This is a genomic window from Tabrizicola sp. (genome assembly GCF_041911175.1).
GTDB lineage: Bacteria > Pseudomonadota > Alphaproteobacteria > Rhodobacterales > Rhodobacteraceae > Tabrizicola.
On the sequence record NZ_JAYRPN010000107.1, the window covers coordinates 1 to 55036 of the forward strand.

Here is a 55036-nt window from a genome sequence, read left to right on the forward strand (position 1 = left end):
CGATCTCGCCGCCGAGCAGGCGACCGGAGGCGTCGTAGAGGAAGGCCGAAGAAATGCGGTCCAGCGCGGCCTCGACCTCTTTCGGGCGGTGCGTGACCTCCCGCGGCGGTCGGTTGGGCACGGCAAGCCGGGTGATGCCACGGTCGTTGATCGCGTCCAGCACCTCGCGCGGGTCGCTGGTGCGCAGGATCACCTCGCGCCGGGCAGGCCAGAAGTCGTAGGGCGCATGCGAGCCATAGCTTTGGCCGATGTGGAAGGCGTATATCTCCGGGTAGACGGCCCGGCTGGACCGGCGCCCGGGCTTGACGTCGTAGAACGCCATCATCGCGGATTGCAGCAGATGGGTGGCACCGACGCCGCCGAGGGGTTCGTCGATCACCAGACCGAAGCGGTCCAGTTCAGTCCAGCCGGGGAAGAGATCATCCGCCGTCGCGGCCTGCCCGTCGATGCGGATCTGGAACATGTCGGAGTTGAGCAGAGTGGCCACGTGCATGAGTCTGATCCCTCGCTGACTGGCGAAGGCTACAGGCCTGACAGACGGGCCGCCAGCGGCAATCGACACGCCTCAGCAGCATGAAGCGAGCGCCTCCAGGTGAGCCCAGACGACGGTCTCAGCATGGCGTGGCGTGCCTTTCAGCCGGACTCCGCGCACGGACAGCGGGCAGTCGGGCAGGGCTTGGGACAGATCGGCGACGCGCCGATGTGACAGGTCGTTCCGGGCCGGCGTTTCGGTACCCAAGCCACCGCGACGCCTGCCGCCGCCATTTCCAGGGCGGCCATCGTCAGCGCCGTCTCGGCCCTGGGAAGCGACCTGCTGCGCCACAGCGCAAAGGATGAGCGGCACCGGGGAGCGTGGAAACCCTCGGCAAACTCCATCGCGGCTTGCGATGAAGCAGGTCAGCAGATCGGCATCGTGTTTGAAACGGCCAGCCCTTTCGACACGCCCGCGCGCATGAAGGCTGACCGGAGAAAACCGGAACACCCTGAAGCAGCATTTCAGGGCGCTGGTCGGCGACGGTCATCTGACCTTGAACGGGGCCGGGCGGGGCGCGCCAGAAAAGTGGGAAAGCGACCGCTACCGTCCCGCGCGGGCCCTGGGCAGAGGCGCAGCGGCGTACACTGGCGGCAACATCAAGAAAACAAAACCAGAGATTTGATCGTGTAGATTAAAAAAATATACCAAAGTTTTATTTTTAATGAAATGATAGGTCATCAAGCCTGATTCGCGGTCGATTTGAACCCACCTGCCCCTGCGACCTGTCCAAGACGGCTTGCAAGAAGGACCACACCAACAAAAGGGAGGAAATACCATGAGATTTACCGGGTTCCCTGCGATCAGTGCGTTGGCCATCATGTGTGCCGGCCCCGCCATCGCCCGCGACTTCACCATCGCGGCATGGGGCGGCAACTATCAGGACGCCCAGCGCGCAGCCTATTTCGAGCCCTTCGCCCAGGCGCAGGGTCTGAAGATCATCGAGACCACCTATCTTGGCGGGCTCGCCGAACTCAAGGCGATGAGCGACACCGGCAATGTCACCTGGGACCTGGTGATGATGGGTGGCACCGACGCGCAGCTGGCCTGCGACGAGGGGCTGCTGGAAGAGATCGACTGGGAGGCCCTGGGCGGCGGGGCCGGGCTGCTCCCCGAGGCAGTGCAGGAATGTGCCGCGGGCAACGTGGTGATCGGCAACGGTTTCGCCTACAACGCCTCGGCCTTCCCCGAGGCGCCGAAGGACTGGGCCGACTTCTTCAATCTCGAGAAGTTCCCCGGCAAGCGCGGGATGACCAACAGCCCGACGATGAACCTGGAATACGCCCTGATGGCCGACGGCGTTCCGCTGGATCAGGTCTATGCCGTGCTCTCCACCCCCGAGGGCGTGGACCGGGCCTTCGCCAAGCTGGACACCATCAAGTCCGAGCTGCAGTTCTGGGAGGCCGGGTCGCAACCGGTCGAATGGCTGGTGGCCGGCAACGTGGGCATGAGCACCGCCTACAACGGCCGCATCATCACCGCCAAGAAGGAAGGCAAGCCGCTGGAATTCGTCTGGAACAACCATGTCTACAACATGGATGTCTGGGCGATTCCGAAGGACAGCCCCTACAAGGAACAGTCGGTCGAGTTCCTGAAGATCGCCAATGACGCCGCCGCGCAGGTGAAGTTCTCGGAGAAGATGCCCTACGGGCCGACCAACACCGGCGCCACGGCGATGATGCCGGCCGATGTGGTCGCGAACCTGCCGATGGGCGACAACATCAGCACCGCGCTGGCCTATTCCGACGCCTTCTGGATCGAGAACTACGACGCCCTGAAGGAACGCTGGACCAGCTGGGTCGTCCAGTAACCCCGTCCTGACCATCGAACGATCTTCCGCTGGCTCGCCCTCAGGCGGTGGGCCAGCGCCCTTCCAGGCCCGGAGCTTCCCATGTCCACCGCTCAAGCTACTCCCTATGGCAGCCGGGCCGCAGCGCTTGTGCTCCTGATGTTGCCGGTGGCGTTGTATCTTCTGGTCTTCGTCTATCCGCTGACCTCGATCATCTCGCTCAGCGTGGACAACTCGGGCCTCTCCGAGCGGTTTCAGTCGCTTTCGTCGCTGGGGTCGGAGGCGAGTGCCGACCAGGAAGCGGCCGCGCTGCTGGCCGATTTCCGGGCGATGGACAAGAAGCAGCTGGGCGAAGCCGCGCGGATGCTGAACCAGCAACGCAGCGGTTTCCGGTCGCTGGTGATGAACACCGGCAAGGCTGCCGACGAGATCGCACCGACGATGGCGGCGCTGGTCGCCTTCGACGACCGCTGGGCGGACCGGAGCTATTGGGACATCATCAACGCCAACGCCGCCGGGGTCACCTGGAAATACTACCAGCGCGCCCTCGGCATCAAGGCCGACACCAAGAGCGGCGCCTCGGCGCAGGCGGGCGACGACATGTATCTGCGCGTGATGGGCCGCACCCTGACCATCACCTTCCAGGTCACGATCCTGACCTTGCTGATCGGCTATCCGCTGGCCTATGCCGCCGCGAACGGCTCGCCCCGCGTCAGCACCCTTGTGCTGGCGGTGGTGCTTCTCAGCTTCTGGACCTCGGTCCTGGTGCGCACGACGGCCTGGGTCGTCCTGCTGCAGACCAACGGGCTGGTGAACAACATCCTTGTCGGGCTCGGGCTGGTGTCGCAGCCGGTGCAGCTGATCTTCAACCGCTTCGGCGCGCTGCTGGCGATGACGCATGTCCTGCTGCCCTTCGCCATCCTGCCGATGCTGAACGTGATGCGGACAATTCCCGCCTCGCAGTCCGACGCCTCGCGCAGCCTGGGGGCGGGGCGGATCGAGACCTTCCTGCGCGTCTACTTCCCGCAGTCCTTGCGCGGCGTCGCGGTGGGGGGCGGCACGGTCTTCATCCTGTCGCTGGGCTTCTACGTCACCCCGGCGCTGACCGGCGGGCCCGAGGACCAGATGCTGGCCTGGTTCATCGCCGATTTCGTCAACAAGACGCTGAACTGGGGCATGGCCTCGGCGCTGTCGGTGCTGCTCTTGGGCATGGTCGTCTTCCTCGTCGCGGTGGCGGGGCTGGCCCGCTGGGCCGCGGCGCGACAGAACCGGAGGGATGCGTGATGTCGCGGATCATCTACTGGACCACCGTCGTCTTCTGCACCGGCTTCCTTGCGCTGCCGCTGCTGCTGGTCTGGCCCCTGGCCTTCAACACCAGCTCCTTCCTGACCTACCCGATCGAGGGGCTGACACTGGACTGGTTCCACCAGGTGCTGACCCAGCCCACCTGGGTGAATGCCCTGATGAACAGCCTGAAGGTGGCGGTCGGCGCGATGGTGCTGGCCGTCGTCATCGGCGGGCTGGCCGCGACGGGGGTGATGCTGGTGCCCCGCGCGCTGCAAGTGGTGCTGACCGGGCTCTTCGTGTCGCCGATCATCGTGCCCTCGGTCGTCGTGGGCGTGGCCTTTGCCTATGCCTTCGGCCGCGCGGGGATCGGCGGCGGATATTTCTCGCTGGTGCTGGCCCATGCCGTGCTGGGATCGCCGCTGGTGTTCCTGTCGGTCATCACCTCGCTGCGCGGGCTGGACCCGAACCTCGACCTGGCCGGGGCCTCGATGGGCGCCTCGCGCGGCTATCGCTTCCTGACCATCATCCTGCCGCTGGCCCTGCCGGGCTATGCCGCGGGCGCGCTGTTCGCCTTCATCACCTCGTTCGACGAAGTCGTCGTGGCGCTGTTTCTGGCCGATCCCGGCTCCACCACCCTGCCCATCGCCCTGTTCGCCGGCCTGCGCGACCGCTTGCAACCACCGATCGTCGTCGTGGCCGTGCTGCTGTCGCTGGTGAGCCTGGTGTTCCTTGCCCTTCTCCGCCGCCTGCAGATGCGCGGCTCCGTCCAGAAACCTTGATCAACCAGTCGCGGAACAGCCGGATGTCCTTCATCGAAATCGCCAAGGTCAGCAAACATTACGGGGCGTTCCAGGCGCTTCACGATGTCACGCTCTCGATCCCGAAGGGAGAGTTCGTCACCCTCCTCGGCCCCTCCGGCTCGGGCAAGACGACGCTGCTGAAGGTGCTGGCCGGGTTCGAGCCGGTCTCGGCGGGCGGCATCCTGCTGGAAGGGCGCGACATCACCCGCGTTCCGCCCGAAAAGCGCAACTTCGGGCTGGTGTTCCAGGGCTATGCGCTGTTTCCGCACATGACGGTGCATGACAACATCGCCTATCCCCTGCGCGTCCGCCGCCGCCCCCGCGCCGTGATCGAGGAACGGGTCACGGCGCTTCTGCGGCTGGTGCAGCTGGAACGGTTCGCCGCCCGCAAGCCGCAGGAGCTGTCGGGCGGGCAACAGCAGCGCGTGGCCCTGGCCCGGGCGCTGGTGTTCAAGCCGGATCTCCTCTTGCTGGACGAGCCGATGTCGGCGCTGGACAAGAAGCTGCGCCACGACCTGCAAGAGGAACTGCGCGCCATCCACCAGACGCTGGGCACCACCTTCATCAACGTGACCCACGACCAGGAAGAGGCGATGCACATGTCCGACCGCATCGCCGTGATGAACCAGGGAAGGGTCGAGCAGTTCGACACCGCCCATACGCTGTACCGCAAGCCCGTATCGCGTTTCGTGGCCGAATTCGTCGGCAAGTCGAACATCTTCACCGGCCGGATCAGCCCCGCCCCCGGCGGAAAGGCGGTCTTCATCGGGTCGGGCTTCCAGATGCCCGCCTCCGACTGCCCCGTGGGCGAGGCGCTGGCGCTGTTGCGGCCCGAAGACGTGGAGATCCGGGAAAGCGCACCGACCGACGGGCGCATCGCGCTGCCGGTCACCGTGGTCAGCTCGACCTATTCCGGCGACCGCGCGCTCTACACCCTCGGCGCGGCCTCGGGCGCCCCGATCCTCGCCTATGGCAGCGCCCGGACCGGCGTCCACCCGAACGGCTCCGGCCTGTTCGCGGTGTTCGCCGCCGAGAACGCCATCGTCCTGGACTGAATTTCGAAAGGAACCAACCCCGTGTCCAAGCTGAAACACCTAGCCCCCGCCCAGCCGGTCATCGAGAAGCCCGGCCCCGAGCGCCTGCTCGAAGGCGATCCCGAGTTCCGCTCCTGGCCGTGCAGCGACGAGGGTCCGGTGCAAGCCGGGTTCTGGGCCGCCACCCCGGGCCTGCACCGGATGGACCGCACCGGCGCGGGGATCGAGCATTTCTATCTGCTGGAAGGCGAGATCGAGCTGACCGAGGACGGCCGCGCCCCCCGCAGCTTTGCCGCGGGCGATCTGGTGCGGATCGACCCCGATTTCCAGGGCACCTGGCGGACCATCTCGCCGGTCAGGAAAGTGTTCTTCTACGTCGACCCCTGATCGGGGAACGGGCGCAGGCAACGAGAGAGGCAAGGAATACCATGAAGACCAAACCGTTCTGGTGGGAAGAGGCCGAACCCACGCATGGCGAGCGCCGTTTCGACACCCGCAAGTTCTCGGTCGTCATCATCGGCTCGGGCTACGGGGGCCTCAGCGCCGCGATCACCCTGGCAGAGGCCGGGGTGACGGATGTGGCCGTCATCGACGCGCAGCGGATCGGCGAAGGGGCCAGTTCGCGCAACGGCGGGCAGATCGGATCCGCCGCGAAATTCTCGCTGGACGAGGCCGCGCGCCGGTTCGGCCTGCAGCGCGCGCGCGAGATCCTGGACGACTACGATCAGGCGATGCCCTTCATGCTGAAACGCGCCGCCACCCTGAAGGACGCGTTCGACCTGAACCTCAGCGGCTCGGTGTCGGGGGCGCACAGCTACAAGGACCTCAAGGCCTTCCGCGCCTATCGCGACGGGCTGTCGCTGGACAAGCGTGCAAGCGTCGATGTGCTGGACGCCGATGAGATGCAGGCGGTGCTGAAGACCGACATCTATCGCGGCGCGCTGGTCAAGCATGACACCGGCTCGATCCACCCGGCCAAATACATCCGCGCCCTGGCCAATCGCGCCCGCGAGCTGGGCGTGCGCATCTTCACCGGCTTCCGCTATGTGGGATCGACCCGTGCCTCGGGGCATTTCGACATCCGGGTCGAGGATGTCGAGACCCGCAACACGGTGCAGCTTTCGGCGGAAAAGGTGCTGATGGCGGCCAACGGCTATGTCGACCCTTCGCTGCGCTGGCTGCGGCAACGCACCATCCCGGTGCAAAGCTACATGATCGCGACCGAGCAGCTGCCCTTCGACCAGCTGGAAGAGCTGATGCCCAGGAACCGCGTGGCGGGCGATACCAAGCACATCCTCTACTACTTCCGCCGCTCGCCGGACGGCACGCGCATCCTGTTCGGCGGACGCGCGCGGTTCCAGACCTCGACGGCGGAACAATCGGCAGTCGGCCTGCGCAAGTTCATGCTGCACACCTTCCCCTCGCTGGAGCGCGCCGCAATCAGCCATTCGTGGTTCGGCAACGTCTGCTTTGCCTATGACTTCTGCTCGCATGCCGGGCGGATGGAGGATGGGGTCCACTACATCTCGTGCTGCAACGGCGGGGGCATTTCGATGATGACCTATCTCGGCCACCGCAGCGCCGAGATGATGCTGGAGCTGCCGGGCCACGACAGGGGCATCGTCAACAGCCACTTCCCGCGGCTGTATTTCTACAACGGGAATCCGTGGTTCCTGCCGGTGGTGGGCACCTTCTACCGGGCGCTCGACCGTACTGCGCGCCTCTTCGACAAGGCGGGCTGACAGGCCCATGACCTTGCAGGCAAATCCATTTCCCCTGCCCGCATCGCGGCCGCTGACAGGCGCGCTTCTGATGTGCCTGGCGATGCTGGTCGTGCCGCTGGCGGATGTGGCGGCCAAGGTTCTGGTACAGGGGGGCTATTCCCCCTTGCAGACCACCTTCCAGCGGATGGGCATCGGAACCCTGGTTCTGCTGCCCCTCGTCTGGCGGCGCCGGGAGGAGGTGCTTCCCCACCTCCGGCGCCCCTTTCCCATCCTGCTGATGGGCGGGTCGATCCTGGCCGCGATCACCACCTATGTGCTGGCGCTGGACCACCTGCCCATCGCCAACACGCTGGCGCTCAGCTTCGTGCAGCCCTTCTTCATCGTGATCCTGTCCAGGCTGTTCCTGGGGGAAACCGTCGGCCTGCTGCGCTGGCTGGTCCTGCTGGTCGGCTTTGCCGCCGTCCTGATGATCATCCGCCCGGCGGCCGAGGGGTTTCAGGCCGCCAGCATCCTGCCGCTGCTGTCGGGGGCCTGCATGGCGGTCTATGTCATCACCATCCGCAAGGGGGCGGGGCGGATGTCGGCCCTGTCGGCCACCTTCTACACCCATGTCGTCGCGGCCTCGCTTGCCGCACCCCTGGCGGTGGTGCTGTGGAAAGAGGTCGGGGCCGCGGAATGGCTGCTGATCCTTGAACTGTCGGCCATCGGCCTTGCCGTGCAGTTCCTCATCATCAAGGCCTACGAGCTGGGCGAGGCCTCGCTGATCGCACCGCTCGGCTATGTCGAGATGGTGGGCGCCATCCTCGCCGGGTGGTGGTTCTTCAACGAATTCCCCGACAGCGTGACGATCATCGGCACGCTTGTCCTGATCTGCTGCGCCCTGATGACCATCTGGCAGGGCCGGACCAAATGACACGTTCGAAACACGAAGGGAGGAACGGATGAAGGTTCTGGTCGCGGGCGCCGGCTTGGCCGGATTGAATGCCGCCTGGGAATTGCAGAAGGCCGGGCATGTGGTCGAGGTCCTGGAATCCAACACGCGCGTCGGCGGGCGCTGCTGGTCCGACACCCTGCCCAACGGCGAGATCTTCGAACACGGCGGCGAGTTCATCGACGTGAACGACCACACCCTCCGCCGCCTCTGCGCCGAATTCGGCCTGCCCATCGTCGGGCTGGGCATCAGCTTCGACCGGCGCTGGCAGGTCGACGGCTCGATCATGTCGCCCGAGGTTCTGGGCGACCATATCGCGGCGCTGGCCGCGGCGGCCGAGCGGCTGGCCGCAAGCCGGGGCTACCGCGTCTCGCTGCGCGAGGTCGCGCGCGAGGCCTATGGCCCGGACTATGAAAAGCTGCCCTATTGCCAGAAGCTGTTCGCCACCACGACCTGCGATCCCGACCAGATCAACGGCATCGCCATCGCCCGCATGTTCCAGGGGCACGCCAAGAGCTATGTCGAACATCGCGGCCGGGTGCTGGCGGGCAATGACGCAGTGGCACGGGAAATCCACCGCCGCCTCGGCGATGTGGTGCGCTTCGGGACGCCCGTCGTCGAGGTCCGGCAAGCCGATGGACAGGTGACGATGCGCACGGCCTCGGGCGCCGAGTTCACCGGCGATGCGGCGGTGATCGCGGTGCCCCTGCCCAAGCTGAAACGTCTGATCGCCACGCTGGACCTGCCCGACCTGATGCGCAAGGCCATCGAGGGCCGGGTGATGGGCGCCGCGGCCAAGCTGAACATCGCCGTCAGCGGCGAGGCCCCGCCCAAGGGCATCCAGGCGCCGAACGCACCCTGGTGGTCCTGGAGCACCGCCGCCCCCGAGGGCTGCGACGTGGCACGCGGCAGCCTGACCTCCTACGCCGGGGGGCGGGCGACGATGGCCAGCCTGAAGCTGGAGGAAGGCCCCGGCCACTGGCTGGACCTGACCCGGGCCTATCGCACCGACCTGACGGTCAGCGACGATTGCGTGCTGACGAACTGGGGCACCGAGCCGCATGCCGAGGGCGCCTATTCGATGCCCGGCCTTGACTGGGAGCCGGCGCAGGACCGTGTCTTCGACCAGAAGGCGGGCGCCATCGCCTTCGCGGGCGAGCATACCCGCTTCGCCTCGCTGAACGGCGCGCTCGAGTCCGGCGCGCGGGCGGCAAGGCTCTTGACGCTGATCTGACGGCCTCCCCGCAACCGCAACGGCCGGGGCGCCCCCGCCCCGGCCGTTGATCAGACCCTATGCTGAAAAGCATTAGTTTTGTAGAAACAGATCACCAAGACCATCCGTCGCCCTGCCGACGCGAGGGTATGAGCAGCAAAAGGACCGCCCGTGGCAAATGCAATCGTCGACCCGGTTTCGGCAGGGGATCACAGCGATACCGGCCAGGTTGGCGAGACCCTGCGTCTGCGGCGCCAGATGCGGGGCATGTCCCTGAAACAGGTGGCCGAACCGGCGGGGATTTCTGTCGGCATGCTCAGCCAGGTCGAGCGCGGCCTTGTCGCCCCCTCGATCAAGACCCTGCGCGCGATCTGCGCGGCGATGGACATGCCGGTGAACTGGCTTTTCCACCGCGAGGGAGAGGCCGTGGGCCAGGCGGCGGAATTCGTCGTGCCCGCCAATGCCCGCCGCTCGCTCAGCTATCTGGACGGGGCGCTGATCAAGGAGCTGCTGACGCCGGATACCCAGCCCCGGATCCAGATGCTGCGCTTCGTCATGCGACCGGGCGCCTCGTCGGGCGAGCCTTACAGCAACGCGGAAGGCGGCAAGTGCGGCATCGTTCTTGCGGGTACCCTCGGTCTTGAGCTGAACGGCGTCAAGGTGGTCGTCAACACCGGCGACAGTTTCGCCTTCCCGGCTTCCTCGCTGGTGCGGTTCTGGACCATCGGCGAGGACACCTGCGAAGTTCTTTGGGTCGTTGCGCCGGCGACCGTCTAAGGCAAGGAGGTGCAGGGGTTGTCCCGCGCCTTTGAAAGGCTTCGGTAACGATTGTTGCCGCGTGGGGCCAAGAGAAGGGGGATTTGTCGGCACTGATGGCGCCGGAGCGGCTGGTCGACTGGCGCGTGCGGGCCGAGGCGGAAACGGCAGACCTTCAGGGGCGAACCCCCGCCCGCTTGATCGCGACGCTGGCGGCCCAGCCGATGCTGGGGCGGCGCGGGCCCCCGCAGATCATGTTCGCAATCGCGATCCCCTCGACTGATGCGGAAACCCGGCAGCTCACCCCGGGCCGAAGGTCTGTTCGACGCTCCTTCGGTGCAGCGAATAGGACGCATCGTTGCGCGAGATCAGCGAGTAGAACATCGGCACTACGAACAGCGTGAAGACCGTGCCCACCAGCAGTCCGGTGAAGATCACCAGGCCCATCGCCTGCCGGGCCGCGGCGCCTGCGCCCTCGGCGATGATCAGCGGCAGCACGGCCAGGGCCATCGCTGCCGTCGTCATCAGGATGGGCCGCAGGCGGGTCTTGGCGGCGGTGACGATGGCCTGCCGACGCGACATTCCCTTTTCGCGCTGCTGGTTGGCGAATTCGACCATCAGGATGCCGTGCTTGGTGATCAGGCCGATCAACGTGATCAGGCCGACCTGCGTATAGATGTTCAGCGTACTCATCCCCAGATACAGCGGCAGCACCGCGCCAAAGATCGACAAGGGCACCGACATCATGATGATGAACGGGTCGCGGAAGCTTTCGAACTGCGCTGCCAGCACCAGATAGATGACCACCAGCGCGGCAGCAAAGGCCAGAAGGATGGTGTTGCCCTCGGTCTTTTCCAGCCGGGACTGGCCGGAATAATCGACAAAGAAGCCGTCCGGCAGTTCTTCGGCGGCGATCCGGTCCAGTTCCGCCAAGGCCACGCCCGAGGACAGGCCGAGCATCGGCATCGCCGACAGGGTGGCCGAGTTCAGCTGGTTGAACTGCTCGATGGACGCGACGGTCACGCCGAGATCCAGCGAGACGACCGACGACAGCGGCACCATCGCGCCCGAGCCGGAGCGCACGAAGAACTCGGTCAGGCGTTCGGGATTGTCGCGCCATTCGGCCGGCACCTGGGTGACGATGTCGTAGCTGTTCGAGTCGCGGTCGAATTGCGCAACCGCGCCGCCCCCGACCAGGAGGCCGAGCGTATTGCCGATGTCGCTGACCGCCACCCCCAGATTGGCGGCGCGGTCGCGGTCGATCACGACGCGCACCTGCGGCGCATCGAAGGACAGGCTGTTCTGCACCACCATGAACTTGCCGGACTGCATCGCCTTCAGGCGAATCGCTTCGGCGATCTCGAACACCCGGTCGGGCGAATGGATCGACTGGATCACCATCGAGATCGGCAGGCCGCCGCCCGCGCCGGGCAGGGACGGCGGCGCGAAGACATAGCCCTGCAACCCAGACGCGGTATCGAGAATACCCTGGATCTGCTGCTGGATTTCCGACTGGCTGCGACTACGCTCGGACCAGTCCTTCAATGCCCAGATATAGAAGCCGCTGTTGGTCGCCCCGCCGAACCCCGCGACCGAGAATGAGGTCTGCACCTCCTCGATGCCCTTGGTTCTGGCCGCGATCTCGTTGGTGAAGGCATCGGTATAGTCCAGCGTGGCATAGCGCGGGCCGTTCAGGATGGCGAACAGCGCACCGGAATCCTCTTCGGGCGCAAGTTCGCTGGAAGTATTGACGAACATGAACCCGGTCGCCCCCAGCAGGGTCAGCACCATCAGGATCGTTACCGGCCGGTAGTCCAGCGATGACGACACCCGCCGTTCGTACCAGTTGGACACGCCGTTCAGCACCCGGTCGACAGAGCGCTGGAACCGCCCGGGTTCCCCGTGGGTCAGCAGGCGCGCGGACATGGCCGGGGTGATCGTCAGGGCGACGAGGCCCGAGATGATGACCGATCCCGCCAGCGTCAGCGCGAATTCGGTGAAGAGCGTGCCCGTCAGCCCGCCGGTGAAGGCAAGTGGCGCCAGCACTGCCGCCAGGGTGATGGTCATCGCCACCACCGGGCCGGTGATTTCCTTCATCCCCTGGATCGCCGCCGCGGCCGGGGTCATGCCGTCCTCGATATGACGGTGGATGTTCTCGACCACGACGATGGCGTCGTCGACCACCAGGCCGATGGCCAGCACCATCGCCAGGAGGGTCAAGAGGTTGATCGAATAGCCAAGCGCCAGCATGATCGCGCAGACGCCGACCAGCGACAACGGGATGGTGACGATGGGCATCATCACCGACCGGAACGATCCGAGGAACAAGAGGATCACCACAACCACGATGGCGACCGCCTCGGCGATGGTCTTGAACACTTCCTCGATCGAGGCCGAGATGGTTTCCGTCGAATCATAGACCAGCTTGACGGTCATCCCTTGCGGCAGCGTGGCGCTCAGCAGGGGCAGCTCCGTCAGCACGTTGGACGCCACGTCCAGTTGGTTTTCGCCGGGTGCGGGAACGATGCCGATGAAGGTTCCGGGCTGGCCGTCGAAGGTCACGACCGCGTCCTGCTCGCCCGAGGCAAGCTCGATGTCGGCCACGTCGCGCAGGCGCACGACGCCGTTCTTGCCCTGCACCAAGGGCAATGCGCCAAAGGCCTCTGCGGACTGGATGGTCGATTCCAGCTTCAGCGAATAGGCGAAATATTCGTTTTCGGTCTTGCCGGGGGCCGACAGGAAGTTGGACGACCGGATCGCGGCCAGCACTTCGGAGGCCGTCACTCCGCGCGCCGACATCTCCAGCGGGTCCAGCCACACGCGCATCGCGTATTGCGAAGCGCCCAGGATCTCCATCTGCGCCACGCCGTCGATATTGGTCACGCGCGGACGGACGACACGTTCCAGATATTCGGTCAGCTGCTCTGGCGTCATGTTGGGGTTCTGCACCGCCAGATACATCAGGGCAAAGGTCTGGCCATTGCCCTTGACGATCACCGGGTCGTCCGATTCGGACGGCAGCTGGCCGCGCACCTGCTGCACTTTGGACATCACTTCGGTCAGCGCGACGTCGGGGTCCGCACCCAGTTTCATCTGCACCGTCACCACCGAGGCCGAGGGCCGCGATGCGCTGGTGATGAAGTCGACGTTCTCGGTGGTCGACACGGCGGACGCGACCACAGAGGTGATGAACCCCTGGATCAGATCCGGGGCCGCACCCGGATAGGTCGTGGTCACGGTGATGACCGTTTCCTCCACCTCGGGATACTGGCGGATCGGCAGGTTCATGATCGACGACAGTCCCAGGAACAGGATCAGCGCGGCGAGAACCGTGGAAAGCACGGGTCGACGGATGAAGATCTCGGAGAAATGCATCGCTGTCCCCTCAGTCCGCGGCAGGCGCGTCAAGCGTCACGGAGGTATCAATCGTGACCTTGGCCCCGTCCGTCAGCCGGTTCTGGCCCGAGGTGACCACCTGCTGACCGGGCTTGATGCCTTCGACCACTTCGATCCGGGCCCCGGACCGGCGGCCCAGCTTGACGAAGACCTGATCGACGACCAGCTCACCCTCCGCCTCGCCCGGTTTCACCACATAGACGGAATCGCCGTAAAGCGTGGAACTGACGGCGGTTTGCGGCAGGGCGATCACGCCCTCCTCGGCCGGCAGGGCCACCCGCACGCGCAGGAACTGGCCGGGATACAGCTTGCCCGAGGGATTATCCACCTCGGCCCGCACCGTGATCAGCCGGGAATTGGGATCGACACGGGGCTCGATGGCGATGATCCGGCCCTTGGCGCTCAGATCCCCGACCTCGGTTGCGGCGGTGATCTCGCGGCCCAGTTCCAGCGCGGCGATCTGCTGTTCGGGCACGGTGAAATCGACCCGCATCTGCCCAAGATCCTGCAAGGTGGCATAGATCGTGCCGACCGACACATACTGGCCGACCTCGATCTGCGGGATACCGATCATCCCGGCAAATGGCGCGATCGCCCGCTTGCCGTCCAGCGCGGTCTGCGCCCGCGTCACCTCGGCCCGCGCGCTTTCGGTCTGCGCTTCGGCGGTCTCCACCGTGTTCGCGGCACCGACGCCCCGCTCGCTCAGCGTCTGGGTGCGGCTCAGGTCGGCCAGCGCCACGCCAAGCGCGGCCTGCCCGGCGGCCAGCGCCGCCCGTTCGCTGTCGTCCTTGATCTGCACCAGCGGCTGCCCTTCCGAGACGGCGTCGTTCGGCGCGAACAGGATCTCCTGCACCAGCCCGCCCGATTCGATGGCCAGGTCCACGCCGCGCGCGGCCAGGGCGGTGCCGATGGCGTCGATCCCCGGTTGCCAGGTCACGGCTTCGACCGTCTCGGCAGTCACCGGCACCGGCGGCGGCACCATCCCGGACAGGAACTGCGCCATCATTCCGTCGCGGAAGAACTTGAACCAGACAATCCCGCCAACAACGAGGCTCAGCAGGATGATCGCGATGACAAGCCGCTTGAACATGGGGGAAGGCTCCGTTGTGCGGTCGTCGGGAAGGACCGGTATGACAGGATTTTGTCTGACTGGACTGGATTGTCCGGATAGTCAATTCGTGATGTCCGGTCGACTTCAGACTGACACCGTCAGCCGCGCAGCGCGCGACCGTCGGAGGCAAAGGCGTGGGTCTGGTACAGCTCCAAGGGGGTGTCGATGAAGGGATCGCCATCAACGAATGCACCTTCACCGAAGGAGGGCAGCGGATGAGGAGGCCCTGCGGGGGGAGGCCCCGGAAGCGAACGTCCGCCCGCCTCACTGGTGAGGGGTGTCCACGGTGGACAGATTTTTCGAGACAATGAAATCAATGGGTTGGTCGTGGACGTTAGGGATTTGTTAAGGTCCAGGATGGGCGTTAAGCATTGAGCGTTTTCATGTCACCCTCGGTGGCGGCAACCGTGGCCGCGAGGGCGGGCGCGGCTTATGCAGGGTTAATATACTGTTCAGCCTTGTGGTCTATCCGTAGGTCGAACCCGAGGGAGTCCGTCATGCGACATGAGACCAAGTTTGCGCGCTGGATCAGGTCTGGCGGGAACAGCGCCTTCGTCCTGCCGCTGAACCATTCTGCTGCCCCGGAACTCAAATTCACGGTCGAGCCCGAACGGCTGCTGGACAGCATCATCGACGACGCTCTTGCAACCGGATTGGCGCGGCTGAATGCCTTTCTTCCCACAGGCGTCAGCATCGACATCACTTCGGTCGATCTGACCCCGATCCGGGACGAACTGCGCGAAGTGGTTTCATCCCGGCTGGGCGAAACAGGCGTGCCCGTCAATCCGAACGATCCGGTCATCACGGCAATCCTGAGGCGCTATGCCGAGCGGTTGAACGGCCAGTTCCAGCAGGAAGCGCTCGGCCTCTCCTCCTATGTCTGGCGCAGCAGCGACGATGGCAAAGTGCGCGCCGCACATCGAGAGAACGACGATCAGGTCTTCCTCTGGTCGCAGCCGCCCTTTGGCGGCCACCCCGGAGAAGCATGGAATTGCCGCTGCACGGCGGAGCCGATCATCAATCTTGAGTATCTGCCGGAGGAGAGCGTTTGCGATATGCTGACGGGTGACCGGCTGGCTTTCGTCTTCCCGGAGGCGGAGACAGATACATTGGCCAAGATCGCCCGAGAACTGGATCTTCGGATCATGTCGGGGCAACTTGATTCGCGTGAAAGATTGATCCACTTCCTTGCGCAGATGCGGAAAGAAGCGGGCGACGACGCGAGGCTTGTAGAAGATTTCACCTATAGACCCGCTCGTCTTGTCAGCGTCTACCAGTATTTTTCCGAGAACCCCGATCAAGCCGAGCTCTTTGGGTGGACCGAAGAGCATCCTGCAAATCAGGAAATGATCGCAAATCTGGCGCTTGCAAACCGGAATGGCAACGGCGATGCTGAGAGCGGTGACGGCTGGAGATTTCGGGGCCGCGGGCTATTTCAGCTGACGGGACGCGGCAATTACCGGGCGTTTTCGGAGTGGCATGAAGAAACTTTTCGCGAAGGCATAGATTTCGCCGCTGATCCGGACCGCGCCGCCGAACCAGTCTACGCTGTCAGATCAGCGGTCTACTTCTGGCTGGATCACAATCTGCCCGAACTTGCCAATGCAGGTCTTACCGACGCAGCAACCAATAGCATAACCGAGCGGATTAATCGGCGGACCGATGAAGAGAGCCGCAGCCAGCGCAGAAAGTTCATGCAGCATCTTCGGGATGGCGGACAGTTCGACAAAATCTGTCGGTTTTCGGTCGCCCAGCCAAGGTTCGAGGACGCGGAGTGATGCGGCTTTATGGCTTCTTGCTTGTCTTGTTGGTGGCGCCTTCCCACATTTCTGCGGAAGAGTTGGGACATTTCCAGACACTTTACGACCTTTACAGTGTTTCGACTCGGACGCTGGCCATTCAGTTAGAATCGGTCGATGAAGATGTCCGCTTTGCGGTGACTTTGACTGACCGTGAAACCGGCTTTACGCGCCGCCATGAGTTCGAAGGGCAGGGTTCGAATGATGTGTCACCGTACCTTATGGAAGAGAGGTATGCTTGCGGCGTCGATGTCATCCTATTGACCGTCGAGTATCCCTGGCGCCACGACCTTCCGCAGTATGTGCAGGTTCTTGACACGTTCGCGTTTCGGGATTCGAATTTCGAGTACATCGACGATACGTTCGGGCCACTGACCGATATCGCAATTATGGACAGTTGGAATCCGGACAGAGACTTGGACATGCTCCCGCCGATCCTTGTCGAGTGTCTGCCGGACGGGTCCGAAGTTCCGTTCCGGTTCGTCGAGAACCCGTTGGATCGGTGAACGCGACGGAAGGCCGGAGTAAACCCCGACCGATTCTGGCTCGGAAGGCGGGCAGATTGCCCACCCGTGCGCTCACTCCCCGCCGAACCATTCCTCCACTCTGTCCAGCACGTCGTCGATCAGTCCGGGGCTTTTCGCCTGCGGGCCGGTGAAGCGGAGGATGTAGCCGCCGGGGCAGGCCTCCCGCGTGATCGTCAGGCCCTGGCGCAGCTTCAGGAGCCTGCGGGGGCGGCGGGTGGTGGGGTTGGTGGGCTCTCGCAGCACATCCTGCAGGACGGGGCGGAGGGTGGACCATTGGGTCTCGGACCCCTGACCCTGCACGGGGTGGAGGGTGGCGGTGAGGAGGTCCTCGTGGCCGGATTGCAGGGCGGCGGCGAGGGTGTCGAGCTGGCGGATGGTGAGGAGAGCGGGCGTCGTGAGGAGGGGGGCGAGGGCTTCGACCACGCTCACATGGTTGCGGATGCGGGTGCGGGTGGTGCGGGGTGTCGAAGGGAAGAGGGTGGCGATGGCGGTGTCGGGGGTGTCGAAGTGACCCTCCCCGATGGCGTTGAGGATGAGGGTCGCCTTCTCCCACGGGGTGACGGGTTCGCGGATCTCGTTTTCCGTCACCATGCTGGCGAGGGCCTGGGCGATGCTTTGCGGGGCGCGGAGGAAGGCGGGGATCGTTTCGTGGCCCAGGGCGCGGGCTGCGGTGAGGCGGCGGAGGCCGGAGATGAGGCCGTAAAGGTGGCCGTCTTTGGGCGTGGAGAGTTGCCAGACCTCGATGGGGGTGCGCAGGCCCTCGGTGGCGATGGAGTGCTGGAGGAGGTGGAGGGCGGCGGGGTCCAAGGCGGTGCGGTCGCGCAGGAGTGCGTGGGGGGCGATTTCGGGGATGGGCAGGTCGAGCAGCATCGGGGCCTCCTTCGGGTGGGGAAGGAGGCAGGGGAAAGGGTCAAGGACGGGTGAACGGGGCGGGCGGAGGGGCGGCTACATCATCCACTCGACCGGCAGCCAGGCGAGGAGCGCGAGCATGGCGCGCTTGATGGCGCCGGTGCCGGGCTCTTCGCCGGTGGGGGTGCCGTCCTGGCCGGTCCAGGTGAGGGTGCCGTCGGGGGCGAGGCCGACCTGCCAGGCGGTGCTGGCGGCGCCGCGGTCGAGCGCGTCGGAGATGGCGGCGGCGAGACTGGGGCTTTCGATCCAGAAACCCATCTCGCAGTTCAGCCAGACCGAGCGGGGGTCGAAGTTGAAGGAGCCGACGAAGACGGCGGTGCGGTCGATGGCGAAGACCTTGGCATGCAGGCTGGCGCCGGAGCTGCCGATGAGGCCCAGCGCCTTGCGTTCGGCCTCGGTGCCGGGGTTGCGGCGCAGTTCGTGGATCTCGACGCCGGAGGCGAGGAGGGGCGCGCGGTACTTGCCGTAGGCGGCGTGGACGGGGAGGACGTCGGTGGCTTCGAGGCTGTTGGTCAGCACGCGGACGCGGAGGCCCTGGCGGGCGGCGTAGGCGAGGCGTTCGGTGCCCTGGAGGCCGGGGACGAAATAGGCCGAGATCACGTCGATGGACTGCCGGGCCCGGCCGACGAGGGGGGCAAGCGCGGTGGCGACGAGAGAGCCGGCGGGGGCCTCGCCGAGCGCCTTGCGCGGGTCGTCGGAGAGCAGTGTGACGGGCACCCATTCCAGCGCGAGCGTGTTGGCGAGGAGCGACTGCACGAGGGAGCTGTCGCTGACCGCGCGGGCATAGGCCTCGGCACCGGGACGGGCCCGGGTTTCGGCGAGGGCGGTGTCGAAGGCGGACAGGTCGGCGGGGGCGGTGACGAGGAGGTCCTGCGGATAGGCACTGGCGCTGTTCCAGTAGGCGTCGAAATCCTCGGCGACCTGGGGGACGACGGCGCCGGTGGCGAGGACGTCGAAGTCGGAATACTGCACCTCGGCATCGCGGGCGAAGTAGATGTCGCCGATGTTGCGGCCGCCGACGATGGTGGCGACGCCGTCGACGGTGAAGGACTTGTTGTGCATGCGCCGGTTGATCCGGGGGAAATCCAGCGCGTAGGAGAGGGCACGGGGCTTGCGCAGGGTGAAGGGGTTGAAGACCCGGACCTCGAAACCGGGCAGGGTGTTCAGCGCGGCAAGCTCGGCGTCGAGGCCGGGGGTGCCGTTGTCGTCGACGAGGAGGCGGACGCGCACGCCGCGTTCGGCGGCGGCCCGCATCTCTTGCAGGAGGGGCAGGCCAGTGCCGTCGCGCTGCCAGATGTAGTAGCGCGCGTCGATCGACTGCTGGGCGGCGCGGGCCAGCACCATGCGGGCGGCATAGGCCTCGATCCCGGGCCAGAGCGGGCGGATGCCGGTCAGGCCGGGATGCGCGGCATCGAGCGGCAGGAGCGCCTTGCCGAGAGGGGTTTCCGGGTCGGGCGCGAGGGCGAGGGTTTCGGAGCGCCCTTCGAGGGAAGGCAGGCGGAAGAAGAACCGGGCCAGCGCGATGGCGACGACGACGACGAGGAGCACAAGGAAAATGCGGCGCATCAGATTTCCTCCACTGCGAGGACGCCCTGCATCGCCTTGATCGCGCCCTTGATCTGCGGAGTGACGGGGTATTGGCCGGGGAGGTCGATGTCGATCTCGCGACCTTGCGGGTCAGTGACGCAAAGGGTGATGGCGGCGCGGGTGCGGCCTTCGACGCGTCCCAGAAGCGCGGCGAGCGAGGTTGCCGCCTCGGGCTTCACCAGATGGATGCGGAGGTCCTGCGCCCCGGCGGTGGCGGTGGCGGCGTCGATGGGGGTGATGGCTTGAGCGAGGAGCTTCAGGGTGTCACCTTCGAGTTCGGCTTTCACCGTGAGGACGACGTTCGACCCGGCGTCGAGGAAATCGCGGGAGGCTTCCAGCACCTCGGAGAAGCAGGTGACTTCGTAAAGCCCGGTCGGATCGGAGAGCTGCACGAAGGCGAAGCGGTTGCCGCGGGCGGATTTGCGTTCCTGTCTTGAGGACACACTGCCCGCCAGCTTGGCGATGCAAGGGCCGTTTGCGGCTTTCGCGGTGACTTGCGCGAGGGTTTCGACCCCCTTCTTGCGCAGGGCGGACATGTAGTCATCCAGCGGGTGACCGGAGAGATAGAAGCCGATGGCCTGATGCTCTTGCGCGAGGCGTTCGACGGGAAGCCAGTCGTCGCGGAATGGCAGGCGGGGTTCGGGGATGTCAGCCCCGGCACTGCCGAAGAGCGAGTTCTGGGCGGAAGCCGCGGCCTCATGGATCGCGGCGGAATAGGCACCGAGCGCATCCAGCGCCTCGAACACCCGGGCGCGGTTGGGGTCGAGCTGGTCGAAGCAGCCTGCACGGGCGAGCATTTCCAGCGGGCGCTTGCCGATGCGTTTCAGGTCCACCCGGCGGGCGAAGTCGAAGAGGGTGGCGAAGGGGCGGTCCTGGGTCGAGCCGGCGGTCTGGCCGTGGCTGGCGGGGTGCCCCCCTCCCCCATCCCCTCCCCACGAGGGGGAGGGGAGGCGCGGGGTGTTCGACCCTTGGGCCTGGGGCGTTCCGGGCGTGGTTCTTGCCTGGACGATCAAGTTCATCGCCTCGACGCCGACATTCTTCAGCGCGCCAAGGCCGTAGACGATAGCGCCGTCGCGGACGGTGAAGGTGGCGAGCGAGTCGTTGACGGAAGGCGGGATGGTGACAAGGCCCAGCTTGTCGACCTCGCGCTTGTAGACGGCCAGCTTGTCGGTGAGATGAATGTCGCAGTTCATCACCGCCGCCATGAATTCGGCGGGGTAGTTCGCTTTCAGATAGGCGGTCTGGTAGCTGACCACGGCATAGGCGGCGGCGTGGGATTTGTTGAAGCCGTAGTTGGCGAATTTCTCCAGCAGGTCGAAGACCTCACCGGCTTTCTTGGCGTCGATGTTGTGGGTGACCTTGCAGCCCTCGATGAATTTCGGGCGTTCCTTGGCCATTTCCTCGGCGATCTTCTTGCCCATCGCGCGGCGGAGGAGGTCGGCGCCGCCCAAGCTGTACCCGCCCATCACCTGTGCGATCTGCATCACCTGTTCCTGATAGACGATGATGCCCTGCGTCTCTTTCAGGATGTGGTCGATGGTGGGGTGGATGGATTCCAGGTCGCGCTGGCCGTTCTTCACCTCGCAATAGGTCGGGATGTTTTCCATCGGGCCGGGGCGATACAGGGCCACGAGGGCGACGATGTCCTCGATGCAGGTGGGCTTCATCCGCCGCAGCGCGTCCATCATGCCGGAGCTTTCCACCTGGAAGACGGCGACGGTCTTGGCGGAGGCGTACAGGTCGTAGCTGGGCTTGTCGTCCAGGGGGATCAGGTTGATGTCGAAGCTGATCCCGCGCAGGGCGAGGAGGTCCATCGCATTCTGGATCACGGTCAGGGTTTTCAACCCGAGGAAGTCGAACTTCACCAGACCGGCGGCCTCGACCCATTTCATGTTGAACTGGGTCGCGGGCATGGTGGAGCGGGGATCGCGGTAAAGCGGGACCAGCTGGTCGAGCGGGCGGTCGCCGATCACGACGCCTGCGGCATGGGTGGAGGCGTTGCGGTAAAGGCCCTCGATCTGGGCGGCATAGTCGAGGAGGCGACCGACGACTTCCTCCTTCGCGGCCTCGCGCAGGCGGGGTTCGTCGGCCAGCGCCTTGGTGATGCTGACGGGCTTGACGCCCTCGACCGGGATCATCTTCGACAGCTTGTCGACGTGGTTGTACGACAGTTGCAGCACCCGGCCCACGTCGCGGACGGCGGCCTTGGACAGCAAAGCACCGAAGGTGATGATCTGGGCGACCTTGTCGGCGCCGTATTTACCCTGGACGTAGGTGATGACCTCTTCCCGGCGGTCCATGCAGAAGTCGATGTCGAAGTCGGGCATCGAGACCCGCTCGGGGTTCAGGAAGCGTTCGAAGAGAAGGGCATAGCGCAGGGGATCAAGGTCGGTGATCGTCAGGGCATAGGCGACGAGGCTGCCCGCCCCCGAGCCCCGGCCCGGGCCGACGGGAATGTGGTGGTCCTTGGCCCATTTGATGAAATCGGCCACGATCAGGAAATAGCCGGGGAAGCCCATCTTCTCGATGATGCCGAGTTCGAAATCGAGGCGTTCCTGGTATTCCTGCGGCGTGGCGGAATGGGGGATGACCTTGAGCCGGGCCTGCAGGCCTTCGTTGGCCTGACGGCGGAGTTCCTGAACCTCGTCATCGGCGAATTTCGGCAGGATCGGCTTGCGCTTCGACGCCGCATAGGCGCAGCGTTTGGCGATCTCGACGGTGTTCTCCAGGGCTTCGGGGAGGTCGGCGAAGAGGGCGACCATCTCCGCCTCGGACTTGAAATAGTGCTGCGGGGTCAGGCGGCGGCGGGGCTGCTGCTGGTCGACATAGGCGCCCTCGGCGATGCAGATCAGGGCGTCGTGCGCCTCGTACATCTCGGCCTTGGGGAAGTAGACGTCGTTGGTGGCGACGATGGGCAGGTTCAGTTCATAGGCGAGGTCGATGGCGCCGCGTTCGGCCAGCGCCTCGTGTTCGGGAAGCGCACCGCCGGGGCCGGGGTGGCGCTGGAGTTCGACGTAGAGGCGGTTCGGGTAGATGGTTGCCAGACGCTCCAGGATTGCGCGGGCCTTGGCCTGCTGGCCGGTGGCGTGGAAGCGACCAAGCGGGCCTTCGGGGCCGCCGGTCAGGCAGATCAGGCCCTCGGCGTTCTGGGCCAATTCGTCGAGGGTGACCTGCGGCAGGTTCGCGGCCCCGGTCATCGCCCCGTCGATGTAGAGCCGCGTGTTGAGCCGCATCAGGTTCATGTAGCCCTGCTCATCTTGCGCGAGCAGGACGATGGGCGCGGGAAGGCGGGGGCGTTCGCCCGGCTGGGCGGGATCGTGGGCGACGCTGATCTGGCAGCCGAGGATGGGCTGGACGCCGGTCGCCATCGCAGCAACGGAGAATTCCAGCGCGGCGAACATGTTGTTGGTGTCGGTCACGGCAACGGCGGGCATCCGCATCGCGTTGACAAGGCCAAGCGTCACGTTCCCCTTTTTGTCGACAGCGTGGTGAACCAGCTTCTTCACCGGCACCGCGCCTTCGAGGAGCGAATGTTCGGTATGGGTGCGGAGGTGGATGAATCGGGGAGACGCGCCGGGCATGGACAAGGGTTATCCGGCCCGGCGCGTGCTGTGAAGGGGCGCGGGCGCCGGGCGGCGCTCCGGTTGGACAAACTGATGAAGGCCGCTATCTTCCTGTGGGGGAAGGGCGATGTGTTTGGCGGGAAATTTCGGAAAATCCTGCAAAGAGCTTCGCCTTTTCCGGAAGAGTTTGTTCTTGCCTTGAATCGGTTCGGCCTTCTTGATGGAGTGAGAACCAGAAGAAGGGGCGCGTGGGTCGCTTTACGCCGCATCGGGCGACCACGCAGAATGCCTCGAATGGGGAGACCGCGGCGGACAGACGGATGAGCATAGCGTTTCTGTTGAACGGAACGCCGGTTCGCATCGAGGGGGAAGCCCCGACGCGGACCCTGCTGGATTGGCTGCGCGGGCGCGGCCTTGTGGGCACGAAAGAGGGTTGCAACGAGGGTGACTGCGGGGCCTGCACCGTGATGGTGACGGACAGGTCCGGGTCGAAGGCGCTGAACGCCTGCATCCTGTTCCTGCCGCAGTTGCACGGCAAGGCGGTCAGGACGGTCGAGGGGATTTCCGGGCCGAAGGGCGAGATGCATCCGGTGCAGGCGGCGATGGTGTCGCATCACGGGTCGCAATGCGGGTTCTGCACGCCGGGGTTTGTCGTCAGCATGGCGGTGGCGCATCTGAACGGCGACCGCGCGCATGACGATGCGCTGGCGGGGAACCTGTGCCGCTGCACGGGCTATGCGCCGATTGTCCGGGCTGCGGAGGCGGCTGCGGGCGAGGCGGTGCCGGAGTGGATGCAGGCGGATCGGGCGGCTTTGGCCGGGTTCGCTGCGGGCGAGGCGGATGTGTTCCGTCCGGCGGATTCCGATGCCTTGGCGGAGTGGTATCTGGCGCATCCCGAGGCGGTGCTGGTGGCCGGGGCGACGGATGTGGGGCTTTGGGTGACGAAGCAGCTGCGGGAGTTGTCTCCGGTGGCGTTCCTGGGGGGTGTCGAGGACCTGAAGGGGATCGAGGTGCAGGGCGGGCAGTTGCATGTCGGGGCCTGCGTGACGATCTCGGCTTTGCGCGAGGCGGTGGTGGAGCGGTTGCCGTCGTTCGGCGAAATGTTGCGGCGCTATGCGTCGACGCAGGTGCGGAATGCGGCGACGATCGGGGGGAACATCGCCAATGGCTCGCCGATCGGCGACGGGCCGCCGGCGCTGATCGCCTTGGGGGCGGTGTTGCACCTGCGGCGGGGGGATGAGATGCGGTCGCTGCCGCTGGAGGAGTTTTTCCTGGAATATCGCAAGCAGGACCGGAGGCCGGGCGAGTTCGTGGCGGGGGTTTCGTTCCCGGAGCGGGCGGAGGCGCTGCGGTGCTACAAGATTTCCAAGCGGTTCGACCAGGATATCTCGGCGGTCTGCGGGTGTTTCAATGTGACGGTTGACGCTGGCGTAGTGACTGAGGCCCGGATCGCATTCGGGGGGATGGCGGGGGTGCCGAAGCGGGCGTCCTTGGCGGAGGCGGCGCTGGTGGGGCGCGAGTGGACCGGGGCGGTGGTGGAGGCGGCGGCGGAGGCGATGGCGGGGGATTTCGCGCCGATGACGGATATGCGGGCGAGTGCCGGGTATCGGATGCTGACGGCGCAGAACCTGCTGCGTCGGTATTTCCATGACCTGAACGGGGTGGGCGTCTCGGTGCTGGAGGTGTCGGCATGAGCATGGGCAAAGCCCTGCCGCATGACGCGGCGCCGCTGCATGTGACCGGGCAGGCGCGGTATATCGACGATCTTTCGATGGCGAATGCGCTGCATCTGGCCTTCGGGCTGTCGACCGTGGCGCATGGCGAGATCATCGGGATCGACCTGTCGGCGGTGCGGGCGGCTCCCGGCGTGGTGGCGGTGCTGTCGGCGGAGGATCTGCCGGACATGCCGGACTGCTCGCCTTCGATGCATGACGAGCCTTTGCTGGCGGTGGGCACGGTGCACTACGTCGGGCAGCCGGTGTTTCTGGTGATTGCCGAGAGCCATCTGGCCGCAAGGAAGGCGGCGCGGTTGGGGAAGATCAGCTACCGGGAGCTTCCGGCGCTGCTGACGGTGGATGCGGCCTTGGCGGCGGACAGCCGGTTCGAGGGCGGGCCGGTGATCTGGGCCAAGGGCGATGCAAGCGCGGCGATTGCCGGGGCGCCCCGGCTGGTGGAGGGGTCGTTCGAGGTCGGCGGGCAGGAGCATTTCTACCTGGAAGGCCAGGTTGCGGCGGCGGTGCCGCAGGAGGGGGGCGACATGGTCGTCCATTCCTCGACCCAGCACCCGACGGAAGTGCAGCACAAGGTGGCACATGCGTTGCACCTGCCGATGTCCTCGGTCCGGGTGGAGGTGCGCCGGATGGGCGGCGGGTTCGGCGGCAAGGAATCGCAGGGCAACGCACTGGCGATTGCCTGTGCGGTGGCGGCGCGGCTGACCGGGCGGCCAGCCCGGATGCGCTATGACCGGGATGACGACATGGTCATCACGGGGAAGCGGCATGACCTGCAGATCGTCTATCGCGCGGGGGTGGATGATCAGGGGCGGATTCTGGGGCTGGAGTTCACCCACCTGTTCCGTTGCGGCTGGTCTCAGGATTTGAGCCTGCCGGTGGCGGACCGGGCGATGCTGCATGCGGACAACTGCTATTACCTGCCGCATGTGCGGATTGAATCGCACCGGCTGAAGACCAACACCTGCAGCGCCACGGCCTATCGCGGCTTCGGCGGGCCGCAGGGGATGGTCGGGATCGAGCGGGTTCTCGATCATGTGGCCTTCGCCGTGGGGCGCGAGCCGGTGGAGGTGCGCAAGGCCAACTTCTATCGCGGGATGGTGAGTGCGGATGCCTCCGGCGGGGATATTTCGGCCAGTATGAAAGCGAAAGGCGGTTCCGGGGGCGACGAGATCGACCTGACCTCGCGGGGCGCGGCGGCGCCGGTGGGGTCGCACGAGCTGCCTGCGGACGGGGCGGTGCAGACGACGCCTTACCATATGCCGGTGGAGGATTTCATTGGGCATGAGATGGTGGCGGAGCTGGAGCGGACCTCAGACTACCGGGCGCGGAAGGCGGAGATTGCCCGCTGGAACGCGGGATCGCCAGTGCTGAAGCGGGGGATCGCGCTGACGCCGGTGAAGTTCGGGATCAGCTTCACGCTGACATGGCTGAACCAGGCGGGGGCGCTGGTGCATGTCTACCAGGACGGCTCCATCGCGCTGAACCACGGCGGGACCGAGATGGGACAGGGGCTGTTCCAGAAGGTCGCGCAGGTGACGGCGCATGTCTTCGGGCTGGACGTAGGGATGGTGAAGATCACCGCGACGGATACCGGGAAGGTGCCGAACACCAGTGCCACCGCGGCATCCTCGGGGTCGGACCTGAACGGGATGGCGGCGAAGGCGGCGGCGGAGACCATCCGCGGGCGGCTGGCGGAGTTCCTGGCCGAGAAGCATCAGGTGAAGCCTGAGGCGGTGAGGTTCGTCGACGGGACGGTGAAGGTCGCGGGCGAGATCTACGAGTGGGAGAAGGTGGTGGCCTGGGCCTATCAGGCGCGGGTCTCGCTGTCCTCGACGGGGTATTACGCGACGCCGAAGATCGTCTGGGACCGGGTGAAGGGCACCGGGCGGCCGTTCTTCTATTTCGCTTATGGCGCGGCGGTGACCGAAGTGGTGATCGACCGGCTGACCGGGGAGAACCGCATCCTGCGGGCGGATTTGCTGCATGACACGGGGACCTCGCTGAACCCGGCTTTGGACATCGGCCAGGTGGAAGGGGCCTATGTGCAGGGCGCCGGGTGGCTGACGACCGAGGAGCTGGTCTGGGACGGGAAGGGGCGGCTTTCGACCCATGCGCCGTCGACCTACAAGATCCCGGCCTGTTCGGACCGGCCGCGGGATTTCCGCGTGGCCTTGTGGGGCAAGCCGAACCCGGAGGAGTCGGTCGGCAAGTCGAAGGCGGTGGGAGAGCCGCCGTTCATGCTGGGAATCTCGGCTTTGTATGCGCTGTCGGATGCGGTGGCGGCTTGCGGGGATGGCTCGGTCTATCCCGCGCTGGATGCGCCGGCGACAGCGGAGCGGGTGCTGATGGCTGTGCGGAGGGTCGAGGGTGTTTGATCTTTCCGCCCTGTCCTCGGCTTTGGCTGTGCATGGCCGGGTGGCCCGCGTGGTGATCGCCGCGCATGACGGGTCAAGCCCGCGTGAAGTGGGCGCGGCGATGCTGGTCTGGGATCGGGGTCAGTCGGGGACGATTGGCGGCGGGGCGCTGGAGTATGAGGCGGTCGGGAAGGCGCGCGATTGGCTGGCGGCGTGGGCCCCTATCTTGGCGGCGAGCCCCCCCACCCCATCCCTCCCCCACGCGGGGGGAGGGAGGCGCTTTGCGGGAAGCGTGACGGAAGATGACGGGCGCAACAGGCCCCCTCCCCCCACCGGGGGGGAGGGATGGGGTGGGGGGGCTGCGCGGGTTGATCGCGTGGCGCTTGGACCCAGCCTCGGTCAGTGCTGCGGCGGGGCGGTGACGCTGTGGACCGAAGTCTTCGATGCCCCGCCGGAAGCGGTCGCTGGCGTGGTGGCGCGGGGTCCGGGCACGATGCCCTTGGCGGTGAAGCGGGTGCTGGTGGCGGCACGGGGGCAAGGGGTGCGGCCTGCGCCGGGGCTGGTGGCGGGCTGGCTGGTCGAGCCGGTGGCGGAAGCCGAACGGCAGGTCTGGATCTGGGGCGCGGGGCATGTGGGGCGGGCTCTGGTCGGGGTGCTGGCGCCCTTGCCGGGGATTGCGCTGACCTGGGTCGATACCGGGCCGGAGCGGTTTCCCGAGGTGATCCCGGAGGGGGTCACGCCGGTCTGGGCGGAGCGGCCCGAGGCGCTGGTGGGCCATGTGCCGGTGGGGGCGGAGCATCTGATCGTCACCTATTCCCATGCGCTGGACCTGGAACTGTGCCACCGGCTGCTGGGCCGGGGGTTCGGCTGGCTGGGGCTGATCGGCTCGGCGACGAAATGGGCGCGGTTCCGGTCGCGTCTTAGGGCTCTGGGCCATTCCGGCGCGGAGATTGATCGCATTACCTGCCCCATCGGGGACGTGAGCCTGGGCAAGCATCCGCAGGCCATCGCCATAGGTGTGGGATTGCAACTGCTGAAGAACAAACACAAATCCGAGACGGAGATCGCGGATGACAGGGACGGAAACAAGCGGCGAGGGCAAACGGCCTGACCTGCTGACGGTAAGCGGCATCACCAAGGCCTATCCGGGAGTGATCGCGAACAGCGATGTCTCCTTTGCCATCGGCGAGGGGGAGATTCATGCGCTCTTGGGCGAGAACGGGGCGGGCAAGTCGACGCTCGTCAAGATGATCTATGGCCTGATCCGGCCTGACTCTGGCCAGATGACGCTGCGGGGGGCGGGTTATGCGCCGTCGAAACCCGCAGAGGCGCGGCGGCTGGGCGTGGCGATGGTGTTCCAGCATTTCAGCCTGTTCGAAGCGCTGAATGTCGCGGAGAACGTGGCCCTGGGGATGGAGAACCCGCCGCCGATGCGCGAGCTTGCCGCGCGGATCAGGGCCGTGTCGGAGGAATACGGGCTGCCCTTGGACCCGTCGCGGATGGTGGGGGATTTGTCGGCGGGCGAGCGGCAGCGGGTGGAGATCATCCGGTGTCTGTTGCAGGACCCGAAGCTTCTGATCATGGACGAGCCGACAAGCGTGCTGACGCCGCAGGAGGTGGAGATCCTGTTCAGGACGTTGCGGCAACTGTCGGCCGAGGGGACGGCGATCCTGTATATCAGCCACAAGCTGGAGGAGATCAGGAGCCTCTGCGACGAGGCGACGATCCTGCGGCGGGGGAAGGTGGTGGCCACCTGCACCCCGCGCGAGCGGACGGCGCGGGAGATGGCGGAGCTGATGGTCGGCGCCAGCCTGAAGACGCCAGAGCGGCGGGTGGCGGAGAAGGGCGAGGTGGCGCTGGGGGTCAGCGACCTGTCGGCACCCTCGCCCATACCGTTCGGGACTTCGCTGAAGGGGATCGGCTTCACCGTCGCGAAAGGCGAGGTTCTGGGGATCGCCGGGGTGGCGGGGAACGGGCAAGATGAGCTTTTGCTCGCATTGTCGGGAGAGCTGAAGGCGGACCCGGACAAGGTGCGGGTGGCGGGGCATGCGGTGGGCGACCTCGGGCCGGTGGACCGGCGGAAGGCGGGCCTCGTCGCGGCGCCGGAAGATCGCTATGGCCATGCGGCGGCGCCGGATATGTCGCTGGTGGAGAATGCGTTTCTGACGGCGGGAGTCCGCAAGGGGCTGACCCGGAAAGGGTTCGTCGACTGGGCGGGGACGCGGGCTTTCGCGGAAGAGATCATCGCGGCCTATGACGTGCGCACGCCGGGGCCGGATGTGGCGGCGCGGGCCCTGTCGGGGGGGAATTTGCAGAAGTTCCTGATGGGGCGCGAGCTGATGCAGGGGGCGAGCGTGATCGTGATCAACCAGCCGACCTGGGGGGTGGATGCGGCGGCGGCGGCCTCGATCCGGCAGTCGATCCTGGACCGGGCGGGCGAAGGCGCGGCGGTGGTGGTGATTTCCCAGGACCTGGATGAGTTGCTGGAGGTGTCGGATTCGTTTGCCGTGCTGAACGAGGGGCGGCTGACCAAGCCGCGGCCCACCGAGGGCCTGACGATGGACGAGATCGGGCTGATGATGGGCGGGGCGCATGGCATGGAGGTCGCGCATCATGTGGAGTGATTGGCGGACGACCAGCCGGGTGCCCCCCTCCCCCGGCCCCTCCCCACGGAGGGGGAGGGGAGGCGCGGGTTGCGGCCTGGGGTCATGGATCGGAGCCGGAGCGCGCGCGGCGCCGTCGGAGTGGGGGCCAGCCCCCCAGGCCGTTGGTTTCTCGAACCAATGGCAAAACCACCGGCCTACCCGGGATATTTGCACCAGTATGAAAGGGGCTTGTCGTGCTGAGGCTTGAGAAGCGCCCGACGCCCAGCCGGTTCTGGCTGTATGCGACGCCGCCGGTCGCGGTGATCCTGACGATGGTCACGGGGGGCATCCTGTTCGCGGCGATGGGCAAGAACCCGTTCGAGGTGATCCGCACGATTTTCTGGGACCCGGTTTTCGGCGAGTTCGCCTTCTACCTGCGCGGGCAGTTGCTGGTGAAGGCGGGGCCCTTGATCCTGATCGCCATCGGCCTTGCGCTGGGGTTCCGGGCGGGGATCTGGAACATCGGGGCGGAAGGGCAATACATCATGGGCGCGATCTTCGGCGCCTCGGTCGGGCTGGCGGTGTTCCCCACGGAAAACCGGCTGATCTTTCCGCTGATGATCCTCGCCGGGGCCTTCGGCGGCTGGCTCTGGGCGATGATCCCGGCGATTTTGAAGACGCGGTTCAACACCAATGAGATCCTTGTGTCCCTGATGCTGGTCTATGTGGCCGAGACGATCCTGGCCAAGGCCTCGACCGGGTTCCTGAAGAACCCTGAGGGGATGGGTTTCCCCGGAAGCCGCAACTTCTCCTCCTATCCCGCAGCGGCCAACCCCGAGCTGATTGCCGGGTCGGGCCTGCACTGGGGCGGGGTGGCGGCGCTGGTGACGGGGGTGCTGGCCTATATCCTGCTGACCCGGCACCAGGCGGGGTTCCAGATCCGGCTGGCGGGGCAGGCACCAAGGGCGGCGCGGTTCCACGGGGTCAACCCGGCGCGGCTGGTGGTGATGTGCATGGGCATCTCCGGCGCGCTGGCGGGGCTGGCGGGGCTGTTCGAGGTGACGGGGCCGGCGGGGCAGATCAGCATCGACTTCAATACCGGCTACGGGTTCACGGCGATCATCGTGGCCTTCCTGGGGCGGCTCAATCCGCTGGGGATCGTGCTTGCGGGGTTCCTGATGGCGCTGACCTATGTGGGGGGCGAGATGGCCTCGACCAACCTTGGCCTGCCGGATGCGGCGATCCAGGTGTTCCAGGGGATGCTCCTGTTCTTCCTCCTCGCGGTGGATGTGTTGACGAACTATCGGTTCCGGCTGGCGGTGGGGGCGCACTGAGATGGACTTTGGCGGTATCAATCCGGTCATCCTGATCGCGACGCTCATGGCCTCGGCGGTGCCGATCCTGCTCGCCGCCTTGGGCGAGACGGTGGTGGAGCGGTCGGGCGTCCTGAACCTGGGCGTCGAGGGGATGATGATCATCGGCGCGCTGGGCGGTTTCGTCACGGCGGTGGCGACGGGAAGCCCGGTGCTGGGCTTCATCGGCGGGGCGGTTGCGGGGGCGGTGCTGAGCCTGATCTTTGCGCTTCTGACGCAGGTGTTCCTGGCGAACCAGGTGGCGACGGGGCTGGCGCTGACGCTGTTCGGGCTGGGAGTCTCCAGCCTTGGCGGGCAGGGCTACAACGGGATCAAGCCGCCGCATACCGGGCAGCTGCTGCCGGATGCGCTGGCGGACCTGCCGGTGGTGGGGCCGATCCTGTTCGGGCATGACTGGGTGGTCTATTTCAGCATCGCGATGACGGCGGTGCTGTGGTGGGTGCTGAAATTCACGCGGATCGGGCTGATCATCCGGGCGGTGGGCGAAAGCCACGAGGCGGCGCATGCGCTGGGCTACAAGGTCAACCGCATCCGGCTGATGTGCATCGCCTTCGGCGGGGCGATGGCGGGGATGGGCGGGGCCTATGTGTCGCTCGCACGGGTGCCGCAATGGGTGGACGGGATCACCGCGGGCGCGGGGTGGATCGCGCTGGCCATCGTGGTCTTCGCCAGCTGGAAGCCCTGGCGTGTGCTGATCGGGGCCTACCTGTTCGGCGGGATCACCGTGTTGCAGCTGAACCTGCAGGTCGCGGGGTCTGGCATTCCGGTCGAGTACTTGTCGATGGCTCCCTATCTGATAACCATCCTTGTGCTGGTCATCATGTCGGCGGGACGCAAGGGCAAGGCCAGCGGGGCTCCGGCCGCGCTGGGTCAGAATTTCCACGCCTCGCGCTGAGGCTTATAACCGCAGGGCAGCAAGCCTTGCCACCAACGGGAGTAACGATATGAAACGTAGAAATCTGCTGGCAAGTGCGGCGATGGGGCTGATGCTGGCCTCGGGGGCCTTCGCGCAGGGGATGGAGCATGTGAAGGCCTGCTTCGTCTATGTCGGCCCGATCGGCGACGGCGGCTGGACCTTCCAGCACCACCAGGGTGCGCTGGCGGTGCAGGAGAAGTTCGGCGACAAGGTCGAGATCCAGTATCAGGAAAGCGTGCCGGAAGGCGCGGATGCCGAGCGGGTGCTGACCCAGATGGCTTTGGGCGGCTGCAACATCATCTTCACCACCTCGTTCGGCTACATGGATGCGACCAACGCGGTGGCGGCCAAGTTCCCGGACGTGAAGTTCGAACATGCGACCGGCTTCAAGCGCGACAGCGCCAACGTGTCGACCTACAACGCGCGCTTCTACGAAGGCCGTGCGGTGGAAGGGCTGCTCGCGGGCCGGATGACCAAGTCGAACAAGATCGGCTACATCGGGTCCTTCCCGATCCCCGAGGTGATCATGGGGATCAACAGCTACTACCTTGCCGCCAAGAAGGTGAACCCGAACGTCGAGCTTTCGGTCGTCTGGGCCTTCACCTGGTTCGACCCGGCGAAGGAAGCCGATGCCGCTAAGGCGCTGATCGACCAGGGCGTCGACGTGATCGCCTCGCACACCGATTCCACCGCCGTGCTGGCCGAGGCCGCGAAGACTGGCGGCAAGGTGATCGGCTTCGGCCAGGCCTCGGATATGGCGGAATACAAGCCCAGCCCGCGCGTCAGCTCGGTCGTCGACAACTGGGGCCCCTACTACATCGAGCGGGTGCAGGCGCTGTTGGACGGGACCTATGCGCAGGCTGACACCTGGGCGGGCATCAAGGGCGGCGAAGTGATGATCGGCGAGATCACCGATGCGGTTCCTGCCGAGATCAAGGCCGAGGCCGAGAAGCTGCGCGACGATATCGCGGCGGGCACGGTGCATCCGTTCACCGGGCCGCTGAAGAAGCAGGACGGGTCGGACTGGCTGGCCGAGGGTGCGACGGCACCGGACGGCGACCTTCTGGGGATGAACTTCTTCGTCGAAGGCATCAAGGGCGACATTCCCCACTGATCCTGACGGACTGGGGGTTTCGGCCCCCGGTGAAGTTGAGTATTTGAGCCAAGAGGAAGGGGCATGGGGTTTCCCGTGCCCCTTTCCGTTGCGGGAGGCTGGAAATGGACGCGGATTTTCTGATCATCGGCGGGGGGATTGCCGGGATCTCGGCGGCGGCGCGGATGTCGGAGCTGGGACAGGTCATCGTGCTGGAGGCGGAAGAGGCGCTGGCGCACCATGCCTCGGGCCGGTCGGCGGCACTGTTCGAGCCGCGCTATGGCGCGCCTGCGGTGGTGGGGCTGTCGATGGCCTCGGAAGCCTATTTCCGCTCGGTGCCGGGGGTATTGTCGCCGCGGGGCCTGCTGCTGGTGGGCAAGGCGGATGGGGTTGAGGCCTTCGAGCATGACCTGGAGGTCATGGCCTTCGACCGGATCAGCGTGGAGGAGGCGCGGGGGATCGTGCCGATCCTGAATCCGGAGACGGTGGCGATGGCGGGCTATGCGGGCCATGCCGAGGATGTGGACACCGACCTGCTGGTGCAGGGCTTCGCGCGCGAGGCCAGGGGGCGCGGTGCGAAGGTGCTGACCAAGGCGCGGGTGACGGCGGTGGCGAAGGAGGGCGCGGGCTGGCGCGTCGACAGCACGGCGGGGTCGTTCACCGCGCGGATGGTGGTGAACGCGGCGGGGGCCTGGGTGGACCAGGTGGCCGTCATGGCAGGGGTCAAGCCGCTGGGGTTCACGCCGTACCGGCGGTCGATGGCGCGGATCCCGGCGCCGGGTGGGCATGACGTGAGCAAGTGGCCGATGCTCTTCGGGCCGGGCGAGGACTGGTATGCCAAGCCCGACGCAGGGGCGCTGATCGTCTCTCCGGCCGAGGAGGACCTGATGGAGCCGCATGACGCCTGGGCCGACGACATGGTGCTGGCCGAGGGGCTGGCGCGGTATGAGGAGATGGTGACGGAGCCGGTGACGCGGCTGATCTCGAACTGGGCGGGGCTGCGGACTTTTGCGCCCGATCGGGTGCTGGTGATCGGGCCGGATGTGCGGGAGCCGTCGTTCTTCTGGCTGGCGGGACAGGGTGGCTACGGGTTCCAGACCAGCGCGGCGGCGAGCCGGCTGGCGGCGGACCTGATCGGGGGGCGTGCGCCGGAACTGGACGCAGGACTGGTCGCGCAGCTGGCGCCTGCCCGCTTCGGTTGACGCAGGTCAACGCAAGCCGGGGCTGACCGTGGCATGGGGGGCGGAACGAAGGAGGCCCTGATGTCCGAGACGCCCTATGCCGACAAGATTTCCGCGATGCGCAAGGAGTTGCGCGCCCTGAACGCGCTGGTGCCCGAGGCCGCGAAGGGCTTTGGCGCGCTGTCGAAGGGGGTCAAGGAAAACGGCCCGCTGGGGGTGAAGGAGAAGGAATTCGTCGCGCTTGGCATGTCCGTGATCCTGCGTTGCGAGCCCTGCATCAACTTTCACGTCGAGGCGCTGATGAAGGCCGGGGCCAGCCGCGAGGAACTGGGCGATGTGCTGGCGATGGCGATCCAGATGGGCGGCGGGCCGGGCCTGATGTATGCCGGTCACGCGCTGGCCTGCTGGGACGAACTGGCGTCGAAGGCGTCGTGACGGGGTTTCCGCCGAGGGTCGAAAATCCCGCGTGACAGGGAACGCGGGGCGCGGCAGCATCGGCCCATGTTGCGCCAGATTTCCCTTGTTGCCCTGCTTGTGCTGTCCGCCTGTGGCGGCGCGAAGCGCGAGGCCGTGCCCGTTGGTTCCGGCGAAGTCACTGTGATCAGCAGCAACTTCGACGACAGCGACCCGACCGACTGGCCGGGGCGGTCGCCCGACCGCTATCCGGTGCATGGCATCGACCTGTCGCGGTTCCAGACCAGCGTGGACTGGAGCGCTGCCCGGGCCAACGGGGTGAACTTCGCCTTCATCAAGGCGACGGAGGGCGGCGACCGGGTGGACCCGATGTTCGAGGACCACTGGCGCGGCGCGGGCCGGGCCGGGGTGATGCGCGGGGCCTATCATTTCTTCTACCGCTGCCGCCCGGCGGCAGAGCAGGCGCGCTGGTTCATCAAGCATGTGCCGCGCACGCCGGGCGCCCTGCCCCCGGTCCTCGACATGGAATGGACGCCGACCAGCCCGACCTGCACGATCCGCCGCGACGGGGCGGTGATCCGGGAAGAGGCGCGCATCTTCCTGGACATCCTGGAGCGGCACTATGGCCAGCGGCCGATGATCTATACCACGGTCGATTTCTTCCAGGACACCGAGCTGTGGCGGCTGCAGGGGGTGGAGTTCTGGCTACGCTCGGTCGCCGACCATCCGCACGGGGCCTATGACGGGAATTCCTGGAGTTTCTGGCAATATACCTCGACCGGGCTGGTGCCGGGCATCGCGGGGCGGGTGGATATCAACGTCTTCGCCGGGTCGAAGCAGGCCTGGGCGGGATGGCTTGCCGCACGCCAGATGTAGGCGACCAGATCTCGATTAATTCTCGCTTAAATTGTGTGGCGGAAATGGACACGGATTGTCGCCAAATGAGCGCAAACCGGACCCAGCATTTGCCCTCGCCTGCCTTAGTCCTGCCGCGCTTCACCCGGACAAGGGGGCATGGCCGAAAGGACGCCCGCAATGAAAAAGACGATCATGCTGCTGAAGAAGATGGGGCTTGGCCGCGTCCGGAAAGATGCGGTGGACGAGCCTTTCGAGAAGCGTCTGAAGAAGGTGACCCGGACCCGGGTGGTGAACCACGCCGGGCTGGGCGGGCCGGTGTTCAGAAGCCGACCACCAGAGACGGAAGTCTGAGCCCGGCCATCAGGTCGCGCAGTTCCTGCCGGGCGGCGATGTTCGACAGGTTCAGCTGATCGACCCCGGTATCCTTGAGATCCAGCAAAGTCAGGCCGCGCGGGAACAGCTCGCGGAAGATCACCCGCTCGGAGAACCCGTTCAGCACGCGAAAGCCGATGCGGCGCGAGAGTTCCTCCAGTGCGGCGCCGACCTTCTTCTTGTTGTGCATCTGCTGCGCGCCAAGCCGGTTACGGACGACGATCCAGTCGATCGGCTGCAGCCCCGCCTGCGCCCGGGTCTGCCGCGCGGCCCAGACCATTTCGGAGTAGATCGACGGCCCCTTGATCTTTCCGGTCAGCCCGTCCATCCGCGCCAGCAGGTCGAAGTCGACGAAACTGTCGTTCAGGGGCGTGATCAGGGTGTCGGCAAGGGTATGCGCCACCTGGCTGAGGCGCGTGTGGCTGCCGGGGCAGTCGATCACGATATAGTCCATCTCGCCGTCCATCGCCTCGATGGCGCGGGTCAGGCGCTGGTCCTGGGCATTCTCGCCCACAGACAGTGCGGCCGGGTCGATTTCGGGCAGGCTGCGATAGTCGGGGGTAGGCAGGTTGAGGCCCGCCTGGGCCAGGTAGGCGCGGCGGTTCTCGATATAGCGCCCGAACGACCGCTGGCGGAGATCAAGGTCCAGTGCGCCGACCCGGTGGCCAAGCCGGGCCAGCGCGGTGGCCACATGCATGCAGGTGGTCGACTTGCCCGAGCCGCCCTTCTCGTTCCCGACGACGATGATCCGCGCCATGCTGGCCCCTGTTCCTGTCCCGGCGCTTTCTTATGCGGGGACTTGGGCAGGGGGAAGCGGGATTCCGCCGAGGGGCAGGGAGCGATTTCTTCGAAGAAATCGGTTCGGAGCCTTCAAAGGCTCCGGTCCGGAGTTTTTGAAAACTCCGGTGGCTGGCGTCGGCAATGAAGAAGGGGCGCACCTTTCGGCACGCCCCCTGTTCGATGCAGCGGTCGGGATCAGAACCCGAGGCCCGCGTATTTGTTCTTGAACTTCGACACGCGACCGCCGGTGTCCAGGAGCTTGGCCTGCTGGCCGGTCCAGGCCGGGTGCGCCAGCGGGTCGATGTCGAGCGACAGGGTGTCGCCGTCCTTGCCCCAGGTCGAGCGCGTCGTATAGGTCGAGCCGTCGGTCATCTTGACGGTGATCGTGTGGTAATCGGGGTGAATTTCGGCTTTCATCGTCCCGCTCCTTACTCGGCTTTTTCTTTGTAGTTGGTGACTTCGGCGATCCGGGCCGATTTGCCGCGGCGCGAGCGCAGGTAGTAGAGCTTGGCGCGACGGACCTTGCCGCGGCGCACGACCTCGATGGAATCGATGTTGGTCGAGTAGAGCGGGAACACGCGCTCCACGCCTTCGCCGAAGGAAATCTTGCGGACGGTGAAGGAGGCGGCGATGGTCGCCCCGCCCTTGCGGCCGATGCAGACGCCTTCATAGGCCTGCACGCGCGAGCGGGTGCCTTCGGTCACCTTGTAGCCGACGCGGATGGTGTCGCCGGCCTTGAAATCCGGGATGGTCTTGCCGAGGGCGGCAATCTGCTCCGCCTCGATCTGCGCGATGAGGTTCATGCGCTGGTCTCCAGTTTTGCCTGCGGTATGTTCCGCAGATGTGATGCCGCGCCAGAGCTTCCGGTCTTCGTCCGGGTCCCCCTTGAGTGATCAAGAAGCCCGCCGCAGGTGGCGCCTGCCTATGTGTGGTCCGCGCCCCGTGCGATGACCCTGCGGAAGAAGGCAGGCAGGCAAAGGGAATCGGGTCCGTTGGGCTGAACGCCCCGGACCGGGCGCGTATAGGCGGAAGGGGGGGGCCGGTCAAGGGGCGGGGCGGTCAGCGGCCCCGTTTCTCCCACAGGTCCGGCCTGCGGGTGCGGGTCAGGTCCTCGGACCTTTCGCGGCGCCATCTGGCGATTTCCGCATGGTTGCCGGATTGCAGCACGGCAGGGATGTCCTGCCCCTCCCACGTCGCGGGGCGGGTGTACTGCGGGTGTTCCAGAAGCCCGTCGGAGAAGCTTTCCTCCTCGGTCGAGGCGGCATTGCCGAGGACGCCGGGGAGGAGACGGACGGTGGCATCGAGCAACGCCTGCGCGGCGATCTCGCCGCCGGTCAGGACGAAGTCGCCAAGGCTGATTTCCTCGACCTGGTGGTGATCCAGCACGCGCTGGTCCACCCCTTCGAAGCGGCCGCAAAGGAGGGTGATGCCTTCGGCGGCGGCGAAGCGGCGGGCAGTTCCTTGCGAAAAGGGTGCCCCACGCGGCGAAAGGTAGACGACCGGCCAGCGGGCGCGGTCGACCGGAGTGCCCTCGCGCGCGTGGCGGAAGGCGGCGTCGACCACGTCGGGGCGCAGGACCATGCCCGCACCGCCCCCGGCGGGGGTGTCGTCGACGTTCCTGTGCTTGCCCTCGCCGAAGGGGCGCAGGTCGATCGGGTCAAGGTGCCAGAGCCCGAGGTCCAGCGCCTTGCCGGTGAGCGAGAGGCCCAGCGTGCCGGGGAAGGCGTCGGGGAAAAGCGTGATGACCTTGGCAACGAAGGCGCCCTTCACCAGGCGCGGCTCCTCCATCAGGTCGCGGGGTTTCACGCTGGCGCGGATTTGCAGGCGCCCGTGGCTTTTCGGTTTGTCATCGGGGTCGGACATGGGCCGGGAGTAGCGCAGAAGCGGGGCTGCGGAAAGCCCCGGCTCAGGCGGTGCGGTGGGTTGTCGTGACGACGGGCGCCGGATCGGGTGCTGCCAGAGGTCGGACCGGCCCGCCAAGCGCCGCCTCGACCGAACGGGCCAGGGCGCGCAGGCCGTCGCTGAGGTCGGCCTGCAGGTGGGCGGGAAGGTCCGAATCGGGGTCGGGGTCGGCACCGGCGGCGTCGATCAGCCTTGCGGGTGGCGGAAAGTCGGCGGCGCGGTTCGGGAAGGCGGCGATCAGCGCCAGGGCGCGGGGGACATAGAGGCGAAGAAGGTCGAGATTGCCGCCCGCGATGCTGAAGGCATTGGCCATGCTGTGGGGGACATGGCCGGGGGCGACGATCTCGGGCTCGGTCGCCCAGAGCACCAGGGCACGGCGAAGGGCGGCATGGCTGCGGTCGGGATGCGCCAGCGCCGCCGTCACCGCATCAAGCCGCAGGTCGGAGGCAGGAACGTCCAGCGCGGCGGCAACCGCCTGGGTGACCTGGGCGTCGGGCGCGGTGTCGGGAAGGTTGAGAAGCGGAATGACGGCCATCGCTGCCTGCCCCACGGCGTTGTCGGCATGGGCGAAAGCCGCCTCGTCATCCAGGAAATAGCCTTGGGCTGCGGCTTCCTTCGCATCCCAGAGCATCCGGCAAAGGGGAATCGACAGGAAGGAGACGGCCAGCGGCAGGATCGGGTCGACGACGAGTGCGCCGATGTTGGCCAGCCCGCCCAACCCGCGCCCGATGCCGAAAAGGACGCCGACCAGCAGGACCTGCGACAGGATCTGGGCCAATGCGGCCAGCCAGGCCGGCCCTGTCAGCCATTCGCCGGGGCTTGTCGGCCATTGCTCGGGGCGCAGCACCATCAGCCAGACCACGAAGATCGCGACGAACGGGGCGAGCATGTGCCAGCCGAAGCCGCAGAGCCCGGCGATCAGCGGCCCGATATACAGGAGTGCGGCGGCCCCCTTCACAAGGCGCATGCGCGTCAGCATGATCCCCCCTCTCTGTCCAAGGCCCGCGCCCCGGAGCCCGAGGAGCGGCTATTCGTCGGAAACGTCCGGCAGGTTCACAACGATCCGGCCCGCCGTCAGGTCGACATTGGGCACGATTGCTGTGGTAAAGGGCAAAAGCAGGGCCGATTTATGACGGTTGGGCGATATTTCGACGATATCACCCGCCCCGTGATTGTAGATCGCCGTCACCTTGCCGATCAGCTCTCCCCCGGTGTCGAAGGCCGAGAGGCCGATCAGGTCGGCGTGGTAGAACTCGTCATCGGGAAGCGAGGGCAGCCGGTCGCGCGGGACATAGAGGCTGGTGCCGCGCAGGGCGTCGGCCTGTTCCTTGGTTTTCACTCCCTCGATCCGCGCTCCGAGGCCGCCTGCGACGGGGCGGGTCAGGGTGATCTGGAAGCTGCGACTGCCGTCTTCGGTCGATAGCGGTCCGTAGGTGCCGATGTCGGTCGGCTCCGAGCAGAAGCTTTTCAGCCGGACCTCGCCATTGACGCCGAAGGACCCGGCAATGGCACCGATGCAGATCAGGTCGGACATCAGCGGGTCTCCAGATGCAGGGCGGGGGAGCGGCTTTCCCATCCGGCGCGTTCCAGTTCGGGCACGGTATCCTCCTTCTCCGGCCAGCCGATGCAGAGATAGCCGATGAAACGCCAGCCGTCGGGAACGTCAAGGTCGCGGTTCAGCCGGGCATGGTCAAGGATCGAGACCCAGCCGAGGCCAAGGCCTCCGGCGCGAAGCGCAAGCCAGAGATGGGTGATGGCGCCGACGACGGAGTAGGCGCGGGTTTCGGGCATGGTCGCGGCGCCGAGGCCGTGGCCCTTGGGCGTGGCATCGTCGCAGAAGACCGCCAGGTGGACCGGGGCTTCGGCCATGCCGGAGAGTTTCAGCCGACTGTAGGTTGCGGCGCGGTCGTCTGCAAAACCGCTCAGGGCTTCGGCATTGCAGTCGCGGAAATTGGCAAGGCAGGCGGCGCGGCGATCGGGGTTTTCGATCCTCAGGACACGCCAGGGTTCGCTGAGGCCGACCGAGGGGGCCAGCGTGAAGGCCCGCAAGGCATGCGCCAGAAGGTCTTCGGGCACGGGGTCGGTGCGGAAGCGGCGCACGTCGCGCCGCCACCGCATGAGCGCGGCCAGCTCCTCCCGGAATTCGGGGCTGAACTGGCCGGGCGTCACAGGGTCACTCGGCGGCCGGTTCGGCGGCGCGGGCGGCCTTCTTGGCGGCGCGCTCGGCCATCGCCTTGCCGGGGGTGCCGGTCTTCGGGTTGTTGCGGGCGGCCTTCGGGCGGGCGCCGGCGGCTTCCAGGAAGCGGGCGACGCGGTCGGTCGGCTGGGCACCCTGCGACAGCCAGTGCTGCACGCGCTCCATGTTCATCACGACGCGCTTTTCGTCATCCTTGGCGAGAAGCGGGTTGTAGGTGCCGAGCTTTTCCAGGAAGCGGCCGTCGCGCGGCATGCGCGAATCGGTGGCGACGATGGAATAGAACGGGCGCTTCTTGGAACCACCGCGCGCGAGACGGATTTTCATAGCCATTTTGTAGTCTCCTTGGTTTTATGTCGAAGGTGCGCCGTGGCACACCCTACGGGGTTGTCATTCTTGCAGTTTCTCGTGGTGCCTGATCACTTCGCTGATGATGAAGTTCAGGAATTTCCGGGCAAATTCCGGGTCGAGGTCGGCCTCGACGGCCAGACGCTGCAACCGGTCGATCTGCCGTGCTTCGCGCGCCGGGTCCGACGGCGGAAGGGCGTGTTCGGCCTTGAGTTTCCCCACGGCCTGGGTGTGCTTGAACCGTTCGGCAAGCGTGAAGACAAGGATCGCGTCCAGCCGGTCGATCGACTCGCGGTGGTCCTTCAGCAAGGTGGCAGCATGCGTGGCGGTGTCCATCAGGCCCCTCTTCCGGTCGTCTGCTTGGCGTCGGTCGGCCCGGCGTGGCGCCAGACGTTGATCGTCTTGTCGAAGAACACCGCCTGCCGTTCCGGCGCGGCGCCAAGGCGTTTCGCCAGCGCCTCGGACTTCGGGTTGGCCGGGTCGATGTAGCTGATCAGCGGCGCGGGGCTGATGCGGGCGTGATAGTCGGCCTTGGCGGCGCGGGCGGCTTCGACGCCGTAGCCCTGCCCCTCGAACCCGTCGAAAAGGTGCCAGCCGAGTTCCGGTTCGTCCCAGCCATCGTGGAAGATGACGCCGATCCGCCCGACGAAATCGCCCGCGTGGGTGTCGACCGAGAAGAAGCCGTGCCCGCGCAGCGCCCAGTGGCCAATGTTGGCGAGAAGCCCGCGCCAGATCCATTGCCGGTCGCGCCCACCGCCGACGAAAGCCGCGCGGGGGCTGTCGTTGAAGGCGAGCATGGCCGGGAAATCCGCCTCGCGCGGCTCGCGGAGGATCAGGCGGTTGGTGGTCAGGGTGGGGATGGGAAGGGTGAAGGCGTAGGTCATGCCACAGCCTCCGGCCCCGGATGGCGGTAGACCATTTCGGTGCCATGCGTGACGTTCTGATATTCCCGCTCTTTCCATGCGCCCATGCGTTCGGCGAGGGCGACCGAGCGCTGGTTCCCCGGAAAGATGTTCGAGGAGAGCGTCCGGAAGCCCATGTTGCGGTAGGCGTGGTCACGGACGGCCATTGCGGCCTCGAAAGCGTAGCCCTTGCCCTCGCCGTTGGCGAACATGACCCAGCCCAGTTCCGGCTCGGGCCAGCCTTCCGGTTCCCAGAGGCCCACCATGCCGACCGTCTGGCCCTCGCGGGTGTCGACCATCCAGAAACCGAAGCCGCGCAAGGCCCAATGGCCAAGCAGGCTGGCGAACCAGCGCCATGCCTCGTTCCGGTTCTGTGGGCCGCCAAAGCCCCAGGAGCGGTCGGCATCGGCGTAGAAGGTGGCGATCGCATCGAAATCGGATGACTGTGGCGCGCGCAGCACCAGACGTTCGGTCTGGAGGACCGGGATCGTCAGGTCGATCTGTTGCGCGGTGGCGGGCATCACTTCTTCCGCATCAGCCCGGAAAGACCCGCAGGCAGGGTGATTCCGCGCGGCAGGCCGCCGAGGCCGGGGGGCAGGCCACCGCCTATGCCACCGCCCTGGCTCATGCCCTTGGCCATCTCGGCCAGCTGTTCGGGCGACATCTTCGACGGGTCGGGCATCCCGCCCTTGCCGAGGAACTGCTTGACGAGCTGCTTCATCATCCCGCCCTTGCCCATCTTCTTCATCATGTCCGCCATCTGCTTGTGCTGCTTCAGCAGGCGGTTGAGATCGGCGACGTCGAGGCCCGCCCCTTGGGCGATGCGCTTCTTGCGGCTGGCGGCGAGGAGGTCGGGGTTCGCGCGTTCCTTCCTGGTCATCGAATTGATCAGCGCGATCTGGTGGTGCAGCATCTTGTCGTTGATGCCCGCGGCCTCGGCCTGGCCCGCCATCTTGCCCATGCCGGGCATCATGCCCATCAGGCTTTGCATCCCGCCCATCTTCAGCATCTGGTCGAGCTGCATCTTCAGGTCGTTCATGTTGAACAACCCTTTGGCGAAGCGCTTGGCCATGCGTTCGGCCTGTTCGGCCTCGAACGTCTCCTGCGCCTTTTCGACGAGCGCGACGATGTCGCCCATGCCAAGGATGCGGCCCGCGACGCGCTCGGCCTCGAAAGGCTCGATGGCGTCCATCTTCTCGCCAAGGCCGACGAACCGGATCGGCTTGCCGGTGATCGCGCGCATCGACAGCGCCGCGCCGCCACGACCGTCGCCGTCCATCCGGGTCAGGACGACGCCCGAGATGCCGACCTTGCCGTCGAATTCGGTGGCGACGTTGACGGCGTCCTGGCCGGTGAGGCCGTCGACCACCAGCAGGGTTTCGCGCGGCTGGGCGATGTCGCGGACGGATTGCACCTCGTCCATCAGGACTTCGTCGATGTGCAGGCGTCCGGCGGTGTCGAGGAAGACGACGTCATAGCCGCCGAGGTTCGCCTGCGTCTTCGCCCGTTTGGCGATCTGGACGGCGGTTTCGCCCTTGACGATGGGCAGCGAGTCGACGCCGATTTGCGTCCCGAGGATCGCCAGCTGCTCCATCGCCGCCGGGCGGTTGGTGTCGAGGGACGCCAGCAGGACCTTCTTGCCGTTCTTTTCCTTCAGCCGCTTCGCCAGCTTGGCGGTGGTTGTGGTCTTGCCCGAACCCTGCAAGCCGACCATCAGGATCGTCGCGGGCGGGTTGTCGATCTTCAAGGCCTCGGCAGGGCCGTCGCCCGAGAGGACGCGGATCAGTTCGTCATGGACGATCTTCACCACCATCTGGCCGGGGGTGATCGACTTGGTGACGGCAGAGCCGGTGGCCTTTTCGGTGACGCGCTTGATGAAGTCGCGGGCGACGGGCAGCGAAACGTCGGCTTCCAGCAGCGCGACACGGACCTCGCGCAGCGCGGTGACGACATCGGCCTCGGTCAGGGCGCCCTGTTTGGTCAGGCGGTCGAAGACGCCGCCAAGGCGTTCGGAGAGGCTTTCGAACATCGCGTCACCCTTTCAGTCCTGTTCGCCCCGATATGGGGCGGCGAAACCCAGGTGCAAAGCGGAAGGGCACCCGTGGGCGCAGACGCGCTGACGGATGGCGATCCCGGGAAATGCCCAAGGGACCGGAAGCGCATGCCTCCGGGGAATTGCGGCGGGGATTACGCCTGCGTGAGGCGCGAGTCAAGCGGGAGGGGCAGATCAGACGGGCGGCAGGTCGGCCATGCCCCGGATCGCCTGACACTCGCCGAGCAGACCATCCAGCCGTTCGCGTGTGATGAAGGGGAAATGCCGTGCGAGCATCGCTTCGACCTGCGCGGTGTAGCGACCGGCGCGGCGGCTGAACCTCTCCCGCTGGAGGCCAGAGATGATCCGGTCCTGCTTTGCCGCCGTGTCATTGGCGAAATGCTGGGTGCGGATGAAGGCGGGGAAGCTTGGGTCCGAGATCACGGGCCAGCGGGTCCAGACATTGCTGTGCATCATCTGGAACGGGTTCTTGGTGAACTTCGCGCTGTTCACCGTCGCCAGACCGATTGCGGTCAGGAAACGTTGATGCGGCATGGATGCGCCCAAAGGCTCCTCTCGGCCGGACGGGAACAGCATGATACCGGAGGGAAACGAGATATGGGTGCTGGGCGGCAGGGTCTGCGAGACCTGCCGGAGCCGGGCGATATAGGACATGGCAAGGGCGTCATCGTCATCGAGCCGGAAATGGATAGCGGTCCCCCGCATCCGCGGGGCGAGCGAGTCTGCCATGACCTTGCGAAAGGCCAGGTCGCCCCGGCGTGTGGGCGAAAACTCCACGATAGCGCCGGGAAGCCGCGATGCCAGTGCGACCAGCCGCTCCTTGAACCGGTCGGGCATCACGTCGGACGACATCAGGACGGTGGTGAAGTCGCGGTCGGTCTGGGCGATCAGGCTGGGCAGCGTCAGGTTCTCGAACAGGAAGAACCGCCGCGCCATCCGCGTCTCGTCGTAAAGCTCGGCCAGCGCCTTGTCGTCGGGGTCGGGCTTCAGACGGGTGTCGGTGAAGCCGTAGAAAGAGAACCGGATATGCCCGTAGATGGGCCGATGATCGAACACGCGCGCCTCGTTGCTGCTTCCGGTTCCAGAAGGACCGGGCATCGCGACCCTGTCAAGGAAGTCGGTCGCAGCAAAGGCCGGGAAATCCCCGGTTTTCCCCCTTGTGTCGCGCCGGATTGCAGGGTTTCCTGTGCATCCCCGCACAGTGGAAAGGGCCGGGCATGGAGAACTGGGACGAAATCCGCACGGCCTTCCAGGTGGCGCGGCTGGGCACCGTCTCGGGCGCGGCGGAAGTGCTGGGGGTGCATCATGCGACCGTGATCCGGCACATCGACGCGCTGGAGAAGCGGCTGGGGGTCAAGCTCTTCCAGCGCCACGCGCGGGGTTATACGCCGACGGAATCGGGCCGCGACCTGCTGGCGGTGGCGCAGACGACGGAAGAGCAGTTCGCCCACCTCGTCAGCCGGATCAAGGGCCAGGGCGAGACGGTCTCGGGCGAGCTGGTGGTCACGTCCATCGCCGGGATCGCGGACCTGCTGACGCCGGTGATGGTGAGCTTTCAGGAGAGGTTCCCCGAGGTCCGGGTGCGGTTCCTGACCGACATGCGGGTGTTCCGGCTGGACTATGGCGAAGCGCATGTGGCGATCCGCGCGGGGAACGGGCCGGAGGAGCCGGACAACGTGGTGCAGCCGCTGGTGCGGATCAAGGCTGGCCTCTATGCCGCACGGTCCTATGTCGAGCGTTTCGGCAAGCCCGCCTCCGAGGCCGAGTTCGCAGGGCACCGCTTCGTCTGCACCGATGCCGAGGTGACGCGGGCCCCCTTCCACCGCTGGCTGCGGGCCACGGTGCATCCCGACCAGATCGCCTATGCCGCAACCGAGACCGCCGCGCTGGACCAGGCGGTGCGGCAGGGGGCGGGCATCGGCTTCATGATGAGCTTCCGGGCTTCGGGCGACGACAGTCTGGTCGAGGTCTTGCCGCCCCGGCCCGAATGGGAATCCGAGCTGCGGATCGTCACCCATGTCGACCTGCACCGGACGCGGAAGGTGCAGGCCTTCCTGGCGCATCTGAAGGACGCGGCGAAGGGCTGGAAGTTCTGCACCTGATGCTGTCCGGCCTGTCGCAGCCCGCGCGCGGGCATCTGGCGATGCTGGCGTTTTCGGCGCTGGTGGCGGGGTCGTTCTCGCTGGGGGTGCTGGCCGCGCCGCATATCGACCCCGGCGCGCTGTCGGTGGCGCGCTTCGTGCTGGCGGGGGTGCTGGTCGGCGCGGCGGCGGTCATGACCACGGGCATCCCCCGCAGCGCCTGGGCGGCGCCCTGGCGCTATCTGGTGCTGGGCGGGCTTCTGGGCGCCTATTTCGTGCTGATGTTCGAGGGGCTGAAGACCGCGCCCCCGGTGTCGGCGGCGGCGGTGTTCACGCTGACTCCGCTGATGGCGGCGGGCTTCGGCTGGCTGTTCCTGCGGCAGAGGCTGACCGGGCGGATGGCCGTGGCGCTGGGGATCGGGGGCCTGGGCGCGCTGTGGGTGATCTTCCGGGCCGATCTGCAGGCGCTGAGGGCGATGGCGATCGGGCGGGGCGAGGTGATCTATTTCGTCGGCTGCGTGGCGCATGCGGCCTATGCGCCACTGGTGCGCAAGCTGAACCGGGGCGAACCGGCGGTGGTCTTCACCTTCGGGATGATGGTCGCGGGGACGGTGCTGCTGGCTTTGTATGCCTGGCCCGCCATGCTGGCAACGGACTGGGCGGCGTTGCCGGGAGTGGTCTGGGTGACGCTCGTCTATACGGCGGTGGCGGCGAGCGCGCTGACCTTCGTTCTCTTGCAATACGCCTCCCTGCGGCTGCCTGCGGCGAAAGTGATGGCCTATACCTATCTGGTGCCAAGCTGGGTGATCCTGTGGGAGATCATCCTGCATGGTGCCGTCCCGCCGGGGCTGGTGCTGGTGGGGGTAGCGCTGACGGTGCTGGCTTTGGGATTGTTGTTGAAGGAATGAGAGAAGTCTAAAAATTTTCTAGAAAATTTTTAGACTTACGGGCGGAACGCGATAAGGCCGTCGGTCAGATAGCGGTCGGCCAGATCGAGGGTGCCTTCGGTATAGACCGGTCCGCCGAGGCCTTGGGCGGTGTCGCTGTCGGCCCGGGTGGCAAGCCAGGCGGTCAGCAGCACCCGGCGCAGCAGGATCAGCGCCGGGATCATCGCGCGGTCTTCGGGGCGCAGGGGGGCGATGCGGGCGTAACCCTCGCACCAGCGGGCGATGAGGTCGGGCAGGCGCGGGTCGGTCTCGTAGAAGGACAAAGCGGCGGCGAGGTCGTAGGCCCACCAACCGAGCCCGCAATCGTCGAAGTCGATGGCGGTGAGCCTGTCGCCGTCGACCATCAGGTTGGCAAGGCGGAGGTCGGCGTGGATCAGGCCGAAGGTTTCGGGGCTGGTGCCGTAGGCATGCAGCCTGGTCGCGAGGGCATCCGTCGCGCGGGCCAGCAGCGTCTCGCCTTCGGGGTCGAGGCCCTGCGCCTGCCGCCAATGGCCCCAATGCGGATCGGGGCCGAGGATCGTCTCCACGTCCCAGCGCTTGCGGGTGAAGCCTTGCGGCGGAGTCCACTGGCGTGACTGGAGGTGAAGCCGCGCAGTGATCTCGCCCAGGGGCGCGAACCAGCGGGCGAGGTCGTCGCCGGGTTGCAGTTCCTGTCCCGCGATGGGAGCGAAGGCGACGAGGAAGCGGCCGTCCAGTTCGGTGACAAGGCCCTGCGCGCCGGGGATCGGACGGACACAGTTCAGACCGGGCAGGTCTTGCAGCGCGGAAAGCCAGGCGAGTTCGGAGGCGATCTCGGGCCTGGTATGGTAGCCTTGGCGGTGCAGGCGCAGGACCAGCGGCCCCGCCCGCCAGGTCTCGTTTTCCGAGCGGTTGAGGAGGGTCAGCGGGGTATCGGCGTCCAGCCCGTAGACCGGCAGCGCGCGGGCGATCAGGTCAGTCATCGCCGCCCCGGCGGAGCAGGTAGATGTCCATGATCCAGCCGTGCTCGGCCCGAAGCTTCGCGCGGGTGGCGAGGATTTCATCGGACACCACGGCGAGGGGGCCGTGGATCAGCGTCTCTTCGGGCATGCCGACATAGGCGCCCCACCAGATTTGGGTATCCGGCGGCAGGACGGTGAAGGCCCCGCCCTTGTCCAGCATGACGGCGAGCGTCGTTGCCCCCGGGGGCCAGCCGTGGTCGCGGAGCTGCCGCCCGGTGGTGATCGTCACGGGCGCGGCGAGGGTGTTCAGCGGGATGGCATGGGCTGCGGTCAGGGCCTGCAGGCTGGTGATGCCGGGGATGACCTTGACCGTCAGGCCGGGCAGGCGGGCGGCGATGCGCAGCGTGCTGTCGTAGAGCGAGGGGTCGCCCCAAACCATCAGCGCGACATTTGCCGCGCCGGGTCGGTGGGCGGCGATGGTCTCGGCCCAGGCCTTGGCGATGGCGTCGTGCCAGTCATTCACCGCGCCGAGGTAGTCGTCCTGGTCGGCGCGCTGCGGCACGTCGTAATCCGCCACTAAGACCGGGGCGGTCAGCACTTGGGCAAGGATCTGGCGGCGGAGGTCGGCGAGGTCGGACTTCGCCTCTCCCTTCCGGGGGATCAGGATCAGGTCGGCCCCGTTCAGCGCGCGGATCGCCTGGCCGGTGACATGGTCCGGGTTGCCGGTGCCGATGCCGATGAGGGAAAGGGTGGTCATCGCGGGTTTCCTGATGCTGCGGCCCCCGGTCAGGGGACCGCAATCTGTTATCGCGTTCAGGCGGGCGTGTCAGCGCCCCTGGCCCAGACCCAGCCCGCGACCCAGCCCATCAGGGCCCAGACCGCAAGCCCGACACCCAGGACGCGCGCCGCGAAGGCCGCCGACACCTCGGGCGGGGCGACACCGCTGAAGCCCTCCAGTTCCGGCGCGCCGATGACATGCGGCGCGGCGAGGAGGACGACGGCAATCCCGGTGGTCACGAGGCTGCGACCATAGCCGAGAAGGCCAAGCGCGACGGCGGTCGCCGCCACCGTGCCCCACCACCAGACCTGCCGCTCGCCCAGATCGGCAGCGAGCGTGCCGGGCAGTTCCGGTGCAAGACCCATCGCCGGGGCAAGCTGGAAGGCTGCGAAGCCCGCGATGCCCCAGATCAGGCCCTCGCGCGCGGTGATCACCTTGCCGTAGATCCGGGCCAGGCCGAAGCCCGCGACGAGGATCAGGGCATAGGCGACGTAGACGAGGCCGAAGAACACGGTCGTCCAGAGATCGCGCGCGAGGGTCGAAGCCTCGCCGCCGTCGCCGTGGTCATGCGCGGCTTCCGCCCCGTCGTGGCTGTGGGTTTCTTCGGTTGTCGTGGCGTCGTGGCTGTGGGTTTCGGTGGCCGCAGCCCCGGTTGCGGGGGCAACGCCGCCAAAATGGACGGCGGCCCCGGATTCATATTCCTCGCCCAGAAGGATGTACTTCTGCACGAAAGCGAAATGCAGCACAGCCGCAAGCAGCCATGCCGCACAACCGGCGACAAGCGCGCCGGTCAGCATCCGTTGGATCATTTGGTCAGGGGATCAGTGGCAGGGGAAGCCAGTCGCGTGACGCACGTCATGGGCGGCGTCATGCAGGGTGGCGGACTGCGCGTGACCGGCGGCGAACAGAATCACCATGCCCAGCATCAGCATGCCCAGGACGGACAAGAGGGCGGTGGTCTTTTCGGAAGCGCGGGTCGAGGTCGAGATCGTCGTGTTCATCATATGCTCCATTGCCGTCACACCCGACGGCAGTTCGGGTTTCCTTCGCCTGGCCGGTCTCCTGACTCGCGGGTCGAGGCTGCTTTCCGCCTTCCCAGCCCGAGGGGCCAGTGGCCGATGGAAAGCCGCTCTCCGCATACAGTCGCGGGGGCGGTCGGGTTGGAGGCGCCGTTCGCGGTACGCCCCGTCCCATTCCCGTTTCAGTCCGAACGCTTTGCGTCTTGCCGGACACCATGCCCTTCCAGTTGCCACCAGGCGGGCGCGCGGGTCAAGGCGATTTGCGTCCCCTTGCGGCGATTTGCGACCGATCAGCCCGGAATCCGCGCGATGGCCTTCATCCGTAGCCCGCCAAGCACGCGGGCATCGGCGAGGTTGCCATCGGGCGAGGCCTCGTAGTGACGAGCGAAGGTGAGGAGGTCGGGCAGGTCGGCCTCGGTCAGGTCGCCGAAGAGGTAGGCCGTCTTGCCGGGCGCGCGGAAGGCGCAGGTCGAGGGGCGGGTGCAGCCGGACATGCAGTCGATGGTGGTGACCTGTGCGGCAAGGCCCTCGGTGGCCAGCGCGGCTTGCAGGGGGGCGGCGAAGCCCGCCTGGCCAAGACCGCAGCTGGCGCAGAGGGTGACGATCACAGCGACCCCTCGGCCAGCGCGCCCAGGATGATCAGGCCGGGACGGGGCGAGCGATCCTCGGCCAGGTCGCGGGCCAGCCCGGCGATGGTCGTCCGGTGCAGGTATTGCTCGGGGGTGGAGACGGCCTCGGCCAGGAGCGCGGGGGTGTCGGGCGAGAGGCCCGCAGCGATCAGGAGCTCGGCCAGCGCCGGGAAGGTGCGCTTGCCCATGTAGATGACCGTGGTGGCCTGCGGGTCGGCCAGGGCCGGGATGTTCAGGCCGGGGGGCAGGTTGCCGGTCACGTCGGCGGCGGTGATGAACTGGATCCGCTGCGCCTGCTGGCGGCGGGTCAGCGGGATACCGGCGGCGGCAGCAGCGGCGGCGGCAGAGGTCACGCCGGGGATGATCTCGCAAGATATCCCGGCGGCGCGGACGGCGGTCAGCTCTTCCTCCAGCCGCCCGAAGATGCCCGAGTCGCCGGATTTCAGCCGCACCACGTTCGCCCCGGTCAGGGCATAATCGACCAAGAGCCGACTGACATGGTCCTGTTTCGGCGAGGCGCGGCCCGCCCGCTTGCCCACGCCCACCATGTCGGCCCCCGGCTTGGCCAAGGCGAGGATCGGGCCGGAGGAGAGGTCGTCGTAGAGCACGGCATCGGCGGCGGCGAGCGCCTTCACCGCCTTGACGGTCAGGAGGTCCGGGTCGCCGGGACCGGCGGAAACGAAGGTGACGAAGCCGGTCATGCGCGCCCCCGATTTCTTCGAAGAAATCGGACCGGAGCCTTTGAAGGCTCCGAACCGGAGTTTTCGAAAACTCCGGGGCCAGGGCGATAGGGTCGGGTCATGACGCGCCTGCGATCAGGTGGAAGAAGGTGCCGGTCGATAGCCCGCCCCCCGGCTGGAGTCGAGTGCTGCCGGTCTCCGGCACGGGGTCGCCGTTGGCGTCGGTGACATCGGCAAGCGGGGCGTCGGGCTGGGTGAGGATGGTGGAATAGTGGAACTCGTGGCCCCTCAGGCTGCTGCCGCTGGCATGGCCGGGGATCGGCTGCGCAAGGCGCGCCAGCCGGTAGCCGAGGTGCATCTTCCGCTTCTCGTAGCTTGTCACCAGCCCCAGGAGCCCCGCCATCGGGTGACGGATGCCACCCTTGTCGATGATCGCCTCGCCCATTGCCATGTAACCCCCGCATTCACCGTGGACGGGCTTGGTTTCGGCAAAGGCCCTGAGCCCTGCGCGGAAATGGTTGGCATCGGCAAGGGTCGCCCCGTGCAGTTCCGGGTAGCCGCCGGGAAGCCAGCAGGTGTCGGCGGAGGGGTCGGGGGCTTCGTCGGCGAGGGGGGAGAAGGGCAGAACCTCGGCCCCGGCGTCGCGCCAGCCTTGCAGGAGATGCGGGTAGACGAAGCTGAACGCCGCGTCGCGGGCAAGGGCGATGCGCTGGCCGGGGGGCGTGATCTTCGGCGCCGCCGCGGGGGTTGTGTCGCTGGCAGCGGCGGCGATCAGGGCGTCGAGGTCGACATTCTCGCGCACAAGCTGACCGGCATCGGAGATCAGCGCCTGGAGGGCGGGCTGTTCCTCGGCCTGCACCAGCCCCAGGTGACGCTCCGGCATGGCGATGGCCCCGCGCTTCGGCAGGACGCCCAGCACCGGCAGGCCCGCCTCGGCCATGCCCGCGCGGACCAGCGCCTCGTGCCGGGGGCTGGCGATGCGGTTCACGATCACCCCCGCCACCCGCACCCCGGCCCGGAACCGCGCCAGACCCAGCGCCACCGCCGCCGCCGTCTGCGCCTGACCGGAGGCGTCGATCACCAGCACCACCGGCCAGCCCATCAGCGCGGCAAGGTCCGACCCCGCGCCGGTGCCGGTGGCCCCTTTGCTCGCCACCCCGTCGAAGAGGCCCATCGAGCCCTCCGCCAGGATCAGGTCGGCCCCCTGCCCTGCCGAGGCCAGCCCCGCCAGCATCGAAGGCCCCATCGCCCAGGTGTCGAGGTTGACCGAGGGGCGCCCCGAGGCGACGCGGTGGAAGGCGGGGTCGATGTAGTCCGGCCCGTTCTTGAAGGGCTGCACGATCTGCCCCCGGTCACGCAGCGCGGCGAGCAGGCCCAGCATGACCGTGGTCTTGCCGGTGCCCGAGGCCGGGGCGGCGATGATCAGGCCCGGCGTCACCTGCCGGTACCCGGAAAGCGCGGGTGGGTGCCGACGGGGCGGTAGCGGCGGTCGTAGTCGCCGGCGTAGAGGCGGCTTTCCTCGAAGCCTTCCTGCGCCAGCGAGGGCCCGACGAGGATCAGGGCGGTGCGCTCCACCTCCGCAGGGACGGCGGCTTTCAGCGTGGCAAGGGTCGCCCGGATGATCCGCTGGTCGGGCCAGCTGGCGCGCCAGACCACGGCGACGGGGCAGTCGGGGCCGTAGTGGGGGATCAGCTCGGCGGTCAGCTTGTCGATCAGGTGGATCGAGAGGTGCAGCGCCAGCGTCGCCCCGGTGGCGGCGAAGGCGGGGAGGTTTTCACGCGAGGGCATCTGGGTGGCGCGGCCCTCGGTGCGGGTCAGGACGACCGACTGGGCGAGGCCGGGGAGGGTCAGTTCCACCCCCAGCGCGGCGGCGGCGGCGGCGAAGGAGGGGACGCCGGGGGTGACATCATAGGGGATGCCAAGATCGCGCAGGCGGCGAAGTTGCTCGCCCATCGCGGACCAGACCGAGAGGTCGCCGGAGTGGAGCCGCGCCACGTCCTGCCCGGCGGCATGAGCGGCCTGGATTTCGGCGATGATCTCGTCCAGCGACAGCGGGGCGGTGTTGACGATCCTGCAGCCGGGCGGGCAGTGCGACAGCACCCCCTCGGGCACCAGCGATCCGGCGTAGAGGCAGACCGGCGCGGCGGCAATCAGGTCGCGCCCGCGCAAGGTCAGCAGATCCGGCGCGCCCGGCCCCGCGCCGATGAAATGAACGGTCATCGCTTCTCCATGCAGAGGCTAACCCCTGCCCTTTCATCTTTGCCCAAATATCCCCGCCGGAGGCTCTTCATTCCGCCCCCTCCGCAATCGCTGCCGTCGCCGTCCCGTCCGAGGACACCGCCCGCGAGCCACGCAATCTCGCGCCCGGCCCCGCCACTGCCAAGGCTGCCGCCTCGGCCACCGAGCCGGTGCCGAAGAGCGCCTGCACCCGCTCGGAACGGGTGAGCGTCGGAATGCCGCGCAAGCCGTCCGGCTCCAGCGCGACGAGCGGCAGTTCCAGCATCTGCGCCAAGGGTCGCAGTCCAGCGGCCTTTGCGGCAAGCGTGGCCAGATGCGTCACGCCGTCCGGCCCCCCGGCGCGCGCGAGGGCGTCTTGCAGCGCGGCGAGGGTTGCGCCCGAGCGGAATCCGAAGCCCGCGACGATCATCGGGTGACGCTCCATTGCAGGATCGGGAGTGCCGCCTTCCAGCCGCGCTTGCGGCCGATGGCGGTGGTTTCCGAAAGCTCGACCTTCAGGAGATGGCCGCCGTGACGGGTGGACCAGTCGAGGACCAGCGCCTCGGTTTCCAGCGTCACGGCGTTCATGACGAGGCGGGTGCCGGGGGGGATCACGTCCCAAAGATGAGTGAGGAGCGCGTCGGAGGCGCCGCCGCCGATGAAAACGGCGTCGGGGCTGGGCAGGCCGGACAGGCCTTCGGGGGCGCGGGCCTCGGTCAGACGGTGCCGGTGGCTGAGGCCGAAGTGTTCCACGTTGGAACGGGCGCGGGCGGCGCGGGTGGGGTCGGCCTCCAGCGCCTCGACCCTTGTGCCCCCGGCGAGCAGCCATTCGATGCCGATGGAGCCGGAGCCTGCGCCGATGTCCCACAGCGTCTCGCCCGGGCGGGGGGCGAGCGCGGAGAGGGTGAGCGCGCGGACCGGGCGTTTGGTGATCTGGCCGTCGTGCTGGAAGAACTCGTCGGGGAGGCCCGAGGCTTGCGGCAGGCCGGGGTCGCGGCCCTCGATGGCGAGGGCGACGGGGGCGGCGATGTCTTGCGGAGGTTCGCCGGTGATGGGGCGGATGCGTTCGTGCGGGCCGCCGAGGCGTTCGAGGACGGTCAGGCGGGCGTTGGGGTGGCCGTTTGCCACCAGCCATGCCGCCAGTTCCGGCACTGCGGCCCCGTCGCGCAGGGTGCAGATCGCGCGGACTCCTTTCCCGAGAACGGGGCGCAGGCGGGCGAAGGGGGCGGCGTGGAGGCCGAGGGCCAGCGTCTCCTCCAGACGCCAGCCAAGGCGGTTCGCGGCGAGCTGGAAGGTGGAGGGGGCGGGGTGCGAGGTCCATTCCCCCGGCTGGAGGTGGGGCATCAGGCTGCCGCCCGCGCCGAACCAGAACGGATCGCCGGAGGCGAGGACGACCGTGGGTGTGCCCCGGTGGGCAAGGACGGGGGTCGGGTCGAAGGGGATGGGCCAGGGGTGGCCTTTCTCTCCCGCCTGAACCAGCGTCAGATGGCGGGGGCCGCCGAAGACGGCCTTGGCGGCGGCGAGCGCTTCGCGGCTTGCGGGGGACAGCGAAGCCGGTCCATCTTCGCCGAGACCGATGATCGTGAGCCAGGGATCAGCCATGACCCGCGTCCTGCTTCTGGGCGGAACCACCGAAGCCGCCCGCATGGCCCGTGCCCTGGCGGATGCCGGGGTGGAGGCGGTCTATTCCTATGCGGGACGGACCGAAGCGCCGGTGGCGCAGCCCCTGCCCGTCCGCGTCGGCGGGTT

At 67.0% G+C, this 55036-nt stretch carries 54 protein-coding genes and 1 riboswitch (1 of these 55 cut by a window edge); of the genes, 25 read left to right on the forward strand and 29 right to left on the reverse strand.

Translation table 11 applies throughout. The annotated features are described in order from the left end of the window. A partial coding sequence (locus ACE3P6_RS14580; protein WP_374396327.1) for a hypothetical protein occupies positions 1-493 on the reverse strand: 493 nt, incomplete at its 3' end. 859 nt (positions 494-1352) lie between these two features. On the opposite strand from ACE3P6_RS14580, the gene ACE3P6_RS14585 reads away from it, so the two are divergent. From ACE3P6_RS14585 to ACE3P6_RS14625, 9 genes are all read left to right on the forward strand, one after another. Then, complete coding sequence (locus ACE3P6_RS14585; protein WP_374396330.1) at positions 1353-2342, forward strand: ABC transporter substrate-binding protein; 990 nt, start codon at positions 1353-1355, stop codon at positions 2340-2342. Positions 2343-2423: 81 nt separating this feature from the next. Then, positions 2424-3605, forward strand: a complete 1182-nt coding sequence (locus ACE3P6_RS14590; protein ID WP_374396332.1) for an ABC transporter permease — start codon at positions 2424-2426, stop codon at positions 3603-3605. Then, the gene (locus tag ACE3P6_RS14595; protein ID WP_374396336.1) at positions 3605-4387 is read left to right on the forward strand and encodes an ABC transporter permease; all 783 of its coding nucleotides are present in this window, start codon (positions 3605-3607) and stop codon (positions 4385-4387) included. The genes ACE3P6_RS14590 and ACE3P6_RS14595 overlap by 1 nt, the downstream gene beginning before the upstream one ends. A gap of 23 nt (positions 4388-4410) precedes the next feature. Next, positions 4411-5463 carry an ABC transporter ATP-binding protein gene (locus ACE3P6_RS14600; protein WP_374396337.1) on the forward strand — a complete coding sequence of 351 codons (1053 nt, stop codon included), beginning with the start codon at positions 4411-4413 and terminating at the stop codon, positions 5461-5463. 21 nt (positions 5464-5484) lie between these two features. Beyond that, entirely contained in the window at positions 5485-5829 is a 345-nt protein-coding gene (locus ACE3P6_RS14605) for a cupin domain-containing protein (protein WP_374396339.1), read from the forward strand. A gap of 41 nt (positions 5830-5870) precedes the next feature. After that, positions 5871-7184, forward strand: a complete 1314-nt coding sequence (locus tag ACE3P6_RS14610; protein ID WP_374396340.1) for an NAD(P)/FAD-dependent oxidoreductase — start codon at positions 5871-5873, stop codon at positions 7182-7184. A 7-nt stretch (positions 7185-7191) separates the two neighbouring features. Next, a complete protein-coding gene (locus ACE3P6_RS14615; RefSeq protein ID WP_374396342.1) occupies positions 7192-8079 on the forward strand; it encodes a DMT family transporter in 888 nt (295 codons plus the stop codon). A gap of 28 nt (positions 8080-8107) precedes the next feature. Further along, positions 8108-9331: a flavin monoamine oxidase family protein gene (locus ACE3P6_RS14620; protein ID WP_374396345.1), complete on the forward strand. Its 1224-nt coding sequence runs from the start codon at positions 8108-8110 to the stop codon at positions 9329-9331. Between the two features lie 150 nt (positions 9332-9481). Beyond that, entirely contained in the window at positions 9482-10087 is a 606-nt protein-coding gene (locus ACE3P6_RS14625) for a helix-turn-helix domain-containing protein (protein ID WP_374396346.1), read from the forward strand. Positions 10088-10366: 279 nt separating this feature from the next. Here the strand turns inward: ACE3P6_RS14625 and ACE3P6_RS14630 are convergent, their stop codons facing one another. Together ACE3P6_RS14630 and ACE3P6_RS14635 are read right to left on the reverse strand one after the other, a co-directional pair. Next, positions 10367-13441 carry an efflux RND transporter permease subunit gene (locus ACE3P6_RS14630; protein WP_374396349.1) on the reverse strand — a complete coding sequence of 1025 codons (3075 nt, stop codon included), beginning with the start codon at positions 13439-13441 and terminating at the stop codon, positions 10367-10369. A 10-nt stretch (positions 13442-13451) separates the two neighbouring features. Beyond that, a complete protein-coding gene (locus ACE3P6_RS14635) occupies positions 13452-14552 on the reverse strand; it encodes an efflux RND transporter periplasmic adaptor subunit (protein WP_374396351.1) in 1101 nt (366 codons plus the stop codon). 518 nt (positions 14553-15070) lie between these two features. On the opposite strand from ACE3P6_RS14635, the gene ACE3P6_RS14640 reads away from it, so the two are divergent. Both ACE3P6_RS14640 and ACE3P6_RS14645 read left to right on the forward strand, forming a co-directional pair. Further along, complete coding sequence (locus tag ACE3P6_RS14640) at positions 15071-16351, forward strand: phage minor head protein (RefSeq protein WP_374396354.1); 1281 nt, start codon at positions 15071-15073, stop codon at positions 16349-16351. Next, positions 16351-16878, forward strand: coding sequence for a hypothetical protein (locus ACE3P6_RS14645; RefSeq protein WP_374396356.1), 528 nt, complete (start codon positions 16351-16353; stop codon positions 16876-16878). The genes ACE3P6_RS14640 and ACE3P6_RS14645 overlap by 1 nt, the downstream gene beginning before the upstream one ends. Positions 16879-16950: 72 nt before the next feature. Here the strand turns inward: ACE3P6_RS14645 and ACE3P6_RS14650 are convergent, their stop codons facing one another. The 3 genes from ACE3P6_RS14650 to dnaE all read right to left on the reverse strand — a co-directional run bounded on the left by ACE3P6_RS14650 (position 16951) and on the right by dnaE (position 22976). Next, positions 16951-17769 (reverse strand): ParB/RepB/Spo0J family partition protein, encoded by an 819-nt coding sequence (locus ACE3P6_RS14650; RefSeq protein WP_374396357.1) that lies wholly within the window; start codon positions 17767-17769, stop codon positions 16951-16953. A 75-nt stretch (positions 17770-17844) separates the two neighbouring features. Continuing rightward, the gene (locus ACE3P6_RS14655) at positions 17845-19374 is read right to left on the reverse strand and encodes a phospholipase D family protein (protein WP_374396359.1); all 1530 of its coding nucleotides are present in this window, start codon (positions 19372-19374) and stop codon (positions 17845-17847) included. Then, complete coding sequence (gene dnaE, locus ACE3P6_RS14660; RefSeq protein ID WP_374396362.1) at positions 19374-22976, reverse strand: DNA polymerase III subunit alpha; 3603 nt, start codon at positions 22974-22976, stop codon at positions 19374-19376. Before dnaE ends, ACE3P6_RS14655 begins: the two co-directional genes overlap by 1 nt. A 302-nt stretch (positions 22977-23278) precedes the next feature. Between dnaE and xdhA the strand changes: the two genes are divergently transcribed. From xdhA to ACE3P6_RS14715, 11 genes are all read left to right on the forward strand, one after another. Beyond that, positions 23279-24652, forward strand: a complete 1374-nt coding sequence (gene xdhA / locus ACE3P6_RS14665) for a xanthine dehydrogenase small subunit (RefSeq protein ID WP_374396364.1) — start codon at positions 23279-23281, stop codon at positions 24650-24652. Next, on the forward strand, positions 24649-27066 hold the full coding sequence (xdhB, locus tag ACE3P6_RS14670) for a xanthine dehydrogenase molybdopterin binding subunit (protein ID WP_374396366.1): 2418 nt from the start codon (positions 24649-24651) through the stop codon (positions 27064-27066). The genes xdhA and xdhB overlap by 4 nt, the downstream gene beginning before the upstream one ends. Then, positions 27059-28156, forward strand: a complete 1098-nt coding sequence (gene xdhC, locus ACE3P6_RS14675; protein WP_374396368.1) for a xanthine dehydrogenase accessory protein XdhC — start codon at positions 27059-27061, stop codon at positions 28154-28156. Before xdhB ends, xdhC begins: the two co-directional genes overlap by 8 nt. Then, positions 28116-29669: an ABC transporter ATP-binding protein gene (locus ACE3P6_RS14680; RefSeq protein ID WP_374396371.1), complete on the forward strand. Its 1554-nt coding sequence runs from the start codon at positions 28116-28118 to the stop codon at positions 29667-29669. The genes xdhC and ACE3P6_RS14680 overlap by 41 nt, the downstream gene beginning before the upstream one ends. 215 nt (positions 29670-29884) lie before the next feature. After that, positions 29885-30964: an ABC transporter permease gene (locus ACE3P6_RS14685; RefSeq protein ID WP_374396374.1), complete on the forward strand. Its 1080-nt coding sequence runs from the start codon at positions 29885-29887 to the stop codon at positions 30962-30964. A 1-nt stretch (position 30965) separates the two neighbouring features. Continuing rightward, complete coding sequence (locus tag ACE3P6_RS14690; RefSeq protein WP_374396377.1) at positions 30966-31898, forward strand: ABC transporter permease; 933 nt, start codon at positions 30966-30968, stop codon at positions 31896-31898. A gap of 49 nt (positions 31899-31947) precedes the next feature. After that, the gene (locus ACE3P6_RS14695) at positions 31948-33033 is read left to right on the forward strand and encodes a BMP family ABC transporter substrate-binding protein (protein ID WP_374396380.1); all 1086 of its coding nucleotides are present in this window, start codon (positions 31948-31950) and stop codon (positions 33031-33033) included. A 104-nt stretch (positions 33034-33137) separates the two neighbouring features. Continuing rightward, entirely contained in the window at positions 33138-34214 is a 1077-nt protein-coding gene (locus ACE3P6_RS14700) for an NAD(P)/FAD-dependent oxidoreductase (RefSeq protein ID WP_374396383.1), read from the forward strand. Positions 34215-34274: 60 nt separating this feature from the next. Continuing rightward, positions 34275-34628, forward strand: a complete 354-nt coding sequence (locus ACE3P6_RS14705) for a carboxymuconolactone decarboxylase family protein (RefSeq protein ID WP_374396386.1) — start codon at positions 34275-34277, stop codon at positions 34626-34628. 66 nt (positions 34629-34694) lie between these two features. Continuing rightward, a complete protein-coding gene (locus ACE3P6_RS14710) occupies positions 34695-35483 on the forward strand; it encodes a GH25 family lysozyme (protein ID WP_374396389.1) in 789 nt (262 codons plus the stop codon). 159 nt (positions 35484-35642) lie between these two features. Then, complete coding sequence (locus ACE3P6_RS14715) at positions 35643-35816, forward strand: hypothetical protein (RefSeq protein ID WP_374376834.1); 174 nt, start codon at positions 35643-35645, stop codon at positions 35814-35816. Here the strand turns inward: ACE3P6_RS14715 and ACE3P6_RS14720 are convergent. The 13 genes from ACE3P6_RS14720 to ACE3P6_RS14780 form a co-directional block, all read right to left on the reverse strand. Beyond that, a complete protein-coding gene (locus ACE3P6_RS14720; protein ID WP_374396392.1) occupies positions 35785-36594 on the reverse strand; it encodes a division plane positioning ATPase MipZ in 810 nt (269 codons plus the stop codon). The two genes, ACE3P6_RS14715 and ACE3P6_RS14720, sit on opposite strands and share 32 nt — an antisense overlap. A 218-nt stretch (positions 36595-36812) precedes the next feature. Beyond that, positions 36813-37034 carry a 50S ribosomal protein L31 gene (gene rpmE, locus ACE3P6_RS14725; protein ID WP_294971911.1) on the reverse strand — a complete coding sequence of 74 codons (222 nt, stop codon included), beginning with the start codon at positions 37032-37034 and terminating at the stop codon, positions 36813-36815. An 11-nt stretch (positions 37035-37045) separates the two neighbouring features. After that, the gene (gene rplS / locus ACE3P6_RS14730) at positions 37046-37420 is read right to left on the reverse strand and encodes a 50S ribosomal protein L19 (protein ID WP_374376838.1); all 375 of its coding nucleotides are present in this window, start codon (positions 37418-37420) and stop codon (positions 37046-37048) included. A gap of 256 nt (positions 37421-37676) precedes the next feature. Then, complete coding sequence (trmD, locus tag ACE3P6_RS14735) at positions 37677-38480, reverse strand: tRNA (guanosine(37)-N1)-methyltransferase TrmD (RefSeq protein ID WP_374396395.1); 804 nt, start codon at positions 38478-38480, stop codon at positions 37677-37679. 43 nt (positions 38481-38523) lie between these two features. Next, positions 38524-39498: a hypothetical protein gene (locus tag ACE3P6_RS14740; RefSeq protein ID WP_374396398.1), complete on the reverse strand. Its 975-nt coding sequence runs from the start codon at positions 39496-39498 to the stop codon at positions 38524-38526. Positions 39499-39546: 48 nt separating this feature from the next. Further along, a complete protein-coding gene (gene rimM, locus ACE3P6_RS14745; RefSeq protein ID WP_374396401.1) occupies positions 39547-40053 on the reverse strand; it encodes a ribosome maturation factor RimM in 507 nt (168 codons plus the stop codon). Next, on the reverse strand, positions 40053-40637 hold the full coding sequence (gene bluB / locus ACE3P6_RS14750; protein ID WP_374396403.1) for a 5,6-dimethylbenzimidazole synthase: 585 nt from the start codon (positions 40635-40637) through the stop codon (positions 40053-40055). Before bluB ends, rimM begins: the two co-directional genes overlap by 1 nt. A 55-nt stretch (positions 40638-40692) precedes the next feature. Then, the gene (rpsP, locus tag ACE3P6_RS14755) at positions 40693-41046 is read right to left on the reverse strand and encodes a 30S ribosomal protein S16 (RefSeq protein WP_374376142.1); all 354 of its coding nucleotides are present in this window, start codon (positions 41044-41046) and stop codon (positions 40693-40695) included. Positions 41047-41103: 57 nt separating this feature from the next. Next, positions 41104-41397: a chorismate mutase gene (locus ACE3P6_RS14760; RefSeq protein WP_374376140.1), complete on the reverse strand. Its 294-nt coding sequence runs from the start codon at positions 41395-41397 to the stop codon at positions 41104-41106. Further along, positions 41397-41945, reverse strand: coding sequence for a GNAT family N-acetyltransferase (locus ACE3P6_RS14765; RefSeq protein ID WP_374396406.1), 549 nt, complete (start codon positions 41943-41945; stop codon positions 41397-41399). The genes ACE3P6_RS14760 and ACE3P6_RS14765 overlap by 1 nt, the downstream gene beginning before the upstream one ends. Further along, the gene (locus ACE3P6_RS14770; RefSeq protein WP_374396408.1) at positions 41942-42484 is read right to left on the reverse strand and encodes a GNAT family N-acetyltransferase; all 543 of its coding nucleotides are present in this window, start codon (positions 42482-42484) and stop codon (positions 41942-41944) included. Before ACE3P6_RS14770 ends, ACE3P6_RS14765 begins: the two co-directional genes overlap by 4 nt. Further along, complete coding sequence (ffh, locus tag ACE3P6_RS14775) at positions 42484-43992, reverse strand: signal recognition particle protein (protein WP_374396411.1); 1509 nt, start codon at positions 43990-43992, stop codon at positions 42484-42486. Before ffh ends, ACE3P6_RS14770 begins: the two co-directional genes overlap by 1 nt. A gap of 198 nt (positions 43993-44190) precedes the next feature. Then, positions 44191-45072 carry a glycosyltransferase gene (locus ACE3P6_RS14780; RefSeq protein ID WP_374396413.1) on the reverse strand — a complete coding sequence of 294 codons (882 nt, stop codon included), beginning with the start codon at positions 45070-45072 and terminating at the stop codon, positions 44191-44193. A 161-nt stretch (positions 45073-45233) separates the two neighbouring features. Between ACE3P6_RS14780 and ACE3P6_RS14785 the strand changes: the two genes are divergently transcribed. Continuing rightward, positions 45234-46118, forward strand: a complete 885-nt coding sequence (locus ACE3P6_RS14785; RefSeq protein ID WP_374396416.1) for a LysR family transcriptional regulator — start codon at positions 45234-45236, stop codon at positions 46116-46118. Further along, positions 46118-47005 carry a DMT family transporter gene (locus ACE3P6_RS14790; RefSeq protein ID WP_374396418.1) on the forward strand — a complete coding sequence of 296 codons (888 nt, stop codon included), beginning with the start codon at positions 46118-46120 and terminating at the stop codon, positions 47003-47005. Before ACE3P6_RS14785 ends, ACE3P6_RS14790 begins: the two co-directional genes overlap by 1 nt. A 35-nt stretch (positions 47006-47040) precedes the next feature. Here the strand turns inward: ACE3P6_RS14790 and ACE3P6_RS14795 are convergent, their stop codons facing one another. The 10 genes from ACE3P6_RS14795 to cbiE all read right to left on the reverse strand — a co-directional run bounded on the left by ACE3P6_RS14795 (position 47041) and on the right by cbiE (position 54889). Then, complete coding sequence (locus ACE3P6_RS14795; protein ID WP_374396421.1) at positions 47041-47985, reverse strand: phosphotransferase enzyme family protein; 945 nt, start codon at positions 47983-47985, stop codon at positions 47041-47043. Continuing rightward, positions 47978-48721 carry a precorrin-6A synthase (deacetylating) gene (cobF, locus tag ACE3P6_RS14800; RefSeq protein ID WP_374396424.1) on the reverse strand — a complete coding sequence of 248 codons (744 nt, stop codon included), beginning with the start codon at positions 48719-48721 and terminating at the stop codon, positions 47978-47980. Before cobF ends, ACE3P6_RS14795 begins: the two co-directional genes overlap by 8 nt. A gap of 56 nt (positions 48722-48777) precedes the next feature. Further along, positions 48778-49551 (reverse strand): CbtA family protein, encoded by a 774-nt coding sequence (locus ACE3P6_RS14805; RefSeq protein ID WP_374396426.1) that lies wholly within the window; start codon positions 49549-49551, stop codon positions 48778-48780. A gap of 12 nt (positions 49552-49563) precedes the next feature. Then, on the reverse strand, positions 49564-49743 hold the full coding sequence (locus ACE3P6_RS14810) for a CbtB domain-containing protein (protein WP_374376771.1): 180 nt from the start codon (positions 49741-49743) through the stop codon (positions 49564-49566). Positions 49744-49776: 33 nt separating this feature from the next. Continuing rightward, positions 49777-49994, reverse strand: a riboswitch (cobalamin riboswitch). 57 nt (positions 49995-50051) lie between these two features. Then, positions 50052-50369: a DUF1636 family protein gene (locus ACE3P6_RS14815; RefSeq protein ID WP_374396429.1), complete on the reverse strand. Its 318-nt coding sequence runs from the start codon at positions 50367-50369 to the stop codon at positions 50052-50054. After that, a complete protein-coding gene (cobA, locus tag ACE3P6_RS14820; protein WP_374396432.1) occupies positions 50366-51091 on the reverse strand; it encodes a uroporphyrinogen-III C-methyltransferase in 726 nt (241 codons plus the stop codon). The genes ACE3P6_RS14815 and cobA overlap by 4 nt, the downstream gene beginning before the upstream one ends. A gap of 97 nt (positions 51092-51188) precedes the next feature. Then, positions 51189-52508 (reverse strand): cobyrinate a,c-diamide synthase, encoded by a 1320-nt coding sequence (locus ACE3P6_RS14825; RefSeq protein WP_374396435.1) that lies wholly within the window; start codon positions 52506-52508, stop codon positions 51189-51191. Further along, positions 52505-53290 (reverse strand): precorrin-4 C(11)-methyltransferase, encoded by a 786-nt coding sequence (gene cobM / locus ACE3P6_RS14830; RefSeq protein WP_374396438.1) that lies wholly within the window; start codon positions 53288-53290, stop codon positions 52505-52507. Before cobM ends, ACE3P6_RS14825 begins: the two co-directional genes overlap by 4 nt. 67 nt (positions 53291-53357) lie before the next feature. Continuing rightward, positions 53358-53717: a cobalamin biosynthesis protein gene (locus tag ACE3P6_RS14835; protein ID WP_374396441.1), complete on the reverse strand. Its 360-nt coding sequence runs from the start codon at positions 53715-53717 to the stop codon at positions 53358-53360. Next, positions 53714-54889, reverse strand: a complete 1176-nt coding sequence (gene cbiE / locus ACE3P6_RS14840) for a precorrin-6y C5,15-methyltransferase (decarboxylating) subunit CbiE (protein WP_374396443.1) — start codon at positions 54887-54889, stop codon at positions 53714-53716. The genes ACE3P6_RS14835 and cbiE overlap by 4 nt, the downstream gene beginning before the upstream one ends. On the opposite strand from cbiE, the gene ACE3P6_RS14845 reads away from it, so the two are divergent. After that, positions 54888-55036: the 5' portion of a cobalt-precorrin-6A reductase gene (locus tag ACE3P6_RS14845; protein ID WP_374396444.1), read on the forward strand. 583 nt of this gene lie beyond the right edge of the window; 149 of the gene's 732 nt are visible here — the first part of the coding sequence; its start codon is at positions 54888-54890; its stop codon lies off the right edge, out of view. The two genes, cbiE and ACE3P6_RS14845, sit on opposite strands and share 2 nt — an antisense overlap.

What these genes read in the sequence shown, in the direction of transcription:
- ACE3P6_RS14585 (WP_374396330.1), top strand. Translation starts at nt 1,353, where the DNA reads ATGTGTGCCGGCCCCGCCATCGCCCGCGACTTCACCATCGCGGCATGG.
- ACE3P6_RS14590 (WP_374396332.1), top strand. Translation starts at nt 2,424, where the DNA reads ATGTCCACCGCTCAAGCTACTCCCTATGGCAGCCGGGCCGCAGCGCTT.
- ACE3P6_RS14595 (WP_374396336.1), top strand. Translation starts at nt 3,605, where the DNA reads ATGTCGCGGATCATCTACTGGACCACCGTCGTCTTCTGCACCGGCTTC.
- ACE3P6_RS14600 (WP_374396337.1), top strand. Translation starts at nt 4,411, where the DNA reads ATGTCCTTCATCGAAATCGCCAAGGTCAGCAAACATTACGGGGCGTTC.
- ACE3P6_RS14610 (WP_374396340.1), top strand. Translation starts at nt 5,871, where the DNA reads ATGAAGACCAAACCGTTCTGGTGGGAAGAGGCCGAACCCACGCATGGC.
- ACE3P6_RS14615 (WP_374396342.1), top strand. Translation starts at nt 7,192, where the DNA reads ATGACCTTGCAGGCAAATCCATTTCCCCTGCCCGCATCGCGGCCGCTG.
- ACE3P6_RS14620 (WP_374396345.1), top strand. Translation starts at nt 8,108, where the DNA reads ATGAAGGTTCTGGTCGCGGGCGCCGGCTTGGCCGGATTGAATGCCGCC.
- ACE3P6_RS14630 (WP_374396349.1), bottom strand. Translation starts at nt 13,441, where the DNA reads ATGCATTTCTCCGAGATCTTCATCCGTCGACCCGTGCTTTCCACGGTT.
- ACE3P6_RS14635 (WP_374396351.1), bottom strand. Translation starts at nt 14,552, where the DNA reads ATGTTCAAGCGGCTTGTCATCGCGATCATCCTGCTGAGCCTCGTTGTT.
- ACE3P6_RS14640 (WP_374396354.1), top strand. Translation starts at nt 15,071, where the DNA reads ATGCGACATGAGACCAAGTTTGCGCGCTGGATCAGGTCTGGCGGGAAC.
- ACE3P6_RS14645 (WP_374396356.1), top strand. Translation starts at nt 16,351, where the DNA reads ATGCGGCTTTATGGCTTCTTGCTTGTCTTGTTGGTGGCGCCTTCCCAC.
- ACE3P6_RS14650 (WP_374396357.1), bottom strand. Translation starts at nt 17,769, where the DNA reads ATGCTGCTCGACCTGCCCATCCCCGAAATCGCCCCCCACGCACTCCTG.
- ACE3P6_RS14655 (WP_374396359.1), bottom strand. Translation starts at nt 19,374, where the DNA reads ATGCGCCGCATTTTCCTTGTGCTCCTCGTCGTCGTCGTCGCCATCGCG.
- dnaE (WP_374396362.1), bottom strand. Translation starts at nt 22,976, where the DNA reads ATGCCCGGCGCGTCTCCCCGATTCATCCACCTCCGCACCCATACCGAA.
- xdhA (WP_374396364.1), top strand. Translation starts at nt 23,279, where the DNA reads ATGAGCATAGCGTTTCTGTTGAACGGAACGCCGGTTCGCATCGAGGGG.
- xdhB (WP_374396366.1), top strand. Translation starts at nt 24,649, where the DNA reads ATGAGCATGGGCAAAGCCCTGCCGCATGACGCGGCGCCGCTGCATGTG.
- ACE3P6_RS14680 (WP_374396371.1), top strand. Translation starts at nt 28,116, where the DNA reads ATGACAGGGACGGAAACAAGCGGCGAGGGCAAACGGCCTGACCTGCTG.
- ACE3P6_RS14690 (WP_374396377.1), top strand. Translation starts at nt 30,966, where the DNA reads ATGGACTTTGGCGGTATCAATCCGGTCATCCTGATCGCGACGCTCATG.
- ACE3P6_RS14695 (WP_374396380.1), top strand. Translation starts at nt 31,948, where the DNA reads ATGAAACGTAGAAATCTGCTGGCAAGTGCGGCGATGGGGCTGATGCTG.
- ACE3P6_RS14700 (WP_374396383.1), top strand. Translation starts at nt 33,138, where the DNA reads ATGGACGCGGATTTTCTGATCATCGGCGGGGGGATTGCCGGGATCTCG.
- ACE3P6_RS14705 (WP_374396386.1), top strand. Translation starts at nt 34,275, where the DNA reads ATGTCCGAGACGCCCTATGCCGACAAGATTTCCGCGATGCGCAAGGAG.
- ACE3P6_RS14710 (WP_374396389.1), top strand. Translation starts at nt 34,695, where the DNA reads ATGTTGCGCCAGATTTCCCTTGTTGCCCTGCTTGTGCTGTCCGCCTGT.
- ACE3P6_RS14715 (WP_374376834.1), top strand. Translation starts at nt 35,643, where the DNA reads ATGAAAAAGACGATCATGCTGCTGAAGAAGATGGGGCTTGGCCGCGTC.
- ACE3P6_RS14720 (WP_374396392.1), bottom strand. Translation starts at nt 36,594, where the DNA reads ATGGCGCGGATCATCGTCGTCGGGAACGAGAAGGGCGGCTCGGGCAAG.
- rpmE (WP_294971911.1), bottom strand. Translation starts at nt 37,034, where the DNA reads ATGAAAGCCGAAATTCACCCCGATTACCACACGATCACCGTCAAGATG.
- rplS (WP_374376838.1), bottom strand. Translation starts at nt 37,420, where the DNA reads ATGAACCTCATCGCGCAGATCGAGGCGGAGCAGATTGCCGCCCTCGGC.
- trmD (WP_374396395.1), bottom strand. Translation starts at nt 38,480, where the DNA reads ATGTCCGACCCCGATGACAAACCGAAAAGCCACGGGCGCCTGCAAATC.
- ACE3P6_RS14740 (WP_374396398.1), bottom strand. Translation starts at nt 39,498, where the DNA reads ATGCTGACGCGCATGCGCCTTGTGAAGGGGGCCGCCGCACTCCTGTAT.
- rimM (WP_374396401.1), bottom strand. Translation starts at nt 40,053, where the DNA reads ATGTCCGACCTGATCTGCATCGGTGCCATTGCCGGGTCCTTCGGCGTC.
- bluB (WP_374396403.1), bottom strand. Translation starts at nt 40,637, where the DNA reads ATGCGGTGGCGGCGCGACGTGCGCCGCTTCCGCACCGACCCCGTGCCC.
- rpsP (WP_374376142.1), bottom strand. Translation starts at nt 41,046, where the DNA reads ATGGCTATGAAAATCCGTCTCGCGCGCGGTGGTTCCAAGAAGCGCCCG.
- ACE3P6_RS14760 (WP_374376140.1), bottom strand. Translation starts at nt 41,397, where the DNA reads ATGGACACCGCCACGCATGCTGCCACCTTGCTGAAGGACCACCGCGAG.
- ACE3P6_RS14765 (WP_374396406.1), bottom strand. Translation starts at nt 41,945, where the DNA reads ATGACCTACGCCTTCACCCTTCCCATCCCCACCCTGACCACCAACCGC.
- ACE3P6_RS14770 (WP_374396408.1), bottom strand. Translation starts at nt 42,484, where the DNA reads ATGCCCGCCACCGCGCAACAGATCGACCTGACGATCCCGGTCCTCCAG.
- ffh (WP_374396411.1), bottom strand. Translation starts at nt 43,992, where the DNA reads ATGTTCGAAAGCCTCTCCGAACGCCTTGGCGGCGTCTTCGACCGCCTG.
- ACE3P6_RS14785 (WP_374396416.1), top strand. Translation starts at nt 45,234, where the DNA reads ATGGAGAACTGGGACGAAATCCGCACGGCCTTCCAGGTGGCGCGGCTG.
- ACE3P6_RS14790 (WP_374396418.1), top strand. Translation starts at nt 46,118, where the DNA reads ATGCTGTCCGGCCTGTCGCAGCCCGCGCGCGGGCATCTGGCGATGCTG.
- ACE3P6_RS14795 (WP_374396421.1), bottom strand. Translation starts at nt 47,985, where the DNA reads ATGACTGACCTGATCGCCCGCGCGCTGCCGGTCTACGGGCTGGACGCC.
- cobF (WP_374396424.1), bottom strand. Translation starts at nt 48,721, where the DNA reads ATGACCACCCTTTCCCTCATCGGCATCGGCACCGGCAACCCGGACCAT.
- ACE3P6_RS14805 (WP_374396426.1), bottom strand. Translation starts at nt 49,551, where the DNA reads ATGATCCAACGGATGCTGACCGGCGCGCTTGTCGCCGGTTGTGCGGCA.
- ACE3P6_RS14810 (WP_374376771.1), bottom strand. Translation starts at nt 49,743, where the DNA reads ATGAACACGACGATCTCGACCTCGACCCGCGCTTCCGAAAAGACCACC.
- cobA (WP_374396432.1), bottom strand. Translation starts at nt 51,091, where the DNA reads ATGACCGGCTTCGTCACCTTCGTTTCCGCCGGTCCCGGCGACCCGGAC.
- cobM (WP_374396438.1), bottom strand. Translation starts at nt 53,290, where the DNA reads ATGACCGTTCATTTCATCGGCGCGGGGCCGGGCGCGCCGGATCTGCTG.
- ACE3P6_RS14835 (WP_374396441.1), bottom strand. Translation starts at nt 53,717, where the DNA reads ATGATCGTCGCGGGCTTCGGATTCCGCTCGGGCGCAACCCTCGCCGCG.
- cbiE (WP_374396443.1), bottom strand. Translation starts at nt 54,889, where the DNA reads ATGGCTGATCCCTGGCTCACGATCATCGGTCTCGGCGAAGATGGACCG.